53 protein-coding genes, 1 tRNA gene and 1 pseudogene (2 of these 55 cut by a window edge) are annotated in these 55,806 nt (G+C 64.2%); 33 read left to right on the top strand and 22 right to left on the bottom strand.

The window, feature by feature from the left end:
• The 3 genes from EN846_RS19440 to EN846_RS19430 all read left to right on the top strand — a co-directional run.
• On the top strand, positions 1-368 hold the 3' portion of the coding sequence (locus tag EN846_RS19440; protein ID WP_127392898.1) for a protein-L-isoaspartate O-methyltransferase. It extends 307 nt beyond the left edge of the window; 368 of the gene's 675 nt are visible here — the last part of the coding sequence; the start codon falls outside the window, past its left edge; it ends in the stop codon at positions 366-368.
• Positions 369-551: 183 nt separating this feature from the next.
• Positions 552-1,940, top strand: a complete 1,389-nt coding sequence (locus tag EN846_RS19435) for a TolC family outer membrane protein (protein WP_127283802.1) — start codon at positions 552-554, stop codon at positions 1,938-1,940.
• Positions 1,941-2,209: 269 nt separating this feature from the next.
• A complete protein-coding gene (locus tag EN846_RS19430) occupies positions 2,210-3,043 on the top strand; it encodes a PopZ family protein (protein WP_135913946.1) in 834 nt (277 codons plus the stop codon).
• Positions 3,044-3,103: 60 nt separating this feature from the next.
• Here the strand turns inward: EN846_RS19430 and EN846_RS19425 are convergent, their stop codons facing one another.
• Complete coding sequence (locus EN846_RS19425) at positions 3,104-3,736, bottom strand: VOC family protein (RefSeq protein WP_127393826.1); 633 nt, start codon at positions 3,734-3,736, stop codon at positions 3,104-3,106.
• A gap of 312 nt (positions 3,737-4,048) precedes the next feature.
• Between EN846_RS19425 and EN846_RS19420 the strand changes: the two genes are divergently transcribed.
• The 4 genes from EN846_RS19420 (at position 4,049) to EN846_RS19405 (ending at position 11,308) form a co-directional block, all read left to right on the top strand.
• Positions 4,049-6,832 carry a valine--tRNA ligase gene (locus EN846_RS19420; protein WP_128346569.1) on the top strand — a complete coding sequence of 928 codons (2,784 nt, stop codon included), beginning with the start codon at positions 4,049-4,051 and terminating at the stop codon, positions 6,830-6,832.
• 360 nt (positions 6,833-7,192) lie between these two features.
• Complete coding sequence (locus EN846_RS19415; protein WP_127283795.1) at positions 7,193-8,458, top strand: OmpP1/FadL family transporter; 1,266 nt, start codon at positions 7,193-7,195, stop codon at positions 8,456-8,458.
• A gap of 302 nt (positions 8,459-8,760) precedes the next feature.
• The gene (gene ilvD / locus EN846_RS19410; protein WP_128346570.1) at positions 8,761-10,485 is read left to right on the top strand and encodes a dihydroxy-acid dehydratase; all 1,725 of its coding nucleotides are present in this window, start codon (positions 8,761-8,763) and stop codon (positions 10,483-10,485) included.
• Positions 10,472-11,308 carry a tetratricopeptide repeat protein gene (locus tag EN846_RS19405; RefSeq protein ID WP_127283793.1) on the top strand — a complete coding sequence of 279 codons (837 nt, stop codon included), beginning with the start codon at positions 10,472-10,474 and terminating at the stop codon, positions 11,306-11,308. Before ilvD ends, EN846_RS19405 begins: the two co-directional genes overlap by 14 nt.
• Positions 11,309-11,339: 31 nt before the next feature.
• On the opposite strand, the gene EN846_RS19400 is transcribed toward EN846_RS19405, so the two are convergent.
• The 4 genes from EN846_RS19400 to erpA all read right to left on the bottom strand — a co-directional run bounded on the left by EN846_RS19400 (position 11,340) and on the right by erpA (position 13,266).
• Positions 11,340-11,633, bottom strand: a complete 294-nt coding sequence (locus EN846_RS19400) for a hypothetical protein (protein WP_127283792.1) — start codon at positions 11,631-11,633, stop codon at positions 11,340-11,342.
• A gap of 79 nt (positions 11,634-11,712) precedes the next feature.
• Entirely contained in the window at positions 11,713-12,507 is a 795-nt protein-coding gene (gene xth / locus EN846_RS19395) for an exodeoxyribonuclease III (RefSeq protein ID WP_127283791.1), read from the bottom strand.
• Positions 12,504-12,908, bottom strand: coding sequence for a VOC family protein (locus EN846_RS19390; protein ID WP_127283790.1), 405 nt, complete (start codon positions 12,906-12,908; stop codon positions 12,504-12,506). The genes xth and EN846_RS19390 overlap by 4 nt, the downstream gene beginning before the upstream one ends.
• A gap of 10 nt (positions 12,909-12,918) precedes the next feature.
• Positions 12,919-13,266 carry an iron-sulfur cluster insertion protein ErpA gene (gene erpA, locus EN846_RS19385; protein ID WP_126054194.1) on the bottom strand — a complete coding sequence of 116 codons (348 nt, stop codon included), beginning with the start codon at positions 13,264-13,266 and terminating at the stop codon, positions 12,919-12,921.
• A 69-nt stretch (positions 13,267-13,335) separates the two neighbouring features.
• On the opposite strand from erpA, the gene EN846_RS19380 reads away from it, so the two are divergent.
• The 13 genes from EN846_RS19380 (at position 13,336) to EN846_RS19320 (ending at position 29,185) form a co-directional block, all read left to right on the top strand.
• On the top strand, positions 13,336-14,565 hold the full coding sequence (locus tag EN846_RS19380) for a deoxyguanosinetriphosphate triphosphohydrolase (protein ID WP_127283789.1): 1,230 nt from the start codon (positions 13,336-13,338) through the stop codon (positions 14,563-14,565).
• A 64-nt stretch (positions 14,566-14,629) separates the two neighbouring features.
• The gene (gene argS / locus EN846_RS19375; protein ID WP_127283788.1) at positions 14,630-16,387 is read left to right on the top strand and encodes an arginine--tRNA ligase; all 1,758 of its coding nucleotides are present in this window, start codon (positions 14,630-14,632) and stop codon (positions 16,385-16,387) included.
• Between the two features lie 103 nt (positions 16,388-16,490).
• Complete coding sequence (locus EN846_RS19370) at positions 16,491-19,871, top strand: SPOR domain-containing protein (RefSeq protein WP_135858378.1); 3,381 nt, start codon at positions 16,491-16,493, stop codon at positions 19,869-19,871.
• A 133-nt stretch (positions 19,872-20,004) separates the two neighbouring features.
• Positions 20,005-21,024, top strand: coding sequence for a beta-N-acetylhexosaminidase (nagZ, locus tag EN846_RS19365; RefSeq protein WP_127286568.1), 1,020 nt, complete (start codon positions 20,005-20,007; stop codon positions 21,022-21,024).
• Between the two features lie 63 nt (positions 21,025-21,087).
• Positions 21,088-21,888 carry a ScpA family protein gene (locus EN846_RS19360; protein ID WP_127393928.1) on the top strand — a complete coding sequence of 267 codons (801 nt, stop codon included), beginning with the start codon at positions 21,088-21,090 and terminating at the stop codon, positions 21,886-21,888.
• Entirely contained in the window at positions 21,885-22,640 is a 756-nt protein-coding gene (gene scpB, locus EN846_RS19355) for an SMC-Scp complex subunit ScpB (RefSeq protein WP_127286569.1), read from the top strand. The genes EN846_RS19360 and scpB overlap by 4 nt, the downstream gene beginning before the upstream one ends.
• A gap of 180 nt (positions 22,641-22,820) precedes the next feature.
• Positions 22,821-23,042: a twin-arginine translocase TatA/TatE family subunit gene (locus EN846_RS19350; protein ID WP_127286570.1), complete on the top strand. Its 222-nt coding sequence runs from the start codon at positions 22,821-22,823 to the stop codon at positions 23,040-23,042.
• Between the two features lie 29 nt (positions 23,043-23,071).
• On the top strand, positions 23,072-23,860 hold the full coding sequence (gene tatB, locus EN846_RS19345; RefSeq protein ID WP_135858380.1) for a Sec-independent protein translocase protein TatB: 789 nt from the start codon (positions 23,072-23,074) through the stop codon (positions 23,858-23,860).
• Positions 23,857-24,732 carry a twin-arginine translocase subunit TatC gene (tatC, locus tag EN846_RS19340; RefSeq protein WP_127394111.1) on the top strand — a complete coding sequence of 292 codons (876 nt, stop codon included), beginning with the start codon at positions 23,857-23,859 and terminating at the stop codon, positions 24,730-24,732. The genes tatB and tatC overlap by 4 nt, the downstream gene beginning before the upstream one ends.
• Positions 24,733-24,832: 100 nt before the next feature.
• On the top strand, positions 24,833-26,137 hold the full coding sequence (serS, locus tag EN846_RS19335; RefSeq protein WP_128346032.1) for a serine--tRNA ligase: 1,305 nt from the start codon (positions 24,833-24,835) through the stop codon (positions 26,135-26,137).
• On the top strand, positions 26,137-26,895 hold the full coding sequence (gene surE, locus EN846_RS19330) for a 5'/3'-nucleotidase SurE (RefSeq protein WP_126054204.1): 759 nt from the start codon (positions 26,137-26,139) through the stop codon (positions 26,893-26,895). Before serS ends, surE begins: the two co-directional genes overlap by 1 nt.
• Entirely contained in the window at positions 26,892-27,551 is a 660-nt protein-coding gene (locus EN846_RS19325; protein ID WP_127394322.1) for a protein-L-isoaspartate(D-aspartate) O-methyltransferase, read from the top strand. The genes surE and EN846_RS19325 overlap by 4 nt, the downstream gene beginning before the upstream one ends.
• Before the next feature lie 116 nt (positions 27,552-27,667).
• Complete coding sequence (locus EN846_RS19320) at positions 27,668-29,185, top strand: LysM peptidoglycan-binding domain-containing M23 family metallopeptidase (RefSeq protein WP_128346033.1); 1,518 nt, start codon at positions 27,668-27,670, stop codon at positions 29,183-29,185.
• Between the two features lie 138 nt (positions 29,186-29,323).
• Here EN846_RS19320 and EN846_RS19315 read toward each other — a convergent pair whose 3' ends face one another.
• Positions 29,324-30,148 (bottom strand): isocitrate lyase/phosphoenolpyruvate mutase family protein, encoded by an 825-nt coding sequence (locus EN846_RS19315; RefSeq protein WP_127392847.1) that lies wholly within the window; start codon positions 30,146-30,148, stop codon positions 29,324-29,326.
• A 129-nt stretch (positions 30,149-30,277) separates the two neighbouring features.
• The gene (locus EN846_RS19310) at positions 30,278-31,153 is read right to left on the bottom strand and encodes an ATP-binding protein (protein WP_127392846.1); all 876 of its coding nucleotides are present in this window, start codon (positions 31,151-31,153) and stop codon (positions 30,278-30,280) included.
• Positions 31,154-31,427: 274 nt separating this feature from the next.
• On the opposite strand from EN846_RS19310, the gene yajC reads away from it, so the two are divergent.
• From yajC to EN846_RS19280, 6 genes are all read left to right on the top strand, one after another.
• Positions 31,428-31,766 (top strand): preprotein translocase subunit YajC, encoded by a 339-nt coding sequence (gene yajC / locus EN846_RS19305; RefSeq protein WP_041004168.1) that lies wholly within the window; start codon positions 31,428-31,430, stop codon positions 31,764-31,766.
• 52 nt (positions 31,767-31,818) lie between these two features.
• Positions 31,819-34,374 (top strand): protein translocase subunit SecDF, encoded by a 2,556-nt coding sequence (secDF, locus tag EN846_RS19300; protein ID WP_127392845.1) that lies wholly within the window; start codon positions 31,819-31,821, stop codon positions 34,372-34,374.
• A 10-nt stretch (positions 34,375-34,384) separates the two neighbouring features.
• Positions 34,385-34,774 carry an Mth938-like domain-containing protein gene (locus EN846_RS19295; RefSeq protein WP_127309816.1) on the top strand — a complete coding sequence of 130 codons (390 nt, stop codon included), beginning with the start codon at positions 34,385-34,387 and terminating at the stop codon, positions 34,772-34,774.
• Positions 34,775-34,799: 25 nt separating this feature from the next.
• A complete protein-coding gene (locus EN846_RS19290; RefSeq protein WP_127285297.1) occupies positions 34,800-35,618 on the top strand; it encodes a phytoene/squalene synthase family protein in 819 nt (272 codons plus the stop codon).
• 81 nt (positions 35,619-35,699) lie between these two features.
• The gene (locus EN846_RS19285) at positions 35,700-36,128 is read left to right on the top strand and encodes a hypothetical protein (RefSeq protein WP_127392844.1); all 429 of its coding nucleotides are present in this window, start codon (positions 35,700-35,702) and stop codon (positions 36,126-36,128) included.
• On the top strand, positions 36,128-37,078 hold the full coding sequence (locus EN846_RS19280) for a sterol desaturase family protein (protein WP_187331288.1): 951 nt from the start codon (positions 36,128-36,130) through the stop codon (positions 37,076-37,078). The genes EN846_RS19285 and EN846_RS19280 overlap by 1 nt, the downstream gene beginning before the upstream one ends.
• A 9-nt stretch (positions 37,079-37,087) precedes the next feature.
• On the opposite strand, the gene EN846_RS19275 is transcribed toward EN846_RS19280, so the two are convergent.
• The 4 genes from EN846_RS19275 to EN846_RS19260 form a co-directional block, all read right to left on the bottom strand.
• The gene (locus EN846_RS19275; protein WP_127284357.1) at positions 37,088-37,573 is read right to left on the bottom strand and encodes a T6SS immunity protein Tdi1 domain-containing protein; all 486 of its coding nucleotides are present in this window, start codon (positions 37,571-37,573) and stop codon (positions 37,088-37,090) included.
• 3 nt (positions 37,574-37,576) lie between these two features.
• Complete coding sequence (gene trmFO, locus EN846_RS19270) at positions 37,577-38,986, bottom strand: methylenetetrahydrofolate--tRNA-(uracil(54)-C(5))-methyltransferase (FADH(2)-oxidizing) TrmFO (RefSeq protein ID WP_127284356.1); 1,410 nt, start codon at positions 38,984-38,986, stop codon at positions 37,577-37,579.
• A gap of 402 nt (positions 38,987-39,388) precedes the next feature.
• Positions 39,389-39,529 (bottom strand): DUF1127 domain-containing protein, encoded by a 141-nt coding sequence (locus tag EN846_RS19265; RefSeq protein ID WP_127284355.1) that lies wholly within the window; start codon positions 39,527-39,529, stop codon positions 39,389-39,391.
• Positions 39,530-39,580: 51 nt separating this feature from the next.
• Entirely contained in the window at positions 39,581-39,721 is a 141-nt protein-coding gene (locus EN846_RS19260; protein WP_006335194.1) for a DUF1127 domain-containing protein, read from the bottom strand.
• A 237-nt stretch (positions 39,722-39,958) separates the two neighbouring features.
• Here EN846_RS19260 and EN846_RS19255 point away from each other — a divergent pair, with 237 nt between their 5' ends.
• Genes EN846_RS19255 through EN846_RS19245 form a run of 3 tightly spaced genes read left to right on the top strand, consistent with a single transcriptional unit; the run spans position 39,959 to position 43,161 of the window.
• Complete coding sequence (locus tag EN846_RS19255) at positions 39,959-41,077, top strand: DUF2157 domain-containing protein (protein ID WP_128346034.1); 1,119 nt, start codon at positions 39,959-39,961, stop codon at positions 41,075-41,077.
• Positions 41,074-41,658: a GDYXXLXY domain-containing protein gene (locus EN846_RS19250; protein WP_127309821.1), complete on the top strand. Its 585-nt coding sequence runs from the start codon at positions 41,074-41,076 to the stop codon at positions 41,656-41,658. Before EN846_RS19255 ends, EN846_RS19250 begins: the two co-directional genes overlap by 4 nt.
• Before the next feature lie 54 nt (positions 41,659-41,712).
• Entirely contained in the window at positions 41,713-43,161 is a 1,449-nt protein-coding gene (locus EN846_RS19245) for an aromatic amino acid lyase (RefSeq protein ID WP_127392864.1), read from the top strand.
• A gap of 32 nt (positions 43,162-43,193) precedes the next feature.
• Here EN846_RS19245 and EN846_RS19240 read toward each other — a convergent pair.
• Positions 43,194-43,276 (bottom strand) — tRNA-Leu (locus tag EN846_RS19240).
• A gap of 341 nt (positions 43,277-43,617) precedes the next feature.
• Here EN846_RS19240 and tig point away from each other — a divergent pair.
• From tig to EN846_RS19220, 4 genes are all read left to right on the top strand, one after another.
• Positions 43,618-45,108, top strand: coding sequence for a trigger factor (gene tig, locus EN846_RS19235; RefSeq protein ID WP_127392868.1), 1,491 nt, complete (start codon positions 43,618-43,620; stop codon positions 45,106-45,108).
• A 275-nt stretch (positions 45,109-45,383) separates the two neighbouring features.
• Positions 45,384-45,764 carry a cytochrome c family protein gene (locus EN846_RS19230; RefSeq protein WP_127284351.1) on the top strand — a complete coding sequence of 127 codons (381 nt, stop codon included), beginning with the start codon at positions 45,384-45,386 and terminating at the stop codon, positions 45,762-45,764.
• A gap of 33 nt (positions 45,765-45,797) precedes the next feature.
• Positions 45,798-46,727, top strand: coding sequence for a heme o synthase (locus EN846_RS19225; protein ID WP_127392865.1), 930 nt, complete (start codon positions 45,798-45,800; stop codon positions 46,725-46,727).
• Between the two features lie 346 nt (positions 46,728-47,073).
• A complete protein-coding gene (locus EN846_RS19220) occupies positions 47,074-47,892 on the top strand; it encodes a DUF2189 domain-containing protein (RefSeq protein WP_127284349.1) in 819 nt (272 codons plus the stop codon).
• Between the two features lie 58 nt (positions 47,893-47,950).
• Here EN846_RS19220 and EN846_RS19215 read toward each other — a convergent pair whose 3' ends face one another.
• The 10 genes and pseudogenes from EN846_RS19215 to map form a co-directional block, all read right to left on the bottom strand.
• Positions 47,951-48,424, bottom strand: coding sequence for an aminoacyl-tRNA deacylase (locus tag EN846_RS19215; RefSeq protein WP_127392866.1), 474 nt, complete (start codon positions 48,422-48,424; stop codon positions 47,951-47,953).
• Positions 48,425-48,557: 133 nt separating this feature from the next.
• Positions 48,558-48,956, bottom strand: a complete 399-nt coding sequence (locus tag EN846_RS19210) for a cytochrome C oxidase subunit IV family protein (RefSeq protein WP_127392867.1) — start codon at positions 48,954-48,956, stop codon at positions 48,558-48,560.
• Positions 48,957-48,982: 26 nt separating this feature from the next.
• Positions 48,983-49,705, bottom strand: a complete 723-nt coding sequence (locus tag EN846_RS19205; RefSeq protein ID WP_128346036.1) for a heme-copper oxidase subunit III family protein — start codon at positions 49,703-49,705, stop codon at positions 48,983-48,985.
• Between the two features lie 11 nt (positions 49,706-49,716).
• A complete protein-coding gene (locus tag EN846_RS19200; RefSeq protein WP_127284345.1) occupies positions 49,717-50,421 on the bottom strand; it encodes a cytochrome c oxidase subunit 3 in 705 nt (234 codons plus the stop codon).
• Positions 50,418-52,187, bottom strand: a complete 1,770-nt coding sequence (locus tag EN846_RS19195) for a cytochrome c oxidase subunit I (RefSeq protein ID WP_127393225.1) — start codon at positions 52,185-52,187, stop codon at positions 50,418-50,420. Before EN846_RS19195 ends, EN846_RS19200 begins: the two co-directional genes overlap by 4 nt.
• 21 nt (positions 52,188-52,208) lie before the next feature.
• Positions 52,209-53,081, bottom strand: coding sequence for a cytochrome c oxidase subunit II (locus EN846_RS19190; protein WP_127284343.1), 873 nt, complete (start codon positions 53,079-53,081; stop codon positions 52,209-52,211).
• Between the two features lie 154 nt (positions 53,082-53,235).
• On the bottom strand, positions 53,236-54,000 hold the full coding sequence (locus tag EN846_RS19185; protein ID WP_348630777.1) for a TIGR01458 family HAD-type hydrolase: 765 nt from the start codon (positions 53,998-54,000) through the stop codon (positions 53,236-53,238).
• Between the two features lie 142 nt (positions 54,001-54,142).
• Positions 54,143-54,349 (bottom strand): annotated as a pseudogene (locus tag EN846_RS19180) (JAB domain-containing protein); the annotation flags it as partial.
• Positions 54,350-54,939: 590 nt separating this feature from the next.
• Positions 54,940-55,710, bottom strand: coding sequence for a DNA repair protein RadC (gene radC / locus EN846_RS19175; protein ID WP_127285548.1), 771 nt, complete (start codon positions 55,708-55,710; stop codon positions 54,940-54,942).
• Between the two features lie 31 nt (positions 55,711-55,741).
• Positions 55,742-55,806: the 3' end of a type I methionyl aminopeptidase gene (gene map, locus EN846_RS19170; RefSeq protein WP_127285547.1), read on the bottom strand. The gene runs 763 nt beyond the window's last position; only the last 65 of its 828 coding nucleotides appear in the window; its start codon lies off the right edge, out of view; it ends in the stop codon at positions 55,742-55,744.

Here is a 55,806-nt window from a genome sequence, read left to right as displayed (position 1 = left end):
TGTCGCGGCTGGCCCGCTCCGTGATTGCGCTGGAAAGCGATTCGGCGCTGGCGGAAATCGCCGGATCGGCGCTCTCGGCGCTGGCCTGCGACAACGTGACCGTGGTCACCGGGCCGTTGGCGCAGGGGCATGCCGTCAAGGCGCCCTACGATGTGATCTTCGTCGGCGGCAGCGTCGAGGAAGTGCCGGCCGCGCTGCTCGACCAGCTTGCGGAGGAAGGCCGTCTCGTCGCCGTTGAAGGGCAGGGCAATTCGGGCGTGGCCAGGCTCTTTTTCAAAGCAGGGGGGGTTGTAACGGGCAGACGCGCGTTTAATGCGGCAATTAAGCCACTACCTGGCTTTGAACGTACCCACGCATTTGAATTCTGAGCGTTTTTGCCTTGCAGTGAACGCGCTGTCGTGATCGCTTGCATTTGAACAATCGTTGCTGATCGCATAACCATGTATTCTCGGGGGCAGTCAGCGGGGGAACGATAGAAGCGCGGCGCCGGCTGCTCATGGATGAGCGACTGTCGTGGCGCGGTTCCCATGCAAACGAATGAGGGATATTACGTGCCGTCCGTACGCAAGACTGTTCTAGCCGCCATCCTGGTTTCCGCGACAGCGCTTTCGCCGCTGGCCGCCTCGGCGGAAACCATCACCGGCGCGCTTGCCAAGGCCTACCAGAACAATTCGCAGCTGAATTCCGCCCGCGCCGGTGTGCGCGTCACCGACGAGGGCGTGGCCATCGCCAAGTCCGGCTGGCGCCCGACCGTTACCGGTTCCGGCAGCATCGACTATTCGAGCAGCCATCTGAACGGCACCAACCAGAGTGTGCGCCTGACCACCGGCAATTTCGGCGTGCAGATCGACCAGACGCTGTTCGACGGGTTCCAGACCAGGAACAACGTCGCGGCCGCGGAAGCCCAGGTCCGGGCCTCGGTCGAAAGCCTGCGCAACACCGAGGAAAACATCCTGTTCAACGCGGCAAGCGCCTATATGGATGTCATCCGCGACCGCCAGGTGGCGGTGCTCACCGAACAGAACCTTCAGTTCCTGACCGAGCAGGCGCGCGCCGCGCGCTCGCGCTTCGAGGTCGGCGAAGGCACGCGCACCGACGTAGCCCAGGCCGATGCCTCGCGCTCGACCGCCGTGGCGCAGCTCAGCGCCGCCCGCGCCCAGGCGCTGGCCAGTGCGGCGACCTATCACCAGATCGTCGGCGACGAGCCCGGCAAGCTCAAGGCAGCGGCGCCGCTGGCCAGGCTTTTGCCGTCCAGCCTCGACGCGGCGATCGTCATCGCCTCGGCCGAGCATCCGGCTATCCTTGCCACCGCGCACCTGGTCGACGCGGCGGCGTTCGCGGTGAAGTCGCAGGAAGGCGCGCTGCTGCCGCAGCTTTCCGCCAATGCAGGCGTTTCCAGCGCCTATCGCAACACCGTGCCCGGTGCCCTGAGCACGTCGGACGGCACCACCAATTCGGCCAGCATCGGCGCGACGCTGACCATCCCGATCTATTCGGGCGGCCGCACCTCGGCACTGGTGCGACAGAAGAAGGAATCGCTGAGCCAGGCCCGCATCGAGGTCGATGTCAGCCGCGATCAGGTGCGCCAGGCCGTGACCTCGGCGTGGACGCAGTACACAGCCGCGCAGCAAAGCGTCGCCGCCAACAGGCAGGTCATCGCCGCGGCCCAACTGGCGCTCAACGGCGTCATCGAGGAGCGCAATGTCGGCCAGCGCACCACGCTCGACGTGCTGAACGCGCAGAACGCCGTCATCAGCGCCAAGATCAACCTTGCCAGTTCGGAGCGCGACGTGGTGGTGGCGAGCTACGCCATCCTGTCGGCGACCGGCCGGCTGTCGGTCGATCGCCTCGCGCTCAACGTGACGAAGTACAAGCCGGAAGAGCACTACAACGCCGTCAAGGACAAGTGGTACGGGCTGCGCACGCCCGACGGCCGCTAAAGCGTCCACTGCAATCAAGGTTCGGCTCGGCAAGACGCCGCGTGTCCAACGGATGCGCGGCGTTTGGCATTGTCGGGCCCGATGCTCCTTCCTCCTCTGCCGCGGCCATCCGAGAGCCTGAGGCATAAGCTAATCTGTTGAAATCCAACATCTCCCCAGAATGGGGATTCTCGGACGGCGATCCGTCGGCTACCCTGTTGCCATGATTCGAATCCGGCTTTTGCCGGGGCGAAAATCTGGAATGGGTCACAAGAGCGGCGGATGTGACAATGGCGACGGCAAGCAGCGCGCAGCGCGAACCTTCCATGGAAGAGATACTGGCTTCCATCAGGAGGATCATCGAAGACAGCGACACCGGGCGCAAGCAGCCGGGTGACGCGAACGAATTGCGCCAGGATCTCCAGCCCGCGCCGGCGGCGGTCGTGCCGGCTCCGGATGTAGATGCCTTCCGTGCCGAACTCAATGCCGGGACCGAAGCCCGCAAACCGGTCTCGCTGGCCGAGGTGCAGGCGCAACTGGCGGCCGAACCGGTCGTCGCCCGCATGGAAACGCATACGCGCGCGGATGCCACTCCGGCGGTCGAGCTGAAGGCGCCGGTGACGCTCGCCGAGGTGAGCGCCAGGATCGCCGCCGAGCCGGGCCCAGCCGCACCGGAGAAAGTTGTCGAAACCAGCGATACGATCGTTGCCGACTGGCGGCGCGAGATCGCCGCCGTCGGCGAGACGGCGAAGGCTGTGAGCAGGCCGGAGCGGGTCGAGCCGCGCGCGCCGGCGGTTGAACCTGAGCTCGAGATAGGAGAGGACGAGCTGGCGGACGAAGCCGGTTACGAGCCGGCCGCCGCGCATGTTGCGACGGCGCCGCAGCCCGCGGCCGAGGCGCCGCCCGCCCGCCCGGCGATCCTTTCAGAGCATGTCGGCCGCCAGGTCGCCGCCGCCTTTGGCGAGCTCTCCGATGCCTTTGCCAGCCGCAGCAAGAAAAGCTTCGACGAGATGGCCGAGGACATGCTGCGGCCAATGCTGCAGGACTGGCTGGACAACAATCTGCCGACGCTGGTCGAGCGCCTGGTCCGCGAGGAAATAGAGCGCGTCGCGCGCGGCGCGTAGTAATCTCCTCCAACGATCACTCTCGAAACGCCGCCCATGAGGCGGCGTTTTTGTCGATGGTCAGCCCGCGCTCGTCGCGAAGCAGATGAGGTTGCCGTCGGGATCCTTGACGATGAACGTGCGGGCGCCCCAGGGTTCGGTCCGCAATGTCTGGTGGAACGGGGCCGTGGCTGCCTGATACTCCAAAAACAGAGCCTTGATGTTGTCGACAATGATCGTCGCCGCCAGCAGGTCAACGGTCGAATTGGCGGTGAGTGGAGGCTTGTCGACATGGCGCAGGTTGAGCCGTGCGCCATCGCGGATGATTTGGGCGTAGAAGGGCGGCTCGCCATAGGTGAAGCGCGTCCCGAAACCGAGCTTTTGCCGGTAGAAATTACAGGCCGCTGCGATGTCGCCGACAAAGAGTTGTGGCTCGGCAAAGGCGAGATGCGGTTTTGCGGCGTCTGCTGCTGCATGATCGGTCACGGTTTGAAGGCCTTCCTTCAGCGCCTGCCAGCTCTCGAAACCTGACTTCCTGGCGACGAGTTCCTGGGCATCGGCAAGCTTGAAGCCGTGATCGAGGATTTGGCTGTCGCTGAGATGGTGAAAACGCGGCAAGAGCCATCCAATCACAGCGGTGACGGGATAATACCGCTCGCGGTGCCATTTGAGATAGAGCTTGGCCTGTTTCTTGTGGTGTTCGAGGGTCGGCATGGGCGCATTGCGGGGTTGAGGTGGCGTAGGCGGGCAATGCCCCTCCGGCTGGAAGCCGATGCGCCCTACAGCAGCGCTGGCAAGGTAAGATGGCTGGGATCAGTGGTCAAGACGAGAGTGACAAGGCTTTCTCCGGCGAATTGGGGGCCGGCCATCGTCGACGAGTGGATCGAAGAACAGCTCCTGCTTGATCCGATCCGCGCTACGCCTATCTGCTTCTCATGACCCGAGGCGGCCCTTGCGGTTGACTTGGCCAAAGCCTTCCGATTTACACCGGACCAGCAAGATCCCGACAGCGCGGACCACTTTCCCATGCTTGAAAAGACCTATGACGCCAAGACCGTCGAGCCCAGGATCGCCAAGATTTGGGAAGAGGCGGACGCCTTTCGCGCCGGCGCAGGCGCGGAGGAGGGGGCGGAGGCCTTCACTATCGTCATCCCGCCGCCGAACGTCACCGGCTCGCTGCATATGGGCCATGCGCTCAACAACACGCTGCAGGACATACTGGTGCGCTTCGAGCGCATGCGCGGCAAGAACGTGCTGTGGCAACCGGGCATGGACCATGCCGGCATCGCCACGCAGATGGTGGTCGAGCGCCAGCTGATGGAAAAGCAGATCCACCGCCGCGATCTTTCGCGCGAGGATTTCATCGAGAAGGTCTGGGAATGGAAGGCCCAATCCGGCGGCGCGATCTTCAATCAGCTGAAGCGGCTCGGCGCCTCGGCCGACTGGAGCCGAGAGCGCTTCACCATGGACGAAGGCCTGTCCAGGGCGGTGCTGGAAGTGTTCGTGACGCTCTACAAGGAAGGGCTGATCTACAAGGACAAGCGCCTTGTGAACTGGGACCCGAAGCTGCTCACCGCGATCTCCGACCTGGAGGTCGAGCAACACGAGGTCAACGGCAATCTCTGGCACTTCCGCTATCCGGTCGAGGGGGCTGTCTTCGACCCGGAAGACCCCAAGACGTTCATCACGGTCGCGACGACGCGTCCCGAGACGATGCTTGGCGATACGGCGGTGGCGGTGCACCCGGACGACGAACGCTTCCGTCATCTGGTCGGCAAGAACGTCATCCTGCCGATCGTCGGCCGCAGGATCCCCGTCGTGGCGGACGAATATTCCGATCCGGAAAAGGGCTCAGGCGCGGTCAAGATCACGCCGGCGCACGACTTCAACGACTTCGAGGTCGGCAAGCGCCACAAGCTGCCGGCGATCAGCATCCTCACCGTCGAGGCGGCGATCACCCTCAAGGACAATGAGGATTTCCTCGCCGGCCTCGAAGTGACGCCGGAACGCCGGGCCGTCTGGGACGAGCTCAATGGCCTCGACCGCTTCGCCGCGCGCAAGAGGATCGTCGAGCTGATGGAGGCCGGCGGCTTCCTCGACAAGATCGAGGCGCATCGCCATACGGTGCCGCATGGCGACCGCGGCGGCGTGCCGATCGAGCCGTTCCTGACCGACCAGTGGTATGTCAACACGATCGAACTGGCGAAGCCGGCGATCGCCTCGGTGCGCGAGGGCCGCACCAACTTCGTGCCGAAGAACTGGGAAAAGACCTACTTCGACTGGATGGAAAACATCCAGCCCTGGTGCATCTCGCGCCAGCTCTGGTGGGGCCACCAGATCCCGGCGTGGTACGGGCCGGATGGACGCGTCTTTGTCGAGAAGACCGAGGAAGAGGCGCTGGCCGCGGCGATCGAATACTACCTGGCGCTGGAGGGGCCGTGGAAGGCATGGGTCGAGGACAAGCTCGAGAATTTCAAGCCGGGCGAGATCCTGAGCCGCGACGAGGACGTGCTCGACACCTGGTTCTCGTCCGCGCTGTGGCCGTTCTCGACGCTGGGCTGGCCGGACCAGACGCCGGAGCTCAAGACCTACTACCAGACCGATGTGCTGGTCACCGGCTTCGACATCATCTTCTTCTGGGTCGCCCGCATGATGATGATGGGCCTGCATTTCATGGACGAGGAGCCGTTCCACACGGTCTATGTCCATGCGCTGGTGCGCGACAAGAACGGGCAGAAGATGTCGAAGTCGAAAGGCAACGTCATCGATCCGCTCGAGCTCATCGACGAATACGGCGCCGATGCGCTGCGCTTCACGCTTGCCGTGATGGCCGCGCAGGGGCGCGACGTGAAGCTCGATCCGGCGCGCATCGCCGGCTACCGCAATTTCGGCACCAAGCTCTGGAACGCGACGCGCTTTGCCGAGATGAACGAGGTCGCGCGCAATGACGATTTCTGGCTGAACGACGCCAAGCTCGCGGTCAACCGCTGGATCCTCACCGAGCTGACGCGGGCGGCGCGCGACATCACCGACGGTATTTCCTCATACCGCTTCAACGAGGCGGCGGGTGCCGCCTACCGGTTCGTCTGGAATCTGTTCTGCGACTGGTATCTGGAACTCCTGAAGCCTGTATTCATGGGCACGGACGAGGCGGCCAAGGCTGAGAGCCGCGCCTGCGTCGCCTTCGTGCTCGACGAGATCTACAAGCTGTTGCATCCGATGATGCCGTTCATGACCGAGGAGCTGTGGGCGCAGACCGCCGGCGAGGGCCAGGAGCGCGCTTCGCTGCTTTGCCACGCCGCCTGGCCGTCGCCGGACTTCGAGGACGCGGACGCGGCCGCCGACATCAACTGGCTGGTCGATCTCGTCTCCGGCATCCGCTCGGTGCGCTCGGAAATGAACGTGCCGCCGGCGGCGATCGCGCCGTTGATGGGGATCGGCGCCAACACGCTGACGCAAGAGCGGCTGGAGCGCCACGCCCAGGCCATCAAGCGGCTGGCGCGCGTCGGCGACATCGCGCTGGTCGACGCGCCGCCGAAGGGCTCGGCGCAGATGGTGCTCAACGAGGCGACGGTGTGCCTGCCGCTCGGCAGCCTGATCGACCTCGCGGCGGAAGCGGCGCGGCTGCAGAAGGAACTGGCCAAGGTGACCGAGGAGATCGCCCGCCTGCACAAGAAGCTGTCGAACGAGAAATTCGTCGCCAATGCGCCGGAAGAAGTGGTCGAGGCCGAACGCGAAAAACTGGCCGAATACCGCGAGGCGCAGGAGAAGCTTTCGGTGGCGTTGACGCGGGTCCGCGACGCCGGCTGAAGTCAAGATTCGCCTCTACTTGGAGGCAGGTTTCCGGTAGGTCAATTGCCTCGAAAACGGCCATGCCGTTGGGTTAATTTTGACGTAAACGGAAAGTTTTAGCCCCATTGTTGCCATAATGTAACAATGGGGCCAAATGGCCCCGAAAGACCTTGTTTTTGAGCTTTTTGTGACAGGTTTCACAGATTTTTTCCGCCGAGTTGCCCCGGCAAAGCCATTTTTCAGCTAGGCGGCGGCATGCGCCGATAGGCCCCAAAGGCGGCCGGCCAAGGTGTACATGTACGCCTTCCGAATTCATTGTTGCGCCGTTAACCCGAATTGGTTCTAGCTTGATCCACTAGTATTTCGGGGAGGACATCCATGATCAATTTGCGTTTGAAAGCACTGCTGGGGGCGGGGTGCTTTTCGCTGGCCGCGATCGGTTCCGCGCATGCCGGCGGCCTGGAACGCGGCGGTTACGACATCGACCTGCTGTTCGATCCAGCGCAGGTCACCGGCGAGGCTTCCGCCACCTATGTGATGCCGCAACGAGACCTGAAGAATGTGGTGGACATCGACCCGACAAATGGTCCGCTTAATTTGTTGGGCGCGCCCAACTCCGCCCGCGATACCGAAAGCTATTGGGTGCCAAGCGCCGGCATTAAGATCGGCATGGGCCCTGTCGATTGCCTCGGCGACTACGGCCAACCGATCGGAGCGTTCAGCAATCCCGGCGCCAATTGGGCCGGTGCGAACGGCAATATCATAACCAAGGTAAAGAGCGAAGCGCTGGGCGCAACCTGCTCGTACAAGATGGACCTTGGAAAAGGTCAGTTTCGGGTTCTTGGCGGCGTATTTCACGAGGATGTTTCGGGCTTCAAGGAGCAGTTGGTTGCTCCTCTCCCGGCATTCTTGGGCACGGGCGTAGGACGCCTCGATCTCGAGGGAGATGGCTGGGGATGGCGTGCCGGTGTTGCCTATGAGATTCCGGAAATCGCTCTGCGCGCCAGCCTGGTCTACAATTCGGCGGTGAAGCTCGATAATCTCGCCGGAACGCTCGACCTGACCCAGGTTTCCAGCATCATCGATCCGACAAATCCGCTGCTGGGTACCGTAACCAATGTCTATGGCTCCTCTGAAGTGCCGGACTCGGTGGAACTGAAGCTGCAGTCTGGTATCGCGCCAGGATGGCTCGCCTTCGGCTCCGTCAAGTGGATGAACTGGAGCCAATTGCAGAGCATCCCGTTCTGCCCGACTGCGACGAAGGGCGCGTTTGCCTGCACCACCACCAGCGTGGTTCGCGCGACGTCATTGGATCTGCTCTACAGGGACGGATGGACGGTCTCCGGCGGTATCGGCCACAAGTTCAACGATCAGTGGAGCGGTGCGGCAGTTCTTACCTGGGATCGTGGTACCACCACCGGCCTCAGCGCCCAGACCGACACCTGGACCATCAGCGGCGGCGTGGCGTACACGCCGACCCAGAACATCGAGCTCCGTTTCGGTGGCGCGTTGGGTGTGCTCACCAGCGGGTCGATACATCCGGTCGTCGGCAGCGACGGCGTCACCTACGGCACCGACTATACCGCCGACTTCGGCAACGACCTTGTTTCCGCCCTCTCCACCTCGTTTAAGGTGAAGTGGTAAGCCATTCAGACTGAACACAAAAAGGCCGGGCATTGCCCGGCCTTTTTTGTTGGTGCCGTCAGGCGTGCGGGTGTCGCCGTAGCCGCACCAATCTCGCCGCGTTGCAGATAAGCCGCACATCCCGCGCCCCTCACAATTGTGACGTTTTAGCAACACTTTATGAACAACCCCAGCGCTACAGTTCCGGCCAGGGGGATTGCCCATTTCCCGCCATAAACCCGGCGCACCTCGAAATGGTCTCGGGACACGCGCCAAAAGGCTCGGCGATGGGGCAGGCCGCACCGCCCGCGGCAAGGACGAGTATGGACGCCAGAGCTATCTCCAAGGCCAAGCTGCCCAGCCGCTACGTGACCGTGGGTCCGGCGCGCGCGCCGCATCGCTCGTACCTCTACGCCATGGGATTGTCTGCGGCCGAGATCGCGCAGCCGCTGGTCGGCGTCGCCAGCTGCTGGAACGAGGCGGCACCTTGCAACATCTCGCTGATGCGTCAGGCGCAGGTGGTCAAGAAAGGCGTCGCCGCCGCCAACGGCACGCCGCGCGAGTTCTGCACCATCACCGTCACCGACGGCATCGCCATGGGCCACCAGGGCATGAAATCGTCGCTGGTGTCGCGCGAGGTGATCGCCGATTCGGTCGAGCTGACCATGCGTGGCCATTGCTACGACGCACTGGTCGGTCTTGCCGGTTGCGACAAGTCGCTGCCCGGCATGATGATGGCCATGGTGCGCCTCAACGTCCCGTCGATCTTCATCTATGGCGGCTCGATCCTTCCCGGCAGCTATCGCGGCCGGCAGATCACCGTGCAGGATGTGTTCGAGGCGGTCGGCCAGCATTCGGTCGGCACGATCAGCGACGCCGAACTGCTCGAGATCGAGCAGGCCGCCTGTCCGTCGGCCGGCTCCTGCGGTGCCCAGTTCACCGCCAATACGATGGCCACCGTCGCCGAGGCGATCGGCCTGGCGCTGCCCTATTCCTGCGGCGCGCCGGCACCATACGAGATGCGCGACCGCTTCAACTACGCCTCCGGCGAAAAGGTCATGGAGCTGATCGCGAAGAACATCCGGCCGCGCGACATCGTCACGCTGAAGTCGCTGGAGAACGCCGCGACCGTGGTGTCCGCCACCGGCGGCTCGACCAATGCCGCGCTGCACCTGCCGGCGATCGCGCATGAGGCCGGGATCAAGTTCGACCTCTTCGACGTCGCCGCGATCTTCGAGAAGACGCCTTACATCGCCGATCTCAAGCCCGGCGGCAAATATGTCGCCAAGGACATGTTCGAGGCCGGCGGCATTCCGCTGCTGATGAAGACGCTGCTCGACCATGGCTATCTGCACGGCGATTGCATGACGGTGACCGGCCGTACTTTGGCCGAAAACATGCAGCATGTTGCCTGGAATGACAGCCAGGATGTGGTCCGTCCCGCCAACCGGCCAATCACCAAGACAGGCGGTGTGGTGGGTTTGAAGGGCAACCTTGCCCCCGAAGGCGCGATCGTGAAGGTCGCGGGCATGTCGGAACTGAAATTCTCGGGTCCGGCGCGTTGCTTCGATTCGGAAGAGGAGTGCTTCGAAGCGGTCACGCAGCGCAATTACAAGGAAGGCGAGGTTCTCGTCATCCGCTACGAGGGTCCGCGCGGCGGTCCGGGCATGCGGGAAATGCTGTCGACGACGGCGGCTCTCTACGGCCAGGGCATGGGCGGCAAGGTGGCGCTGATCACCGACGGACGGTTCTCGGGCGCGACGCGCGGCTTCTGCATCGGCCATGTCGGGCCGGAGGCGGCTGTAGGCGGCCCGATCGGGCTCATCAGGGACGGTGACGTGATCTCGATCGATGCGGTCAACGGCACGATCGAGGTGGCGCTGTCCGACGCCGAACTGGCGGCGAGGAAGAAGACGTGGAAGGCGCGCAAGACCGACTATCAGTCGGGCGCGATCTGGAAATATGCGCAGACGGTCGGATCGGCCCGCGACGGCGCGGTGACCCATCCGGGCGGTGCGGAAGAAACACATTGCTATGCGGATATCTGAGGTGTTGAGGTCGTCTGTCTTTTCGGCACTGGTCGTGTTCGCCACTTTTGGCGCGACCTTCGGCGCCGTGGGCCAGGCCGTGGCCTTCGACGACAAGGTGTTCGACGACAAGACCGGCGTGAAGCCGCAGTCCAGCCCGTGGGCGGTGTTCCAGTTCGGCTTTTCCGCCTACAAGAACGGCCACAAGGACCAGGCGGTCGAGGCCTACAAATATGCCGCCGAGAACGGCCAGATCGGCGCCACCTGGAAGCTTGCGCGCATGTATGCCGAAGGCGACGGCGTGGCGCGCGACGACTACGCGGCCTTCAAGTTCTTCTCGGAGATCGTCGACCAGGATGTCGAGCCCGGATCGCCCGAGGAGAGCTATGTCTCCGACGCGCTGGTGGCGCTCGGCGACTATCTGCGCAAGGGCATACCCGGCAGCCCGGTCACCGAGAACGAGGTGGCCGCGCAGGAATACTACATGCGCGCCGCCGCCAACTACCGCAATCCGAACGCCCAGTTCGAAATCGGGCAGATGTTCCTGAAAGGCGAGGGCGGCGTCAAGGCAAGCGTCAAGCAGGCCGGGCGCTGGCTCCAACTGGCGGCCGAGAAGGGCCATGCCGGCGCGCAGGCGACGCTCGGCAACCTCCTGTTCCAGAGCGGCAAGGTGGTGCGCGGCCTGGCGATGATGACGGCCGCACTCGAACGTGCCGCACCGGCCGACCAGCCGTGGATCCGCAGCATGCAGGAAGAGGCCTTCGCCGCCGCCGGCGAAGCCGACCGCCGCACGGCCATCTCGCTCGCCGACGACATCCTGACGAAGGGCGGCGGCGACCAGTAAGCCGCGCCGCTGCCAAGTCACTCCAGGTAAATCAGTTCTCGGTCGGTTCCGTCGGCACCATGCTTGGCGCGGGCGTCGAGATCGGCGTGGTCATGACCGGCGGGGTCGTGCCCGGGCAGTCGTCATGGATCTTGGTCCACGAGGTGTTGTTGAGCACCATGTCGCAGCGGGCGAGGTGGCTTTCGCCGGCAATCGTCAGGCAGGCGGTCTCACCAATCTTGAACGATTTGCCGTTGGCAAGGCATGCCTGGGCGGCAAGCACCGGTGCCGGCGCGATCAACGCCAACACAAGGCCAGCCGAGCAAAGAACAAACCGGATCGCCATCGAACCCCCGCAGCAAGTCGCATCAAACGCGCAATTTGTGGCGATATCAGGGTTTTGCGGAGATTTGCGTGAGTAGCCCTCAGGCGGGCTGCAGCGCCAGCTCGATCGCCACCGGCACATGGTCGGATGGCTTCTCCCAGGCGCGGACATGCTTTTCGACCGAGGCCGAGGAAAAACGGTTGGCGGCTTCGGGCGACAAAAGCAGGTGGTCGATGCGGATGCCGTTGTTCTTCTGCCAGGCGCCGGCCTGATAGTCCCAGAACGTGTAGACATCGGACGAATCGGTGACGGCGCGCACCGCTTCGGTGAAGCCGAGGTTCTTTAGCCGACGGAAGGCCTGCCGCGTCTGCGGCTGGAACAGGGCGTCGCGCAGCCAGTTCTCCGGGAACCGGGCGTCGGCGGCTTCGGGGATGACATTGTAGTCGCCGGCCAGCACCAGCGCCTCTTCGAGCCGCAGCCGCTCCTGCGCCCACCTCTCCAGCCGCGCCATCCACGACAGCTTGTAGGAGAACTTCTTCTCGTCATCGATCGGATTGCCGTTCGGCAGATAGAGCGAGGCGACGCGCAGCGCGCCCCTGTCGGTCGAGAACACGCCCTCGATGAAGCGCGCCTGCTCGTCCTCGTCATCACCGGGCAAGCCCTTGATAACTTCATCGAAGCGCAGTTTCGACAGGAGGGCGACGCCGTTGAAGCCCTTCTGGCCATGGGTCTCGACATTGTAGCCGAGCGCCTCGACCTCGGCGCGCGGGAACTGTTCGTCGACCGATTTGATCTCCTGCAGGCAGACGATGTCGGGCGCGCTTTCGGTCAGCCAGTGGGTGAGGTTGCCGATGCGGGCGCGAACGCCGTTGATGTTCCAGGTGACGATTTTCATGGATTGCCCTTGGGATCTTCGGACGGGAGGCGTTCGACGAGGCCGATCGTATTGCCTGCCGGGTCCTTTAGGAAGGCCATCCACTCGCTTTCCCCCGCCGGACCGAACTGGCCTTCGGTGTCGCGATGGACTAGTGCCGGCGGCGCGGTGAAGGGAATGCCCGCGGCCTTCGCCTGCGCATGGAAGGCTTCGAGGCCGGTAATGTCGAGATAGACGATGCCCGCCGGCACGCCATCGGTGAAGAACAGGCGCACGTCGCCGGCCATGATGAAGGCGATGCCCGGCGGATCGTAGCGCGCATGCACGCCCATGCCGAGCACGTCACGCCAGAAGGCGAGCGTGATGTCGAGATCGCGGCCGGCCGAGAGCGCGACCTGACGAACCGCCCCGACGGCAGGCATCCGATTTCAGCTAAACAGAAAAACTGGTGCCGCAGCCGCAGGAGGCGACGGCGTTCGGATTCCTGATCTGGAACGACTGGCCCATCAGGTCGTCGACGAAGTCGATCACCGAGCCGCCCATATAGACCAGCGACAGGTCGTCGATCAGCACGGTGGCGCCGTCCTTCTCGATGGCGACGTCGTCGTCGTTGCGTGTGTCGACGAGGTCGAACTTGTAGGAAAAGCCGGAGCAGCCGCCGCCTTCGACCGAGACGCGCAGCGCCGTCTTGCCTGGCTCGCCGGACACGATCCTGGCGATCCGCTTGGCGGCGGCGTCGGTCATCTCGACCTTCATGGCAGTCTTGGCATCGGCGCCCATGGCGTCACCTTGCTTTCGGTTTCATATGATAGGTATGAAGCGGGCGGGGCCAAGTCAACTGGTGGGTGAATGGACGAGCGGCAGGGCAAGGATGCTCTCGGCGACATAGGGTTCGGCTACCGGCCGCGCGCCGCCTATGCCAGCGATCCCGCGCGCTCGCGCGGGCGGCTGTTCGAGGAGGCCGAAAGCCCGACCCGTACGCCGTTCCAGCGCGATCGCGACCGCATCATCCATTCGACTGCCTTCCGCCGCCTGAAGCACAAGACGCAGGTGTTCGTCGCGCATGAGGGCGACCACTACCGCACCAGGCTGACGCATTCGATCGAGGTTGCGCAGATTGCGCGCGCTCTGGCGCGGGCGCTGCGCGGCGACGAGGATCTGGCCGAAGCCGTGGCCCTGGTGCACGACTTCGGCCACACGCCCTTCGGCCATACCGGCGAGGAGGCGTTGAATGAGAAGATGGCTGCCTGGGGTGGCTTCGACCACAATGCGCAGTCGCTGCGCGTGGTGACGCGGCTTGAGCGGCGTTATGCCGAGTTCGACGGGCTGAACCTCACCTGGGAAACGCTGGAGGGGCTGGTCAAGCACAATGGGCCGCTGACGGATGCCAAAGGGCAGGGGCTGAAGGGCCCGGTGCCGCAGGCGATCCGCGACTATTCGGAGCTGCATGATCTCGAACTCGACCGGTTTGCCGGCATCGAGGCGCAGTGCGCGGCGATCGCCGACGATATCGCCTACAACACCCATGACATCGATGACGGTCTGCGGTCGGGCTTCCTGACGCTGGACATGCTGGAGGACGTCACCTTGCCGGGCTCGATCCTGGCGAGCGTGCGGGAGCGCTATCCGGCGCTCGACGCCGTGCGCACCGGCCATGAACTGATGCGCCGCCAGATCACCATGATGGTCGAGGACGTGATTGCCTCCACCCACGCCAATCTCGAGCGCCTGAAGCCGGCAAGCGCCGACGACGTGCGGGCGGCGGGCGAGACGATGGTGACCTTCTCCGCCGGCATGGCCGCGACCGAGAAGGAATTGAAGGCCTTCCTCTACAAGCATCTTTACCGGCACAGCGAGGTCATGCGCGTGCGTGCCGACGCCGAAGGGATCGTCAGGGATCTGTTCGATGCCTATTTCGCCGATCCGCGCGCCATGCCCGACGGCTGGCGCGAAGGCCTCGATAGGGCGCAGGATCGCATCAAGGCGCGCAGCGTCGCCGATTTCCTGGCGGGCATGACCGATACCTACGCCCTGAAGGAACACCGTCGCTTGTTTGACCACACGCCCGATTTGAGCTAGGGCGAGCGCGATTTTGCCGGCCAACGAGCCGGATTCCCTAGCACAGCCGCCAGAGCCAGACCCAATGAACATCTTCGCCGATTTCAACGCGCGAGTCATAAAAGCCGTAGAAGCGCTTGACCTGAAAGACAAGGACGGCGCGCCGCTCGACCTGTCGCGCATCGCCGTCGAGCCACCGCGCGATGCCAGCCATGGCGATCTCGCCACCAACGCCGCGATGGTGCTTGCCAAGCCGACCGGGCAGAACCCGCGCGCGCTTGCCGAAAGGCTGGCCGAGGCGTTGCGTGGCGACGCCGACGTCGCGGCGGCCGATGTCGCCGGTCCGGGCTTCGTCAATCTCAGGCTGCATGACGGGTTCTGGCAGGCGCACCTGGCGGCGCTGCTCGGCGAGGGCCGCAACTATGGCCGCTCGACCATCGGCGGCGGCCGCAAGGCCAATGTCGAATATGTTTCGGCCAACCCGACCGGCCCGATGCATGTCGGCCATTGCCGGGGCGCGGTGGTGGGCGACACGCTCGCCAATCTGATGGCCTTCGCCGGCTACGACGTGACCAAGGAATATGTCATCAACGACGCCGGCTCGCAGATCGACGTGCTCGGCCGCTCGGCTTTGCTCCGCTACCGCGAGGCGCTCGGCGAGGCGATCGGCGAGATACCGGCCGGGCTCTATCCGGGCGACTATCTCATTCCGGTCGGCCAGGCGCTGGTAAAGGAGTTTGGCGGCAAGCTTTTGCAGATGCCGGAAGACGAGGCGCTCGCCATCGTCAAGAACCGCACCATCGATGCCATGATGGCGATGATCCGCGAGGATCTGGCGCTGCTCAACGTGCACCACGACGTGTTCTTCTCCGAGCGCACGCTGCATGCCGACAATGCCAGGAAGATCCGCTCGGCAATCGCCGACCTGACGCTGAAGGGGCATATCTACAAGGGCAAGCTGCCGCCGCCCAAGGGCGAGAAGCCGGACGACTGGGAAGATCGCGAGCAGACCTTGTTCCGCTCGACCGCCGTCGGCGACGACATGGACCGGGCGCTGGTCAAGTCGGACGGCTCCTTCACCTATTTCGCCGCTGATGTCGCCTATCTCAAGGACAAGGTCGACCGCGGCTTCGTCGACCTGATCTATGTCCTGGGAGCCGACCATGGCGGCTACGTCAAGCGGCTTGAGGCGCTGGCGCGCGCGGTCGCGGGCGACGAGGTGAAGCTCACCGTCCTGCTCTGCCAGTTGGTCAAGCTGTTCCGCGACGGCGAGCCGGTCCGCATGTCGAAACGGTCCGGCGATTTCGTCACGCTGCGCGAGGTCGTCGAAGAGGTTGGCCGCGACCCGATCCGCTTCATGATGCTTTACCGCAAGAACGACGCGCCGCTCGATTTCGACTTCGCCAAGGTGACCGAGCAGTCGAAGGACAATCCGGTGTTCTACGTGCAATACGCCTCGGCGCGCTGCCACTCGGTGTTCCGGCAGGCGAGCGAGCAGTTGGGCGAGGCCAATTTCGACCGCAATCGGCTGACGGCGTCGGTGGCTTCGCTCTCCGACGAGGGCGAAATCGGCCTGATCCGGAAGCTGGCTGAATATCCAAGACTGATTGAGTCCGCGGCCCTTGCATTGGAGCCGCACAGGCTGGCATTCTACCTCTACGATCTGGCTTCCAGCTTCCATGGGCACTGGAACCGGGGGACGGATAATCCTGACTTACGTTTTGTTAAGGTTAACGACCGACAATTGACGTATGCCAGACTGGGGCTGGTGCAGGCTGTTTCGGACGTTTTGACGTCCGGCCTGACGCTGATTGGGGCCGAAGCGCCCACCGAGATGCGTTAGGTTTGACTAAAAAGCCTGTCACCTTTTGCCCACATTGCGCTGGTAAGGGCCAACCCTGCGCGACGTCCATGGCGTCCGACTGTGTGCGAGTTCGGGAACAATAATGGCAGACAGAACCCCGCTGAAAGTAGCCGATCACAACGACATCGCTGACGACGATCCGTTTGCGGAACTGACCAGGATCATGGGTTTCGACCCGCGCCAGCCGGTAAAGCCGCAGGTGCCTGTCCAGAAGGCTGCGCCCGCCAATCAGCCTGCCGCGGGCAGCGATTTCGACATCGACCTCGAGAAGGAGCTGATGGGCGAGTTCGGCGCCGAGGAAAGTGCCGCCGTCGCGCAGCCGCCAGAGCCGGCTTTCGAAACCGCAGCCTCCGTTGCGCTGGACGACGAGCTTGCGGCGTCGCTCGACCAGGACTTCGTGTTCGACGATATCGCGGACCATCACTTCGGCGCCCCGGCGCAAGCGGCCGCCGAGCCGCAGGCCGATGCGGAGCTCCAGGTCGAAGCGGAGTCGCAATTCGAAGCGGCCTTCGACGATGATTTCGGCCAGGCGGTCGCCAGTTCGCTCGAAGACGTCTCGCCGCTCGATGACGATCTGCCGATGGACGACGAGCTTGCCGCGTCGCTCGATCGCGAATTCCCGGGCGCCAATGAGGCGGTGGAGGCGGTCGACCACAACGTCGTCGAAGCTGCCGCGCCAGTGGCCGAAGCCGCTTTCGATGACGATCTCGAACATTCGGTTTCTCTGTCGCTCGAGGACGAGCTGACGCTAGACGGACATGGCCCTGCGGAGGATCATGCCGCGCCGGCCGTTGCTGCCGAATATGCAGCGCCTGTGCAGGCGGCTGCCGACCAGGCGATCCCCGAGGAGGACTTTTCCGGTCATTTCGACGAGGCGATGGCCGATGTCGACACGGATTTCGAAGCGCAGGCCGAAGCGCCGGCTGAAGCCGCGCAGGCCGAAGAGCCGGCTGAAGCCGATGGGATGCCGGCCGTCGAAGCGCTCGCCGAGGCCGCCTATGCCGCTGACGATGCCGAGGCCGATCTGCGGGCTTTTGAGGACGAATTCGAGATCGATCACGCGCCGGTCGACGAGCCGGTGGCTGCCGAAGCGCCTGCCGAGGCCGCTTACGTCACCGATGCCAATGACGATGCTCCCGAATTCGTCGCGCAGGAAGCGTTCGACGACAATTTCGAGCTTGATATCGACGATGCGCCGACCGCCGAGGATCAACAGCCGGCAGCCGAAGCCGCTGCCGAGGAAATCGCTCCGATTGCGCCCGCCGTCGTCGCGGTCGAGCCGCCGAAGCCCGCCGCCGAAGAGCGGAGCCTCGAGGACGAACTCAACGCTCTCCTCGGCGCCATGAGCGCGCGGCCGGTTCCCGTCGCCAGGGAAGCCGAGCCCGTCCGTCAGCCGGTGATCGAGACTCCCGCTCCCCAACAGCTGGCTGATGACCTCGATTGGAATCTCGACGGGCAGGAGCCAGCGTCCGGCGAGGATGCAGCGCCCTCCGCCGACATTGATTTCGACGACGACGCGTTCGATGCCGCCTTTGCCAGGGGTATCGGGGGCGATCAGGAGCCGAGCCATCCCGTGGCGTCGGCTTCCCCTTCGCAGGACTGGCTGCGCTCGGCACCGCCTGAGCCGGCCCGTTCCTGGAGCCGCGTGACACCGGTCGCAGCGGCCGCGCAGGCGACGTTCGCGGCCCAGCCGACGGCATCGGCGGCGCCGGTTTCGGCCGAGCCGTCATACCGGCAGGAGCCGGTCGTGGAGGAGGTTCCGGCCTATGCCGAGCCGGAGCCCGCGCCGCAGGACCAGCCGCAAGCCTATGACGAGATGCCCGACGTCGAAACCATCGACGTGCCGGAGCGCGTGGTGGCGCTTGCCGACGATCTCGATATTCCCGAGCTCAATTTCGAGGAAGAAAAGCCGGCGGCGCCAGCTTTTGACGATCTCGACGCCGAGTTCGCCGGCCTGCTGAACGACATGAACGCTGTCGATCTGGCGCCTGCGCCCGCACGCGCCGCCGCCTATGAGGACGACAGCTACGGCGCCGGGTTCAAGCCGGGCCACGATCACGGCGACGCGCGCGCCTATGCGGCGGCGAAGCCGGCTGAAATGCCGGCTGCCTCAGCGCCGGTTTCCCAGGCCGCCGCGACGGGCGGCTTCGATATTGACGATCTGCCGGGCAGCCGGCCGCTCGCGCAGGCCGACGATTTCGCGGTCGATGAGCTCGACTACGACCCCGAACTGGACCAGGAGATGGCGGTACCGGGCCTTGCCGAGCGTGAGGCCGCCAGGCCGCGCGGCCGTGGCGTGCTGATCGCCGCCGTCGTCGGCGCCGTGGCCCTGGCCGGTGGTCTTGGCGCCTTTGCCTTGTCGTTTGGTGGCAAGGGCGGCAGCGAGGCGCCGGTTATCGTCAAGGCCGACAACGCGCCGATCAAGGTCAAGCCGGAGAATCCGGGCGGCACGGTGGTGCCGAACCAGGACAACAAGGTCTATGACGCGGTGGTCAAGGGGACCAAGCCGGCCGAGCCGGTGCAGGAAAAGCTGGTCACCAACACCGAAGAGCCGGTCGATGTGAAAGCCAAGGAGCCGGAGAGCCGCGTCGTCGATCTTTCGCCCGCCGATGCTGCGCCGGGCATGGACGATGTGGGCAATGCCGCCGCGACCGCGATGCCGGGCGTGGATGCGCAGGCCAGCGCGGAAGCGGCGCCGGCGCCGAAATCCGAGGATCGCATAGCCCAGGTCCTGCAGGAAGCCGACAAAGGGACCAACCCGGAAGTCGTCGCTGTCGCGCCGCGCAAGGTCAGGACCATGATGGTCAAGCCCGATGGCTCGCTGGTTGCGCGCGAGGATCCTGCACCCGAGGCTGCTCCGCAGGTCGCTGCCGCCGAACCGGCCGATCCGGCGCCCCAGCATGTCGCCCCCGCGGCGCAGGCCGGTGCCGAGCAGACCGGCACCGTGGCGCCGGCGACCGATCAGGCAAGCGATCAGCCGACCGACCAGGTCGCCAGCGCCGACCAGTCCGATGCCGCTCAGCCGCTCAAGCCGGCGGCGCCGAAGCCCGAGGCCAAGGCTGAAGCCAAGACGCAGACCACCCACAGCCAGTCGGCCGACACGCCGGCCACTGTTCCGGTTGCGCCGCAGCGTCCGTCCGACCAGCCGGTCGACGTCGTCGGCGAGGTGAAGCCCGACCAGGTCGCCTCCATATCACCGAGCGCGGCAGCGGCGGGCGGCGGTTCGTGGTCGATGCAGATCGCCTCGCAGCCGACGGTTGAAAGCGCGCAGTCCACCTACCAGGACCTGCAGCGCCGCTACGGCAGCGTGCTGTCGGGCCGCACCGCCAACATCGTCAAGGCCGAGATCGCCGGCAAGGGCACCTTCTACCGCGTCCGCGTGCCGGCGCAGTCGCGCAACGACGCGATCGCCCTGTGCACCAGCTACAAGGCGGCCGGCGGCAACTGCTTCGTGTCGCGCTGAGGCTGGCTGCAATCAATCAAAACCGGCGCGGCTGCGAGGCTGCGCCGGTTTTTTGTGGACCGGGATCGGGCCTTCAGCCGCATGTTGGGCGGGGAGATTCCCTTTGTCCGCGCGAAGCCCTAAGCTTCCACGCATGACCGAATCAAAATCCATGATCCTCGGCTGCGCCGGGAAATCGCTCACCCCCGAGGAAATCCGTTTTTATCGCGGCGAACGACCGTGGGGGTTCATCCTGTTTGCCCGCAATGTCGGCGAGACCGAGCAGATCCGCGATCTGGTCGCCTCGATGCGCGACGCCGTCGGGCGCGCGGACGCGCCGGTGTTCATCGACCAGGAAGGCGGCCGGGTGCAACGCCTGCGGCCGCCATTGGCGCCGAACTATCCCGCGGGCGGCGCGCTCGGCGCGCTGTGGCGCAACGACCGCGAGGCTGGCCGCCGCGCCGCATGGCTGATGGCGCGGCTGCATGCCTTTGACCTGCTTCGCCATGGCATCACCGCCGATTGCCTGCCGGTGCTCGACGTGCCGGTGGAAGGCGCCAGCGACGTCATCGGCGCGCGCGCCTACGGCAAGGAGCCGGGCCCCGTCATCGAGCTTGGCCGCGCCGCCGCCGAGGGACTGATGTCGGGCGGCGTGCTGCCGGTGATGAAGCACATTCCGGGGCACGGGCGGGCCTTCGCCGACACGCATTTCGAACTGCCGACGGTCGATACGCCGCTCAGCGAGCTGCGCAGCCATGATTTCGCTCCGTTCAAGGCGCTCAACCAATTGCCGATGGCGATGACGGCGCATGTCGTCTACAGCGCCGTCGATCCGAACAACCCGGCGACGACCTCGGCAAAGGTGGTCAACGACATTATCCGCGGCGAGATCGGCTTCGACGGGCTGTTGATGAGCGACGACACCTCGATGAAGGCACTTTCTGGGGATTTCCCGGCAAAGGCGGCGGCGATCCTTGCGGCGGGCTGCGATCTGGTCCTTCACTGCAACGGGGTTTTCGAGGAAATGTCGGGCATCGCGTCACGCACCACGGCGCTTACCGGCAAGCCGCTCGAGCGCGCCGAGCGGGCGCTGACCTATATAAAGGATCGCGACCGCGCGAACGAGACCGAGATACGCGCCGAGTTTGCCACCTATTTCGACGCGGTGGCCTGACAGAGGAAAGAGACAGGGGCAGTGGCGGAAACATTGGACAGCAAGGCCGCGAAGGCCGCACCGATGGACCGTCTGTGGGCCGAGAACGACGATTCGCGCGTCACAGGCGATCCGTCGCTGGTCGTCGACGTCGCCGGCTTCGAGGGGCCGCTCGACCTTCTCTTGCACTTGGCGCGCAACCAGAAGGTCGATCTGGCGCGGATTTCCATCCTGGCGCTGGCCGAGCAGTATATCGCCTTCGTCGAGCAGGCGAGGGCGCTGAGGCTGGAGCTTGCGGCCGACTATCTGGTGATGGCGGCGTGGCTTGCCTTCCTGAAGTCGAAGCTTCTGATCCCGAAGCAGCCGGGCGAAGAGGGCGAAAGCGGCGAGGAACTGGCGGCGGTGCTGCAGTTCCGGCTGAAGCGGCTGGAGGCGATGCGCGATGCATCCGCCAGGCTGGTCAACCGCAACCGGCTCGGCCGCGACGTGTTCGCGCGCGGCATGCCGGAAATGGTCATCATCGAGAAGCGCAACGCATACTCCGCCTCGCTCTACGATCTGCTCACCGCCTATGCGCAGCAGCGCCAGAAGCAGGCGATCAACAATGTGACGATCGCCAGGCGTGGCGTGTGGTCGCTCAAGGATGCGCGCGACATCCTGAACAGGCTGGTCGGCACGCTCAGCGACTGGACGGCGCTGGACAGTTTCCTGATCGAGTATCTCGCCGCTCCGGAAGAGCGGCGCACGGCGGTCGCCAGCTCCTTTGCCGCGACGCTCGAACTGGTGCGTGAAGGCAAATTGGACTTGCGGCAGGAGCAGGTGTTCGCGCCGATCTATCTGCGCGGCCGCGCCCAAGGCATAAAGGCAGTCGAGGTGGTAGCATGAGCGAACGCGCCAACGCTTCGGTCATTCCGTTCAAGGTCGAAGACGAGGCCGAGGAAACTGCGGTCGAGCAGGCTTCGGTCGAGAATCCGGCCGAGCGGCTCGCTCTGGCGGAAGCCGTGCGCATGGCCGAGGCGATCGTCTTCGCCAGCGCCGAGCCGGTCAGCGAAAAGCAGCTTGCCGCGCGTCTGCCCGACGGCATCAACATCGCCGCCGCGATGGCCGACCTGCAGCAGATCTATGCCAGGCGCGGCGTCAATCTGGTGCGTGTCGGCGATGCCTGGGCCTTCCGCACCGCCGGCGACCTGGCGTTCCTGATGAGCCGCGACACAGTCCAGCAAAGGAAGCTGTCCCGCGCCGCGCTCGAGGTTCTGGCGATCATCGCCTACCACCAGCCGGTGACGCGCGCCGAGATTGAGGACATCAGGGGCGTCGAAACCTCGAAGGGCACGCTCGACACGCTGATGGAGACGGAATGGATCAGGATGCGCGGCCGTCGCCGCACGCCCGGCCGCCCCGTCACCTACGGTACGACGGACGCCTTCCTCGACCATTTCGCGCTGGAGGAGATCCGCGATCTTCCAGGCATGGAGGAACTGAAAGGCGCCGGGCTGCTTTCGACCCGCATGCCGTCGAATTTCTCGGTGCCGCTGCCGCCGGCCGACCCCGACGCGCTGGCCGAGGACGAGGATGCATTGACCGACATCGACCTCGAGGAACTCGGTCTTCTGACGCCGCGCGTCACGGAAGATTGACCTGCCTGCCGCTGTCAAAAGCAGCGCTGCGAGGGTAGATGCGCCGATTGGTAGCGGGCGGCATTACCGAAAATGCGTGACATCCGCCGCGCTGTCATAAACTTTGTCGCGGTTGTGTTTGAATCCCAACGCGAAAGCGCATAGATCATCGCCAGGGAAAACATTCGAGAGAGAGTAGCTATGGGTTCGTTTTCGATTTGGCACTGGATGATCGTCCTGGTGATCGTGCTGCTGGTGTTCGGCCGCGGCAAGATTCCGGAGCTGATGGGCGACATGGCCAAGGGCATCAAGAGCTTCAAGAAGGGCATGGCCGACGACGACACCGCCGACGACAAGCGCACCGTCGAGCATCGCGCGGACGAGACCGTTTCGACGGTGAAGGAAAAGGCCAGCAAGAGCTGAGCCCGAGGTTCTAGTCGGAACAGATTGCCATGTTTGAAGTCGGCTGGACCGAGATGCTGGTGATCGCGGTCGTCATGATCGTGGTCGTCGGGCCGAAGGATTTGCCCAATATGCTGCGCACCTTCGGCCGCACGACGGCAAAGCTGCGTGCCATGGCCGGCGACTTCCAGAAGCAGTTCAACGAGGCGCTGAAGGAAGCCGAACTCGACGACGTCAAGAAGTCGGTGGACGAGCTCAGGGGCCTCAGCCCGGTCGCCGAGATCCGCAAGCAGCTCAATCCGTTCGAACAGGCGGCGGCCGATGTCCGCTCCGGCGTCGATGCCGCGATGAAGCCGAAGCCTGCCGTCGATCCGGCCACGCCCGCCGCTTCGACGCCGCAGGCCAGCGAGCCGCTGAAGAACGGCGCGACGGTATTGCCTGGCGTCGAGACACCTGAAGCGACGCCGGCGGCGCCCATCTTCCCGGCGATGACCGACGATGCCGTTGTGGCGCCGGCAGTTGCCGCTGCAACGGCGGCGCCGCAGAAGGTGGACGCCAAGAAGCCGGCCGCGGCGAAGACTGCCAAGGCACCCGCAACCGTGGCGAAGGCTGCGAAGGCGCAGGCAAAGCCGACGCCGGTGAAAGCCGCCAAGCCAGCCGCACCAGCAAAGACAACGAAGCCGGCCGCAACCAAGCCGGCGAGCAAGGCTGAAGTGAAGGCGGCGCCAGTGACGAAGCCGGCGACGGCGAAGCCCTCGCCCAAGAAGACGGCGCCGGCGACGAAGCCCGCGCCGGCGACGAAGCCCGCGCCCAAGAAGACGGCGGGAGCCGCCAAGTGAGCGTCACGGATCAGGAAAGAGACGAAATCGAGAAATCGTCGGCGCCGCTGATCGAGCATCTGATCGAGCTGCGCCGGCGGCTGATCTGGTCGCTGGGAGGCTTCTTCGTCGCCTTTCTCGTCTGCTTCTTCTTCGCCAAGCGGCTGTTCAACCTCCTGGTCGTGCCGTTCAAATGGGCGACGCAATGGGCCGGGCTCGACCCGCACAAGGTCGAGCTGATTTATACGGCGCCCCAGGAGTTCTTCTTCACGCAGGTCAAGCTCGCCATGTTCGGCGGCATGGTGATCGCCTTCCCGCTGATCGCCACGCAGATCTACAAATTTATCGCGCCCGGCCTCTACAAGAACGAGCGCAACGCCTTCCTGCCGTTCCTGATCGCCTCGCCGATCCTGTTCCTGATGGGCGCCTCGCTGGTCTATTTCTTCTTTACGCCGATGGTGATGTGGTTCTTCCTCGCCATGCAGCAGACCGGCACCAACGACCAGGTGCAGATCTCGCTGCTGCCGAAAGTCTCGGAATATCTCAGCCTGATCATGACGCTGATCTTCTCCTTCGGCCTGGTGTTCCAGCTGCCGGTGGTGACCAGCCTGATGACCAGGGTCGGCATGCTGTCGTCGAAGGCGCTGGCCGAGAAGCGCAAATGGGCGATCGTCATCGCCTTCGTCGTTGCCGCCGTGCTGACGCCGCCGGATCCGATGAGCCAGATCGGCCTGGCCATCCCGACCATCCTGCTCTACGAGGTCGCCATCTGGTCGGCCCGGCTGATCGAACGCAGCCAGGAGCGGGACCGTCTGGCGCGCGAGAAGCAGGAGGCAGGCGAGGCCGTGGCCGACAAGACGCCGGACGAGCCCTCGGCGCCGGCGGCATCGTAACGCGGCGGCGGCGGAAAACGGTAACCGCCGCCCGGCCCATCTTGCATCGATCGTGGATGCGGTTTACGCCCTCGAGCCTTAGCTCAGGAGCGTTCAGACCATGCTTGACATCAAATGGATTCGCGACAACCCGAAGGCCCTTGCCGAGGCGCTGGTCAAGCGCTCGTGGTCGGCGGCCGAGGCGCAGTCCACCGTCGATGGCCTGATCGCCAGCGACGAGGCGCGGCGCGAGCATCTGACCGAACTGCAGGTCAAGCAGGAACGCCGCAACGCCGCCTCGAAGGAGATCGGCAACGCCATGCGTTCGGGCGATGCCGCTCTGGCCGAAAAACTGAAAGCCGAAGTCGGCGAGATCAAGGCCTTCATCCAGAACGGCGAGGCGCGCGAGCGCGAGCTCGACAAGGCGCTGAACGATGCGCTGGCGGTCCTGCCCAACGTGCCGCTGGATGAGGTTCCGGTCGGCAAGGACGAGCACGACAATGTGGTGAAGCGCATTGTCGGCGAGGTGCCTGCGCGCCCGAACTGGGTGAAGGAGCACTTCGAAGTCGGCGAAGCGCTGGGCATGATGGATTTCGAGCGGGCGGCAAGGCTGTCAGGCTCGCGCTTCACGGTGCTTAAGAGCCAGCTGGCGCGGATGGAGCGCGCGCTCGGCCAGTTCATGCTCGATCTGCACACGACCGAGCATGGCTACGAGGAGGTTATCCCGCCGCTGATGGTCAAGGACGATGTCCTCTTCGGCACCAACCAATTGCCGAAGTTCGAGCTCGACCTGTTTTTCACGCCGCATGGCGACGGCAGGCTGGGCTTGATCCCGACCGCCGAGGTGCCGCTCACCAACCTGGTGCGCGAAGAAATCACCGCGCATGAAAAGCTGCCGCTGCGCTACACGGCGCTGACGCCGTGCTTCCGCTCGGAAGCGGGCTCGGCCGGGCGCGACACCCGCGGCATGCTGCGCCAGCACCAGTTCTACAAGGTGGAACTGGTCTCGATCACCGACCAGGAAAGCTCGATCGCCGAGCACGAACGGATGACGGCCTGCGCCGAGGAAGTGCTGAAGCGGCTGGAGCTGCCGTTCCGCACCATGACGCTGTGCACCGGCGACATGGGCTTCGGCGCGCGCAAGACCTATGACATCGAGGTCTGGCTGCCCGGCCAGAACGCCTATCGCGAAATCTCGTCCTGTTCGGTCTGCGGCGACTTCCAGGCACGACGCATGGACGCTCGCTACAAGGACAAGGACGGCAAGGGCAACCGCTTCGTCCACACGCTGAACGGTTCGGGCACCGCGGTCGGCCGGGCTCTTATCGCCGTCATCGAAAACTACCAGAATGAGGATGGCAGCGTAACCATTCCTGAAGCGCTTCGGCCTTACATGGGTGGTCTGACCAAGATCGAATCGAAGTAATGCGCATTCTCTTGACCAATGATGACGGCATCCATGCCGAGGGCCTGGCGTCGCTCGAACGCATCGCGCGCACGCTGTCGGACGACGTCTGGGTGGTGGCGCCGGAGCAGGATCAATCCGGCTACGCGCATTCGCTGTCGATCTCCGAGCCGCTGCGGCTGCGCAAGATTGGCGACAAGCACTACGCCGTGCGCGGCACGCCGACCGATTGCGTCATCATGGGTGTCAAGAAGATCCTGCCGGGCATGCCCGACCTCATCCTGTCCGGCGTCAATTCCGGCGCCAACATCGCCGACGACGTCACCTATTCCGGCACGGTCGCCGGCGCCATGGAGGGCGCATTGCTCGGCGTGCGCTCGATCGCGGTCAGCCAGGCCTATTCCTATGCCGGCGAGGACCGCGTCGTTCCCTACGAGACCACCGAGGCGCTGGCGCCGGCGCTGCTGAAAAAGCTGGTGGCGATGCCATTGCCGGACGGCGTGCTGCTCAACGTCAATTTTCCGAATTGCGCGCCCGACGAGATCGAGGGCACCGTCGTCACCTCGCAAGGCAAGCTGGTGCACAGCCTGTGGGTGGACGAGCGCCGCGACGGGCGCGGCCTGCCTTACTACTGGTTGCGCTTTGGCCGCGAGCCGGTCGAAGGCAAGAAGGGCACCGATCTCCATGCCATGCGCAACCGACTGGTGTCGGTGACGCCGCTGCAGCTCGACCTTACAGCTCATGAAATTCGCGACCAACTGACCAAGGCGCTCGCATGAACCAGCCGATTTCAGTCGACGACCGCGAAGGCTTTGCCGCCTTCCTGCTGCGCCTGCGCGGCCGGGGGTCGGCGCCGAAGCCGCTGATTGCCGCCTTCGAGGCGACGCCACGCCGTGGCTTCCTGTCCGGACAGTTCCATTCGCTCGCCTGGTCGGACGGCATGCTGCCGATCGAATGCGGCGAGGCGATCGAGGGCGCCGACCTGCAGGCCGCAGTGCTCGCGGCGCTTGGCATCGAGCCCGGCAACCGCGTGCTGGAGATCGGCACCGGGACTGGCTACACGGCGGCGGTGATGTCGCGGCTGGCGTCGCGCGTCGTCACCATCGACCGTTACAAGACGCTGACCGAGCAGGCCAAACAGCGCTTCGAGGCGCTCGGCATCGGCAATGTCATCGTCCGCCAGGCGGATGGCTCCAACGGACTGCCGAATGAAGGGCCGTTCGACCGCATCGTTGCCTGGGCTGCCTTCGACAACCTGCCGCGTTTCCTGCTCGACCAGTTGTCGAGCGGCGGTGTGGTCATCACGCCGATCGGCCCGGAGGAGGGCGAGCAGGTGCTGGCAAAGCTCACCAAAGTCGGCAGCCGCTTCGAGCGCGAGGACATCGGTATCGTCAGGCTGCAGCCGATCCTGCGCAGCGTCGCCGCCGTCATTTGACCTTCCTCGAATATTTTAAGAAAATTTTCGCCGGATTCTAAGGGGTTAACCGGCCAGTAACATTAACGCGCTTTAATCATGACCAGTTTGTACCGGGTCTGTGCGGGTTAAGTGCGATGCAATTCAGTGTTTTGAAGGCAAACGGACGCAATCTGGCGCGTGGCTGCGCCGTCCTCATGATTGCAGGCGCCGCTGCGGGGTGCAGCTCCCAGGTCGCCCGCTTCAACGGTGTCGACGACGTCTTCACCTCCTCGACCAACAATCAGCGCGCCATCATCGATAAACAGGATGCCGCCCAACCCTATCCGGGCGACACTGCGATGGCGCCGGCGCCGGTCGATGGCAGCCACACCCAGTCGGTGAGCCGCTCCAGCCTGGAGCCGGTTTCCGTGCAGCAGCTGCCGCCGCCGGTGTCACAGCCGGCCCAGGCGCCCGCCGCGAAGCCGATGCGCACCGCTTCGGCCCCGGTCCTGGCGCCGCCCGCCACGCATGTCGACAGGACGACCACCGGCACCGTCGCCCCGGCGGCGAAGCCGTTCAAGGAGGCGCAGCCCGACTCGAAGATGGCGGCCGCCGGCACGCCTCACGCCACCGAGATCGTGGTCCGGGACGGCGAGACCATCTCCGGCCTGGCGCAGCGCTACAAGGTGCCGGCCGACGTGATCATGAAGGTCAACGGTCTGAGTGCGACCAAGGGCCTGAAGACAGGCCAGAAGCTGGTCATTCCCGCCTATGCCTATTCGAGCAAGGAGCCGGCGCAGAAACTCGCCGACACCAAGCCCGCGAATGCGCCGAAGCCCGCCAGCGCGCCCGAGAAGATCGCCGTGCTGCCGCAGCAGCCCAAGCTCAAGGACGGCAAGTCGGCCGCGCCGGTCGACGCTTCTGCCGCCGCCAGCGGATCGAAGGACGCCAAGCCCGCGACGCAGGTCGCCTCCGCCAAGCCGGCTGGCGCCGGCGGCACCTACACGGTCCAGCAGGGCGACTCGCTGTCGTCCATCGCCAGGAAGACCGGTGTCGGCGTCGTGGCCCTGAAGCAGGCGAACGGCATGCAGGACGGCCTGCTCAAGATCGGCCAGACGCTGAAGGTTCCGGCCGGCGGCACGGCGACTGTCGCCGCCGCGAAGCCGGTCAAGGTCGATCCGGTGACGACGGCCACCACGCAGCCGGCGGCCAAGCCGACCGAGACGCTCGCCTCCTACACGCCGCCGAAGAAGGACGCCAAGGTCATCCAGCAGGCCGAGGACGACGACGCGGTGGCGCCGGATGCCACCGGCATCGGCAAGATGCGCTGGCCGGTGCGCGGCCGCGTGATCTCCAATTTTGGCGGCGGCAAGGACGGCGTCGACATTGCGGTCCCGGAGGGCACGCCGGTCAAGGCTGCAGAGAACGGCGTCGTCATCTATGCCGGCGACGGGCTGAAGGAATTCGGCAACACCGTTCTGGTGCGGCACGAGAACGGGCTGGTCACCGTCTACGGCCATGCCAGCTCGATCGAGGTGCAGCGCGGCCAGAAGGTCAAGCGCGGCCAGGAGATCGCGCTGTCGGGCATGAGCGGCACCACCGACTCGCCGAAGCTGCACTTCGAGGTGCGCAAGAACTCCGCCCCGGTCGATCCGTCGGGCTATCTCGAATAGAAGAAGAACAATTGCGGGCCGTCTGAGACCTCCAGTCCAGCCCGCCGGCTCAGCCCGCTCCGCAAGGGGCGGGCTTTTTCAGTCGCTGCCGGCACCGCTTTGGCAAACGTCCAGCGCCGCGGCATACGGGTGGCGAACTCAAGCTTGCGTTGATCCGGTGAAGAAGCCTTCCAGTTCCGCGAAGCCCATCGCTTCCTCGGAAAACCGGAAGGTGCCCGCGGATTTCATCTCCCGCACGGCGTGGACGAACTTGCCATAGGCGAGCCGCGCCAGCGCCGAGCCGACGCTGATCCGCTTGACGCCAGCATCCGCCAATTCGGCCACGCCAAACGTGGCGCCGGGCATGCCCATGACGATATTGACCGGTTTCGTCACGGCGCCACAGACGGTGCGGATCATGCCGAGGTCGTGGAGGCCGGGCGCATAGAGCACATCGGCGCCGGCCTTCTCGAAAGCCTGCAGCCTTCTGATGGTGTCATCCAGATCGGGGCGGCCCCACAGGAAGTTCTCGCAGCGCGCCGTCAGGACGAAATCATCCGGCAGGGCGCGGCGCGCCTGTGCGGCCGCCTCGATCCGCTCGACCGCCAGCGCGAATTCATAGATCGGATCGTCATGCCTGCCGGTATGGTCTTCGAGAGAACATCCGGCAAGGCCGATGCCGGCCGCGGCCTCGATCGTCTCGGCAGCACTTTGCGGACTGTCGCCGAAGCCCTTTTCGAGATCGGCGGAGACGGGCAGTGGCGTTGCCGCCACGATGGACCGACAGTGACTTAGCGTATCCTCTCGCGAGACCTGTCCTTCGGCGACACCAAGGGAAAACGCCATGCCGGCACTGGTGGTGGCGAGGGCCCGAAAACCCATGGCCGCCAGAATTCGTGCCGTGCCTATGTCCCAGGGATTGGGAATGATGAACGTACCTGGTTCCTGATGAAGCCTGCGAAACGCCGCGCCCTTGCTCTCCAATGCGTTCTCCCTCGGGCTTCGAGTCACCGAAGGAAGATGACACAACAATCGGAACAAATAAAGAACAAGTGCTGCGCTTGGTCGTAACGTCAGCAGGCCTCATGTGCGCCTGCTTTCGGATGACAGCTATCAGTCCGTCAGCGGCTTGCCGAGACGTCCCGCCAGATCCTGTGTGAACTGCCAGGCGACGCGGCCGGAGCGGCTGCCGCGCGTCGTCGCCCATTCCAGCGCCTCGGCGCGCAGCGTCTCGGGGTCGATGGCCAGGCCGTGATGGCGGACATAGCCGTCGATCATGTCGAGATATTCGTCCTGCGAGCATTTGTGGAAGCCGAGCCAGAGGCCGAAACGGTCGGACAGCGAGACCTTCTCCTCGACCGCTTCAGAGGGATTGATGGCGGTCGAGCGCTCATTGTCGATCATGTCGCGCGGCAACAGATGCCGCCGGTTCGAGGTGGCGTAGAAGATGACATTGGCCGGACGGCCTTCGACGCCGCCTTCAAGTGCCGCCTTCAGCGACTTGTAGGACGTGTCGTCCTGGTCGAAGGAGAGGTCGTCGCAAAACAGGATGAAGCGGAAGGGGGCGGCCTTGAGCAATCCCATCAGCTTGGGCAGCGTGTCGATGTCCTCGCGGTGGATCTCGATCAGCTTGAGCGGCCGATCGAGCTTGTCGGAGGCATTGACCGCTGCGTGCACCGCCTTGACCAGCGACGATTTGCCCATGCCGCGCGCACCCCACAACAGCACGTTGTTGGCGGCAAAGCCCGCGGCGAAGCGCTCGGTGTTGTCGACAAGGATGTCTCGGACGCGATCGACGCCGCGGATCAGCCCGATGTCGACGCGGTTGACCTTGCGCACCGGCTCCAGATAGCCGGGATCGGCCTGCCAGACGAAGCAATCGGCCCCGGCAAGGTCTGTTTGCGGCACCGGCGGCGGGGCAAGCCGGGTGACCGCTTCGATCAGGCGGTCGAGCTTCTGGTTCAGGGCGTCGAGGGTGCTGTCGGTCATGTCTTGTCTTTTGATCTGGCGTTCGGGATCGGGCAGGCGGAAATCCGCTCTTTCGCGGCGGCATAAGAACCGCTTCCAACCTTTTGCCGGAGCATGCTCTTTTCCGCAGACCGCACCCGGCATTCGGCGATCATGCTCTAACACGCGCCAACCGGCCGGAAAAGCAGCGGATTCGCCCGGCGGCGCAGTTGCATTGGCAACTTTACCGACTATATTCCGGCCAAATTTCGCGGGGCCGCCTTGTGGCGGTTTTTCACCATTCAGGAGTTTCTTGATGTTCGTTACACCGGCATACGCCCAGGGCGTCGGCGCCTCGCCAGACATGTTCATCAGCATTTTGCCGTTTGTCCTGATTTTCGTGATCATGTATTTTCTGATCATCCGGCCGCAGCGCGCGCAGCTGAAGAAGCGCCAGGAAATGCTCTCGGCAGTGCGGCGTGGCGATACGGTCGTGACCGGCGGCGGTTTCGTCGGCAAGGTGACCAAGGTGATCGACGACAACGAACTGGAGATCGACCTCGGCGGCGGCACCAAGGTGACGGCGCTGCGCTCGACGATCTCGGACGTGCGCGTCAAGGGCGAGCCGGTGGCGAACCAGAACGCCAAGAAATAACCGAATTGAAGGCGGAACGCTGCCGCTTGTACGCCTGAACGGATAAGAACGAATGCTCTATTTTTCGCGCCTGAAGATGATCCTGATCTGGCTGGCCGTGGCCGCCACCGTGGTCCTCGCCGCGCCCAATCTCTTCCCCGCCAGCACGTTGGCGCAATTGCCCAGCTGGGTGCCGAAGCGGCAGATGACGCTCGGCCTCGACCTGCAGGGCGGTTCGCACATCCTGCTTCAGATGAACCAGAACGACCTGATCAAGGATCGGCTGGAGACCTCGCGCGACGAGATCAGGACGCTGCTGCGCGACGCCAACCCCAAGATCAATTACACCGGCCTTTCCGGATCGGGCCGCACGGTGCAGGTCCGCATCACCGATCCCAGCCAGCTTGACGCCGCCAAGAAGGTGCTGAAGCCGCTGACCGACCCGGTGGCGGCGGGTCTCTTCACCGGCGGATCCGTCCAGGAGATGACGCTGGACGATTCCGAGCCCGGCCTGCTCAAGTTCACGGTGACCGACGCGGGCATCAAATACCGCACCTCGACGGCGCTGACGCAGTCGATCGAGGTCGTCGAGCGGCGCGTCAACGAGCTCGGCACGACCGAGCCGATCGTGCAGCGGCAGGGCGACGACCGCATCCTGGTCCAGGTGCCCGGCCTGCAGGATCCGCAAAGATTGAAGGAAATCCTCGGCCAGACCGCCAAGCTGACGTTCCAGATGGTCGACCAGTCGATGCCGGTCCAGGACGCGCTCAACGGCCGTCCGCCGGCAGGCTCCTCGATCCTCTATTCGCAGGACGATCCGCCGGTACCCTATCTGATCGAGAACCGCGTCATCGTGTCGGGCGAGAACCTGGTCGATGCGCAGGCGACCTACAATTCGCAGAACAACGAGCCGGTCGTTTCCTTCCGCTTCGATTCCAAGGGCGCCACCCGCTTCGGCCAGGCGACGGCGCAAAATGTCGGCAAGCTGTTTGCCATCATCCTCGACAACCAGGTGATCTCGGCGCCGCAGATCCGCGAGCCGATCCTCGGCGGCACCGGCCAGATCTCCGGCAATTTCACCGCCCAGAGCGCCAACGACCTCGCCGTGCTGCTGCGCGCCGGCGCGCTGCCGGCGACGCTGACGGTGATCGAGGAGCGCACGGTGGGTCCGGGCCTGGGGCAGGACTCCATTCATGCCGGCAAGGTCGCCGGCATCATCGGCTCGATCCTCGTGGTCGCCTTCATGTTCGTCGCCTACGGCTTCCTCGGCTTCCTGGCCAACATCGCGCTTGCGGTGCATGTGGCGATGATCGTCGGGCTGTTGTCGCTGCTTGGCGCGACGCTGACCCTGCCTGGTATCGCGGGTATCGTGCTGACCATCGGCATGGCGGTGGACTCCAACGTGCTGATCTATGAGCGCATCCGAGAGGAGCGGCGGGCCGGCCGCTCGGTCATCCAGGCGATCGACACCGGCTTTACCAAGGCGCTGGCGACCATCGTCGATTCCAACGTGACGTCGCTGATCGCGACCGTGGTGCTGTTCTATCTCGGCACCGGGCCGGTGAAGGGCTTTGCCATCACCTATGCCATCGGCATCCTGACCACGGTCTTCACCGCCTTCACCTTCACCCGGCTGCTGGTGTCGATCTGGCTGCGCCGCGCGCGGCCGAAGGAACTGCCGCGCGCTCCGGTGACCTTCATTCCGCCCGGCACGAAGATCCCGTTCATGGGCATCCGCCGCTGGACATTCGCGCTCTCCAGCCTGCTGTCGATCCTGTCTGTCGTGCTGTTCATGACCGTCGACATCAACTACGGCATCGACTTCAAGGGCGGCTCGCTGATCGAGGTGCAGTCCAAGAGCGGCAATGCCGATCTCGCCGACATCCGCGGCAGGCTGACGGAACTCAACATCGGCGAAGTGCAGGTGCAGCAGTTCGGCGAGCCGAACGACGTGCTGATCCGCGTCGGCACCCAGGAGGGTGGCGAGAACGCCGAGCAGACCGTCATCGACAAGGTGCGCGGCGAGCTGCAGGACCAGTATGATTTCCGCCGCGTCGAAGTGGTGGGACCGACGGTTTCGGGCGAGCTCGCCAAGCAGGGCACGATCGCCATGCTGATCGCGCTGCTCGGCATCCTGGTCTATGTCTGGTTCCGCTTCGAATGGCAGTTCGCGGTCGGCGCCATCATCGCGACCGTGCACGACGTGGTGATGACCATCGGCTTCTTCGTCATCACCGGACTGGAATTCAACCAGTCGTCGCTGGCGGCAATCCTGACCATCATCGGCTATTCGCTGAACGACACCATCGTCGTCTACGACCGCGTCCGCGAGGATCTTCGGAAATACAAGAAGATGCCGCTGCCGCAGCTGTTGAACAACGCCATCAACGAGACGCTGTCGAGAACGACGCTGACCTCGGTGACGACGATCCTGGCGCTGCTCGCGCTGGTGCTGTTCGGCGGCGAGGTGATCCGCTCGTTCACCATGGCGATGCTGTTCGGCGTGGTGTTCGGCACCTATTCGTCGATCTTCATCGCCGCGCCGCTGCTGATCCTGTTCAAGTTGCGGCCGCAGGCCACGTCCGCCGACGAGGAGAAGCCGGTGAACGGCAAGGCCGTGGCGACCTGACGCCGCGGCCGTGGCCAAGGGCATCGTCATCCGCGAGGCGCATTTCCCCGGCCGGGCGCCGATCGAGGCCTATGGCAATGGCGGCTTCCGCTTCGCCGATATGTCGCATCGCGGCTCGCTGCTCTGCCTGCCGTCCGGCATCCATGGCTGGGAGCCGGCCGATCCGCTGGCGTTGACGGTGGCGGACTTCAGCAAGCTGCTCGCCGAGGCCGGCAAGGTCGAGATCGTGCTGGTCGGCACCGGCAAGGATCTGCGGCCGCTGCCTGCGGCGCTGCGCGCGGCATTGAAGGAAGCCGGCATCGCCGCCGATCCGATGTCGACCGGCGCGGCGGTGCGGACCTACAATGTCCTGCTCGCCGAAGACCGCGCCGTGGCCGCGGCGCTGATTGCCGTCGACTGACGTGGCCGATACCGCCAACATCGTCATGGATGCGGTGCGCGCTTCCGACCATGACCGTTATCTCAGCGCGCTCTACGCGCCCGCCGACAAGCGCGACGCGCTGTTTTCGCTCTATGCCTTCAATGCAGAGATCGCGTCCGTTCGCGACCGTATCCACGAGCCGTTGCCCGGCGAGGTACGGCTGCAATGGTGGCGCGATGTCATCGCGGCAGAGAACGATGCGGAGACCGGCCATCCGATCGCCGATGCGCTGAGGGCGACGATAGCGGCCAACCGCCTGCCGAAGCCGGCCTTCGACAACATGCTCGAAGCGCGCATCTTCGATCTCTATGACGACGCGATGCCGTCGCGCACCGACCTCGAAGGCTATTGCGGCGAGACCGCCGCTGCGCTCATACAGCTTGCGGCAATGGTGCTCGATCCCCAGGAGGCGCCGCGCTTCGCCGAATTGGCTGGGAGGGCGGGCTGCGCCCAGGCGATCACGGGCCTTCTGCTGCTGTTGCCGCTGCATCGTCGACGCGGCCAATGCTTCGTGCCGGCGGATATCCTTGCGGCGGCTGGCTCTTCATCGGAAGAGTTCGTCAAAGCGGACGGCGGCCCCGGCGCGCAGCGCGCGGTGGCGGCGGTGATCGCGCTGGCGCGCGAGCATCTCAGTGCTTTCGAGCGCGGCGCCGCCGCGCTGCCGGCTTCGCTGCGCCCGGCCTTCCTGCCGCTGGTGCTGACGCGCGCCTATCTCGGCAAGATGGAAGGGCGCTCGCCGCTCGATGGCGCTGCGCGGCTTTCGGCTTTGCGCCGGCACTGGCTGCTGCTGCGTCGCGCCTCGAAAGGCTGGCCGGCCATTTGACGTAAACGTCAATCGTGCTAGGTGTTCTGCCGGTCGGACTCGCGTCGAAGAAGCGCAAGCCGCCGGAGGAGATGCCATTCCATGAGCCTGCCCGTGCTGGTCGCCCTTGTCGTGTTCGGCATCGCGCTGTCGGTCGCGGCCGTGCATTTCACTGGCGGCACCACGACCGCGACGCTTGCCGGCACGGATCAGGCGCTGCAGCGTTTTGCCGAGGATTTTCCCGATGAAAAGCCGGCGGCGGTGCGTCTGACGGCGGACCGCCGGGCGGCATTCCTCGAACTCGGGCCGGCGCGCGCCGGCATCGTCAGCAGCATCGGCGATTGCTTCCTGACGCGCATCGTCACGCCGCGCGACATCTTGGCCCTGACCGTCGACGATCAGCTTTCGATCTCCATCAGGCCAAACGACTTCACCTGGCAGGGCGGCCGGTTCGCCTTTGCCGATGAGGCCGACGCCAAAGCTGTGGCGGCTGCATTGCAGGACCATGATCGGACCCGGGAGGCCGCGTGATGGACGACTACAATTTTCCGCAGGTCACCCAGCTCGCCATCCCGTTCTTCGTCGCCGCCATCCTGATCGAGCTCTGGCTGGTGCGCACAGGCCGCGCCAGGGGATCGTTCGAGACGCGCGACACGCTGACCAGCCTGATGATGGGCACCGGCAACGTCGTTGCAGGGCTGCTGCTCGGTGTTGTGTCCTACTGGGCGCTGCTTTGGCTTTGGCAGTTCCGCTTCTTCAATCTCGGCCTGTCGGTCTGGGTGTTCCTCGCCGCCTTCCTGCTCGACGATTTGCGCTACTATGTCTACCACCGCATCGCGCACCGGGTGCGCTGGGTGTGGGCCGAGCATGTCAATCACCATTCCAGCCAGCACTACAATCTCTCGACGGCGCTGAGGCAAAGCTGGACCGGGCTTTTCACCTTCATGTTCGTGCTGCAGGCGCCGCTGGTGCTGCTCGGCTTCCATCCGGCGGTGATCGCCTTCACCTTCGGCTTCAACCTGGTCTGGCAGTTCTGGATTCACACCGAGGCGATCGGCAAGATGTGGGACTGGTTCGAGTTCATCTTCAACACGCCCTCGCATCACCGCGTCCACCACGCCACCAATCCGCGCTATCTGGACGCCAACTATGCCGGCACGCTGATCATCTGGGACCGGATGTTCGGCACGTTCGTCGAGGAACTGGAGGAGGACCGGCCGCGCTACGGCATCGTCAAGAACATCGGCACCTTCAACCCGCTGAAAGTGGCCTTCCACGAATGGATCGGCATGTTCAAGGACGCGCTGATGCCGGGTCTCTCCCTGCGCCAACGATTCAACTATCTCATCCAGCCGCCGGGCTGGAGCCATGATGGTTCGCGCGACACGTCGGAGACGCTGAAGGCAGCTTACGTGCGGAGGAATCCGGGAGAGGCGGGGAAGCCCGGGTTGCCTAGTGCGGCCGCTGAGCCGGCGGAGTAGCTTACCAGCCTAATCGACGACCTTGATCCGCACCGGTGAGCCGTCGGGCAATTCGTTAATCTGGCGATGAACCTCGGCCATGCCGATGAACTGCTCGCTGACTGGAACTACGAACATGTTCTCGACGTCGAATTTGCCCTTGGCGAAGACTGGCAAGATGGTAAAGCCGTAGCATTCTCCCACCTTAGGCTTCTTGCCCGCGGCATGAAGGCGTCCCACAAGCGGTGGCAGGAACCACTCGTCAACGAGATCATGAGAGATTCGGATCATCTCATCAAAAAGTGTCCGATTGCGAGCCACCCGCTCGACCAAACCGGTTCCGGTGTCTAGCCAATGAACCTCATTGTTGGGTCGCTCGACAAACATGCCTCCCACCATTGAGCAGACAAGTGGGGTCCAAGGCTCTGGCAAAAGCCACGACCACGCTTTCGCTACCGTATGCGCGACATCTGGCTCAAATTGGAACGCGATGTCCTGCCAGATGACGTCAGTCACCGATTACTCCGCCGCTTCGGCCCGCACGGGCAACCCCAGCCATTGCCTGCAATCGGCCAGCGCGCGCGCCGTGATGGCGCGCCGCTTGGCGACGATCTTGTCCTTGCCTCGCAGCCGCTTGCCGTCGGACTTCGGTGCCTCGACCGGCGGGAACAGGCCGAAATTGACGTTCATCGGCTGGAAGGAGCGTTTACCGGGCTCGTCGTCGGAGACGATGTGGCCGCCGGTAATGTGGTTGAGCAGCGCGCCGAAGGCGGTGGTGAGTGGCGGCGGCGCGGCCTGATGGCCGAGCCTTTCGGCAGCGGCGAAACGGCCGGCGAGCAGGCCGATCGCGGCGCTCTCGACATAGCCCTCGCAGCCGGTGATCTGGCCGGCAAAGCGCAGGCCCGGCCGTGACTTCAGCTGCAGCGAGGCATCGAGCAGCGTCGGCGAGTTGATGTAGGTGTTGCGGTGCAGGCCGCCGAGGCGGGCAAAGTCGGCGTTTTCCAAGCCTGGAATGGTGCGGAACACGCGCACCTGCTCGGCATGCTTCAGCTTGGTCTGGAAGCCGACCATATTGTAGAGCGTGCCCAGTGCATTGTCCTGGCGCAGCTGGACGACGGCATACGCCTTCACCGATGGATTGTGGACGTTGGTCAGCCCCATCGGCTTCATCGGTCCGTGGCGCAGCGTCTCGACGCCACGCTCGGCCATCACCTCGATCGGCAGGCAACCGTCGAAATAGGGCGTGCCTTCCCATTCTTTGAACTCGGTCTTCTGGCCGTCGACCAGCGCCTGGACGAAGGCGAGATACTGGTCCTTGTCCATCGGGCAGTTGATGTAGTCCTTGCCGGTGCCGCCGGGGCCGACCTTGTCGTAGCGCGACTGGAACCAGCAGGTGTTCATGTCGATCGTGTCGAAATGCACGATCGGCGCGATCGCATCGAAGAAGGCGAGCGCATCGGCGCCGGTCGCCTGCGCGATCGACTGGGCAAGCGAAGGCGCGGTCAGCGGACCGGTGGCGATGATCGCCTCATCCCAGTCCGCCGGCGGCAGGCCCGGCACTTCCTCGCGCTCGATGGTGATCAGCGGGTGCGCCTCGATCTTTCGGGTCACCGCCTCGGAAAACCCGTCTCGGTCGACGGCCAGCGCGCCGCCGGCCGGCACCTGGTGCGCGTCGCCGGCGCTCATGATCAGCGAGCCGGCAAGCCGCATCTCGGCATGGAGCAGGCCGACCGCGTTGGTTTCGGCATCGTCGGAACGGAAGGAGTTGGAACAGACGAGCTCGGCCAGGCCATCGGTCTTGTGCGCATCGGTGCCGCGGACGGGCCGCATCTCATGCAGCACGACCGGAACGCCGGCCTCAGCGATCTGCCAGGCGGCTTCGGAGCCGGCGAGGCCGCCGCCGATGACGTGAACGGGATTTTTGCTCATGGGCGCCGGAATAATCGCTTGTCGCTGCGATTGCAATTGGCGCGAAGGACTGGAAAGGGCCGATGGCGGGCCGAAGTGCGGCAAAGCCGGCCTCAGAAACACAACACCCGCCGGGGGAGGAGGTCCGGCGGGTGTCGTTTTGGGGGTCGATCCTCGGGAGGAGGTGAAGATCGACCGTATTCGTCATCGCCGGGGAGGAGGTCGGCTCTGACGAAATTCCTTTCGCCGTTTGAAAAGGGGCGAAACCTTTGGAAGACGAACTGCGTTCGCTTCGGGAACAACGCCCGCCGGGGGAGGAGGTCCGGCGGGCGCCGTTTCAGTGGTCAACCCTTGGGAGGAGGTAAGGGTTGGCCGTATCCGTCAGGGTCGGGGAGGAGGTCGACCCTGGCGAAATTCTTGTACTTAGACCGCCTTGCGGGCGATCATCTTGATCTCGTCACGGACGATGCCGAGATCATGGAGCTGGCGATTCGACAGACGACCCAGCTCGGTAACCGTATCGCGATAAACGCGCCAGTTACGATAGTTGCGGATCAGGTTCATTGTCGTTCTCTTCTTCAAAACTGGTTCGGACCATTCGCGGTCCGAAGAGGATTAGACCGCCTTGCGAGCGACGTAGTGGATGTCGCTGCGGCTGATGCCGAGGTCGGTCAGTTCACGGTTCGACAGGCGGCTCAGCTCGGAGACGGTGTCCCGGTAGCGGCGCCAGTTGCGGTAGTTGCGGATCAGGTTCATGGTAGTGCTCGTTTCGTCTTTCGTTCGGATCATTCCGTTTGTGTACGAACAGAAAATAGGTGGGGTCATATCGATTTAAAAGTGCCATTGGCGCATGGCAGCAATGCAAATTGTGCAATGCAACATTAACGCGCGTTCACGGCTTCGACATAAAGAAACCCGAATCGGAAAATGCCGTAGCGTCAACGGTTTGACCGGGTGGGCTGAATAAAAGACCGAGGGCAGGGGGAAAAGAAAATGGCGAGCTATGCTTCGCGGGTCAGGTCAGACATCGCCCGATGGCGGCAGACCGGCCTGATCGACGCGCCGACGGCCGAGGCGCTGGTGCGCGATATCGAGGCCAACGAGCGCAAGTCGCTGAGCTTCGGGTCGATCCTGGCGATGATGGCGGCGCTGCTGTTCGGCGCCGCGATCCTGATCTTCGTCGCAGCCAACTGGGAAGCCATTCCGCGCCTGGTCCGCGTCGCGGCGCTGTTCACCGCCATCCTGGCTGGTTATGTCGGTGGCGCGGTGCTGAAGACACGCGACCACGCGGCCATAGGCGAGGCGCTGTGGATCGTGGCGGCGGCGGCCTTCGGCGGATCGATCGCGCTGATCGGCCAGATGTATCATCTGACCGGCGACGAGGCCTCGGCGCTGCTCACGTGGGGCGCCGGCACGGCGCTGGCAGCGGTCGCGCTACGCTCGAACCCGCTCACTGTCGTTTCCGTCGGCATCGCCGACGCCTGGCTGCTCCTCAAATGGGGCGGCTTTTTCCGGCGCTCGGAATTTCCCCATCTCTTCCCGGCCATTGTGCTGGTGCTGTTCGCGATTTCGTTCTGGACCCGCAGCCAGGCGGCGCGGCACCTGATCATCCTGTCGGTCCTGTTCTATCTCGTGCTGCTGTCGATGGATCACAACACGCTGCAGGTGTCGGTTCCGCTGGCGCTCGTTTCGGCGCTGCTTTTTGCAGCCGCGGTCTTCGCCGCCGAGCCGGTCGACAGGATCGTGCAACTCGGCGGCCGTCTGCCCCTGCACGCGCTGATCGGCTTCCTCACCGGCATGGCGATGGTCCAGTTCGAACTGGCCGACGAGGCGAGCTACAATGGCGCCTTCGCCATTGCCTCGGCGGTGGCGCTCGCCGCCATCGTCGTTGCGATCATGCTGGGCGGCCGCGAGAGCAGGGGTCTGCGCTGGGTCGCCTATGCCGGCTTCGCCTTCGAGCTCGCCATCATCTACGTGGTGATGCTGCAGTCGATGCTCGGCACCGCCGGCTTCTTCCTGGCCGCCGCGCTGCTGCTCGGCACAATGGCGCTGGTCATCATCCGCGTCGAAAAGCGCATGAACACGCCGCGCAGCGAAGGAGCCCTTGCATGATGACCGGCAAAAGACTGATCATCTCGGCGCTGCTGCTGGCGCTCGTCCAGATCGGCTTCCTCGGCTGGATCATCGCCGGGCGGGCGGCGATCCTGCGCGACGGCAAGCAGGTGCTTTTGAAGGTCGAGCCGATCGATCCACGCGACCTCTTGCGCGGCGACTATATTTTCCTGGGCTACGAGATATCGCGCATCCCGGTAAAGCTGATAGCCAACATCCCGGCCGACAAACTCGTGAGCGACGACACCTCGATCGTGGTCCGGCTGAAAAAGGGCGCAGACGGCTACTGGCAACCGACAACGGCCTGGTTTGGCGCGGCGCCAGCGCCGGCCGCCGCGGACGAAGCCGATATCGTCGGACATATCAACGACGGTTGGGGCCTGCGCGAAGAGGGCGCATCGATCACTCCGGACTACGGCATCGAGCGCTTCTATCTGCCGGAAGGCGAGGGCATGGCGATCCAGAACGACATGCGGGTGCGGCCGTTCGCCGTCCGTGTTGCCATCGCCGGCGACGGCACCCCGCAGATCAAGGCGCTGATGGACGGCGACAAGACGCTGTTCGAGGAGCCGCTCTACTAGCTCCGCATTGCCACCCGGCGTGACCCTGATGATCTCCTCCGAACTGTGTGAAGCATGACGATTGAGCTGACGGCGCGGGGCGACATCAACCTCGACACTGTTTTTCGTGTCGCCTGGCGCAAGGAGCCGGTGCGGATCAGCGACAAGGCCATGCAGCGGATTGCCTCATGTCGCGCATCGTTCCTGCGCTTGATCGAAACCGACCCCGCGCCGATCATCTACGGCGTCACCACCGCGATGGGCGAACTGGCGAGCCGGAAGCTCGAGCGTGACGAACGGGACCGCCACGCGCGCATCAAGGCGTTCGCGGCCGCCACTTCGTTCGGCGAGCCGCTGCCGGAGCGCGTGGTCAGGGCGATCGTGCTTGCCCGCCTCACGAATTTCATCGAGGGCAACGCCGCCACCTCGCCGCGCATCGCTGAAGCTGTCGCTGCCATGCTGGACGGCGGGCCGATGCCGATCGTGCCGTCGCAGGGCCAGGGGGGCGCCGGCGAGATCCTGGCTCTCTATCCGCTATTCGCCGCGCTTTCGACGCGCTTCGACCTGGAGGTCAAGGAGCGGGGATCGCTGATCAACGGCTCGCCCTGCGCGGCGGCGCTGGTCGCCGACGCCGCCCTCGCCGCGCGTGGGCGCATTCAAATGGCGCACAAGGTGTTCGCGCTATCGATCGAGGCGTTTCGCGCTCCGCTCGAACATTACGACGCCGCGCTCGACGGGCTTTGGGGCGACGAGCACGAGGCGGCGGCGCTGCAAGGCCTGAGGGAGTATCTCGTCGGCGCCGGCGACGGGCGGCGCAACTATCAGGCGCCCGTCAGCTACCGCATCGTGCCGCGCGTGCTGGGACAGGCGCATCGCGCGCTGTCCGGCGCGGAACGGGCGGCGACCGTGTCGCTGGCGTCGATCTCGGACAATCCGGTCTACGTCCCGCCGGACGAGGCGCATCCGCTCGGGCGCTGCATCAGCACCGGCGGTTATCACAATGCGATGGCGACGCCGGCGCTCGACGATCTGGCGGCGATCTGGGCCGACATCTGCCTGCTCTGCGACCGCCATGCCTCGAAGCTGCTGAACGGCAAGGTCTCGCTGCTTCCCGATCTGCTGATGGCCGACCGGCATTGGGCCGACAGCGACGGCCACGGCAATGTCGGCTACGTGCCGATGGCGATCACCGGCTATCTGGAACAGGCGAAGCTTGCGGCGCAACGCACCTTCATCCCGGGCACGGAATCTGCCGGCGCCGGCCAGGACGATGTCGCGACGACGGCGTTCCTCGCCTGGACGAAGGAGGCGACCGCCGGCCGCTGCCTGGACGCGGCGATGGCGATGTTGGCGATGATCGCCTCGCAGGCGCTTTACGTCACCGGGCGCGAGGCGCCGCCGGCGCTTCGGCCCTTCGTTGCCGACATCAGGGCCATCGTGCCGCCGGTCAGGGATGACCGCGTGCTGGGGCCGGAACTGGCGAGATTGAGCGAATGGTTTACCGGCAAGGTCTTCGAGGCATAGCCGCGGCGCCTCGGTCTGTCAGCCGAAGCGGATGGTGCGGGTAGAGGGACTCGAACCCCCACGATTGCTCGCCAGAACCTAAATCTGGTGCGTCTACCAGTTCCGCCATACCCGCGCCGCCCGGCAATCCCATGTAGCCATCATTCTGTCAATGTCGCAGCCCAAATGGCTGTCATTCGCCACAATGCGAAGATGGTTGAAAATTAGGCCGGCCTGTGACAAAAGGCGTGTCGAATGTGACGGGACGCGACGATCCGCTTCTGCAGAATGTGATAAGAAGTAGGAAAAACAAAGACTTATTCACATCTTGGAACGCAGTTTGGAAGGATTTGAGCCGCTTTAGCGGTCAAGCCGCCAGCTTCCGTACCAAAAGCCATTCCCGGCAAGATTATACCGGCAGGCTGTAAGCGGCATGAACCGCCTGGCAGCCTCATGGGTGAGAACAAAGGTTTTATGATGCAGGTCACCGAAACGCTCAATTCCGGTCTCAAGCGCGAGATCAAGATCACCGTGCCGGCCGGTGACATGGAAGCCAAGCTGATGGCGCGGCTGACGGATGCCCGCAACAAGGTCCGTATCAACGGCTTCCGTCCCGGCAAGGTACCGGTGCAGCACCTGCGCAAGGTCTACGGCAAGTCGTTCATGGCCGAAGTGGTCAACGAGATCCTCAACGATTCGACCCGTTCGATCATCTCCGGGCGCGGCGAGAAGGCCGCCATGCAGCCTGAAGTGATCATGACCGAGGACGAGAAAGAGGCCGAGAAGATCCTGGCCGGCGGCGCCGATTTCGAGTTCCGTCTCAACTACGAGATCATCCCGGCGATCGAGATCAAGGACTTTTCCGACATCAAGGTGACGCGCCAGGTGTTCGACGTGCCGGACACGGAAATCGACGACCAGGTCAAGCGCATCGCCGAATCGGCGCGCAGCTATGAGCCGAAGACCGGCAAGGCCGCCGTGGGCGACCGCGTGACGATCGACTATGTCGGCAAGATCGGCGGCGAGGCGTTCTCCGGCGGCGCCGGCAACGACCAGCCGCTGGTGCTCGGCTCCAAGGAGTTCATCCCGGGCTTCGAGGACCAGCTGATCGGCGCCAAGGCCGGCGATGAAAAGCAGGTGACCGTCACCTTCCCGGAGAACTACCAGGCAGCGCATCTGGCCGGCAAGGAAGCCACTTTCGACGTCACCGTCAAGGAAGTGGCGAAGCCCGGCGAACTGGAGATCAACGACGAGACCGCCAAGAACCTTGGCCTGGAATCGCTGGAGCGCCTGCGCGAGATCGTGCGCGGCCAGATCGAGAACCAGTTCGGCTCGATGACGCGCCAGAAGGTCAAGCGCCAGCTGCTCGACCAGCTCGACGCGTCCTACGCGTTCGAGGCGCCCTCGAAGCTCGTCGAGGCCGAGTTCAACAACATCTGGAGCCAGGTCAATCGCGATCTGGAAGCCGCCGGCCGCACTTTCGCCGACGAAGAGACGACGGAGGAAGAGGCGCGCGCCGAATATATGCGCCTGGCCGAACGCCGCGTGCGCCTCGGTCTGGTGCTCGCCGAGATCGGCGAGAAGGCGGGCGTCACCGTTTCGGACGAGGAGCTGCAGCGCGGCCTGTTCGAGCAGGTTCGCCGCTTCCCGGCCAACCAGCAGCAGGAAGCCTTCGAATTCTACCGCAGCAATCCGGATGCGCTGAACACGCTGCGGGCGCCGATGTTCGAGGAGAAGGTGGTCGACCATCTGCTCGGCCAGATTTCGGTCACCGACGTCAAGGTCAGCAAGGAAGAGCTGATGGCCGACGACGAAGAGGGCGAGACCGCGACCAAGGCAAAGCCGGCGAAGAAGGCCGCGTCGAAGAAGGCAGAAGCCAAGGCAAGTGAAGCCAAGGCCGGCGACGACGCCGAAGAGCCCAAGAAGAAGGCCGCGCCGAAGAAGAAGGCGGCCAAGGACGCCGAGTAACCGGTGCACTTTGTTCAATCGTGAAAGGCCGCCCTCGGGCGGCCTTTTTCGTTGTGGCTGTCTGGTCGGTGCGCCGACCCGCTCTCAGCGCGCGCTCTAAACCTTCGCAATCTCTGGCTTTTTCTATCCGCCGGCTGGAATCCGTGGTATGTAGGTGCCGCAATTCCACTGCGGCAGTGCGGATATTCCGTACTTGCCATCTAGGGGCGCAAGCCGACGTGAGCGGCTGCGTAAATCGTCAAAGGCAAGGATGACGACCAGGGAGGAAGTGCCATATGCGCGCCATCGCATTTATTGCAGCCATGTCCGTAACAGCCTTCACCGCGCATCCCTCGCAGGCGCAGGACGCCGCGGCGGGTGAGAAGGTCTTCGTCAAATGCAAGGTCTGCCACATCGCGGACGAGGACAAGAACAAGATCGGCCCGTCATTGCATGGCGTAATTGGCCGCACGGCGGGCACGCACCCTGATTTCACCTACTCCCAGGCGATGATCGATGCCGGCAAGTCCGGCGTCAAATGGGACGAGCCGACTCTGACGACCTACCTTCACGATCCCAAGGCCATGGTCAAAGGGACCAAGATGGCGTTTGCCGGTCTCAAGAATGACCAGGACGTGGCCAACGTCATCGCTTATCTTAAGCAATTCTCGCAATAGTCATTCTCCTGCCTCCATCGGTGGTCGCCTGCAATGTCGACTAGGGAAAGCCGCCTCGAGGACACCGGCATTCGCCTCTCGGAAGCGACGGCCGCCGATTTCTTCGCACTGCTCAAGCCGCGCGTCATGGCGCTTGCCGTCTTCACCGCTTTCGTCGGCCTGATGACGGCGCCCGGCGCGATGAACCCGGTCATCGCGGTGATTGCGATAGCGGCGATCGCCATCGGGGCAGGGGCGGCCGGCGCGCTCAACATGTGGTACGACGCCGATATCGACGCACTGATGTCGCGCACCGCAAAGCGGCCGGTGCCGTCGGGCCGTGTCAGCCCTGGCGAGGCGCTCGGTTTCGGCCTGGTGCTTTCGGCGCTTTCGGTGATGACGCTCGGCGTGCTGGTCGGCTGGCTCGCCGCGTCGCTGCTTGCCTTCACCATCTTCTTCTACGTCGTCATCTACACCATGTGGCTGAAGCGCTCGACGCCGCAGAACATCGTCATAGGCGGCGCGGCGGGGGCGCTTCCGCCAGTCATCGGCTGGGCGGCGGCCACCGGCGCCGTCGGGATCGAAAGCTCCATCCTGTTCCTGATCATCTTCCTGTGGACGCCGCCGCACTTCTGGGCGCTGGCCTTGTTCAAGGTCGGCGACTACGCCGCCGCCGGCATTCCGATGATGCCGAACGTGGCGGGCGAGGCGTCGACCCGCAGGCAGATCTTCGCCTATGCGCTCATCCTGGCGCCGATCGGCGTGCTGCCCTGGCCCTTCGGTTTCGCCAGCGGCTTCTACGGGGCAGTCGCAGCCACGTTGGGCGTCGGCTTCATCTGGCATGCCTGGAAGGTGCTGGCCGCGCCCGACAAGGAGATGAGGCCGGCGAAGGCGCTGTTTGCCTTTTCGATCGCCTATCTCTTCGCGATCTTCGCCACGCTGCTCGCCGATACCATTGTCGCGCGCGCGGTCGGTTCATTCTGAACCGATGGCATGAGCCTCAGTCGCCGGCGGGGATGACTGCCGGCGACGTCACGCCGGCAGCGCGAAAAACCCCAGCAGCAGCAGAATGAGTATCCCGAAGCCGAGTATGAGAAGCGTCCGCGTGTCCATCACCTTCACCTTCGACCCGGCAGAGAATAGCGAAAAAGGTGTTTTTGAACCAGCTTATGGCTGACGACCGCAGGAACCCTAGCCGACAAAGGGCGACAAGTCCCGCGCAAGAGAGTATGGTGATTGCGGTGCAGGTCGCGGTTGGCGTGACCAATCACGCAGATCGATCGCACCATGAAACCGCGACCTTGCCGGACCTGATCTGGAGGAATGGTTCATGGCGAGCTTTCACGTGATTGCAGGTGCCAGCGAAACGCTGGAGCATACAAGAATTCGAAAAATCGGCGTTTCCGATCTTTTCGACGCGCTCAGACGCGGCGTCGACGATTTCATGGTCAAGCCCTCGCATATCGTGTTCCTCTGCCTGATCTATCCGCTGGTGGGCGTGGTTCTCGCCGCCTGGACATCGGGCGCCAATGCGTTGCCGCTGCTGTTCCCGCTGGTCTCCGGCTTCGCGCTGCTCGGCCCGTTCGCGGCAATCGGCCTCTATGAGATCAGCCGCCGACGGGAGGCCGGTATCGATGCCTCCTGGAGCCATGCCTTCGAGGTCAAGAACTCTCCCGCCCTGCCGTCGATCGCCGCCGTCGGGATCATGCTGTTTGCGATCTTCATCGCCTGGCTTTTGACCGCCCAGGCATTCTACGTGCAGCTTTTCGGCCCGGCGCCGCCTGCATCGCTGTCCGGCTTCATCAATGAGATATTCGCCACCGGACGCGGCTGGACGCTGATCGTGCTTGGTCACGCCATCGGCTTCGTCTTTGCCGTGGTGGTGTTGTGCACCACAGTGGTCGCCTTCCCGCTGCTGCTCGACCGCGATGTCGGCGCCTACGAAGCCATCCACACCTCCGTGCGCGTGGTGATGGCGAACCCGGTCGTCATGGCGGTCTGGGGGCTGATCGTCGCCGTCGCGCTGATCATCGGCTCGATCCCGGTGTTCGCCGGGCTGGCGGTGGTGCTGCCGATCCTCGGCCATGCCACTTGGCATGTCTACCGCAAGGTGGTGGAACCGCCGCCTTCGGCCAAGCCGGCAGGTTGAGCTTTGGGGCCGCGCCGTTTCGGCGCGGCCCCGATCTCTCGGTAGTTCTCTCGATTTCTCAGTAGGCCGGATGGCTGAAGCGGGCCTGGCGCGCATCCGTGGTCAGGTTGCGAAAGTCCTTGCCGCTGACATGCACGAGCGTCCTGTGGTCGCCGCCCTCGAAATAGACGTCGTCGGCGGCGCCGAGGCTTTCGTCGAGGATCACCGGCACGTCATAGGCGGCGCCGATCGGCGGGACGGCGCCGACATCGCAATCGCCGAAGAGCGAGACCACCTCGTCTTCGGAAGCGAGCCCGAGCCGCTTGTCCATGATGCTTTGCAAGGTGCCGAGCTCGATCCTGTGGGTGCTCGGGACCACGGCCAGCGCATAGCCGAGCTCATGGTGAACGACCACCGATTTGGCCATGATGCTGCCCGGCACATGGGCGGCTATGGCCGATTGCCGGCTGGTAGAAGTGCGGTGATGCTCGACGGTGTCGTAGAAAACTCCCTTGCCATCGATGAAATGCTTGAGTTTGTTCGCGATCGTCATTTTGGCGCCTCTTATCTTGAGTTGTGACGCATTGAAATGACGGCGGTCTCCCACCGTTTCCGATGCCGACAAAGATGGCTCAGCCATCCATTGTTTCAAGGCGAGGCGGCCGTCCAGCAACTCTGGCTGAGCGTCAGGGTCCGGCACCGAAAAACGTGATGCGGGTGAAGAGCGTATAGTCGGACTCGAAGACCATCATCATCGTGAACACCAGCACCAATATCGGCGGCAGGATGATCGCATAGGCCAGCGCCAGCCTTTCCCAGGCCATGTGCATGAAGACAGCGACGATCAGCCCGGCCTTGAGCATCATGAAGATCAGGATCAACGACCATCTGAGATAGCCGTGCAGACCGAAATAGTCGACCAGGTAGGAGCAGGTGCTGAGGATGAACAGCCACACCCAGACCACCAGATAGAGCTTGATCGGATGTTCCTGATGCGCCTCGGCCACGGCGACCGTCGCAGCATCATGCGCGTGGTCGCCGTGCAGTGCGTGTTGCCCGAGGCCGTTTGCGGTTGCTTCAGCCATAGCTTCCTCTCACCAAAGCCTGCCTCTCACCAAAGATAGAAGAAGGCGAAAATGAAGACCCAGACCAGGTCGACGAAGTGCCAGTAGAGGCCCATGATCTCAACGTTCTCGTAGCGGCCCCTGCGGCTGGTGAAGAAGCCGGGCCGTCCGACATCGTAGTCGCCACGCCAGACCTTGTGCGCCACGATGATCAGGAAGATCACGCCGATGGTCACATGCGTGCCGTGGAAACCGGTGATCATGAAGAAACACGAACCGAACTGCGCGGCGCCCCATGGGTTGCCCCAGGGCCGCACGCCCTCGCTGATCAGCTTGGTCCATTCGAAGGCCTGCATGCCGACGAAGGTCGCACCGAGCGCCGCCGTCAAAAGCATCAGGATCGCGGTCTTGCGGCGGTCGTGGCGGTAGCCGAAATTGACCGCCATGGCCATGGTGCCGCTGCTCGAGATCAGCACGAAGGTCATGATGGCGATCAGGATCAGGGGGATCTCCTGGCCGCCGATGCGCAGCGCAAAGACCTCGCTCGGGTTCGGCCACGGCACGCGCGTCGATATGCGCGCGGTCATGTAGGAGAGCAGGAAGCAGCCGAAGATGAAGGTGTCGCTGAGCAGGAAGATCCACATCATGGCCTTGCCCCAGGACACGTTCTTGAACGCGCGCTGGTCCGAGGCCCAGTCGGCGGCAATGCCTTTCAAGCCGGCCGGCCTTGGGGCCGTTTGGCCGCTATGCGTCAGAGTCGTCTCGGACATACCCTGCCTCCTCAGGTCAGCAGCCCACGGCAAATGTCGATGAATGTGGCGGCCCAGCCGGCCAGAAGGGCGAAGATGCAGAGCCAGACGAAAAGCAAGAAATGCCAGTACATGGCGCAGAGTTCGACGCCGAGGCGCAGCCGCTCAGGCCGCGCGCCGTTCCAGGCGCCGACGCTGGTCCTGCCGAGACCGATCAGGCCGCCCAGTATGTGCAGACCATGCATTCCGGTGATCAGATAGAAGAAGCTGTTGGCCGGGTTGGCAGCCAGCAGGTAGCCGTCCTCGGTCAATTGCCGCCACGCCATTAACTGTCCGATCAGGAAGGCGAAAGAAGTGAAACCGGCCGTGGCAAGGCCGAGCCGGACATTGTCGATCTGGCCCTTGCGCGCGGCGACCACGGCGCATTGCAGCGCGATGCTGCTCAGCACGAGCACGCCGGTGTTCAGCCAGAGCAGGCGCGGCAAAGGCAGCGGCCGCCAGTCCGACAGGCCCATGCGCATGAAATAGGCGCTGGTGAACAGCGAGAACAGGCAGCCGACCACGGCGAGGAAGACACCGAGCCCGATCTTGGCGGTGGGCAAGGCCGACCGGTCGAGGCCGACGAAATCGCCGGCCAGGCCTTGCTCCAGCCACGGCTTGGCGGTCAGCCGCTGGTGCGAAAGCCACCAGCCGGCAAAGCCGGCAATCACAGCCAGGAAGACCAGGATGACGCTCATGCCGGCTCCTTGGAGAGGCCGAAATTGCCCGGCACGTTCTGCGGAATGAAGTCCTCCTTGGCGCCCGGCACGCTGTAGTCATAAGCCCAGCGATAGACGATCGGCAGGTCCTTGCCAAAATTGCCGTGAGCCGGCGGCGTCTGCGGCGTCTGCCATTCCAGCGTCGTCGCCCGCCATGGATTGCCGCCGGCCTCGCGGCCATGGCGGATGCTCCAGATCAGGTTGAACAGGAACACCATCTGGGCGAAGCCGACGATGAAGGCCATGATCGATATGAACGAATTCAGATGATGGGCCGACTCCGTCATGATCGTCATGTCGGTCAGCTCCGCGTAGCGCCGTGGAATGCCGATCAGACCGAGATAGTGCATGGGGAAGAAGATCAGATAGGCGCCAAGGAAGGTCACCCAGAAATGGAACCGGCCGAGCGTCTCGTCGAGCATGCGGCCGGTGACTTTCGGATACCAGTGGTAGATCGCGCCGAGGATCACCAGGATCGGGGCGACGCCCATGACCATGTGGAAATGGGCGACGACGAACATGGTGTCCGACAGCGGCACGTCGACGACGACGTTGCCGAGGAACAGGCCGGTCAGCCCACCATTGACGAAGGTGACGATGAAGGCGAGCGCGAACAGCATCGGTATGGTGAGATGGATGTCGCCGCGCCACAGCGTCAGCACCCAGTTATAGACCTTGATGGCGGTCGGGATGGCGATGATCAGGGTGGTGGTGGCGAAGAAGAAACCGAAATAGGGATGCATGCCGCTGACATACATGTGGTGCGCCCAGACCACGAAGCTCAGCGCGCCGATGCCGACGATGGCCCAGACCATCATGCGATAGCCGAAGATGTTCTTGCGCGCATGGGTGCTGATCAGGTCGGAGACGATGCCGAAGGCCGGCAGCGCGACGATGTAGACCTCGGGGTGACCGAAGAACCAGAACAGATGCTGGAACAGGATCGGGCTGCCGCCATTGTGCTGCAACTGTTCACCCATCTCGACGATCGCCGGCATGAAGAAGGAGGTGCCGAGCACGCGGTCGAGCAGCATCATGACGCAGGCGACGAACAGCGCGGGAAAGGCGAGCAGCGCCATCACGGTGGCGGTGAAGATGCCCCAGACGGTGAGCGGCAGGCGCATCATCGTCATGCCGCGGGTGCGCGCCTGCAGCACCGTCACGACATAGTTCAGGCCGCCCATGGTGAAGCCGATGATGAACAGGATGAGGGAAGCGAGCATCAGGATGATGCCCCAGTCCTGGCCGCCGGGCGTGCCGGTCATGATGGCCTGCGGCGGGTAGAGCGTCCAGCCGGCGCCGGTCGGTCCGCCGGGCGCAAAGAAGCTCGACACCAGAACCAGCACGGCGAGCAGGTAGATCCAGTAGCTCAGCATGTTGACATAGGGAAAGACCATGTCGCGCGCGCCGACCATCAGCGGGATCAGGTAGTTGCCGAAGCCGCCGAGGAAGAGCGCAGTGAGCAGGTAGATCACCATGATCATGCCGTGCATGGTGATGAACTGGTAATAGGCCTCGGGGGTGATGAAGTCGAAGGTCCCAGGGAAGCCGAGCTGCAGCCGCATCAGCCAGGACAGGCTGAGCGCGACGAAGCCGATCGCCGTTGCCGTCGCCGAATACTGGATGGCGATGACCTTGGCGTCCTGCGAGAAGACGTATTTCGTCCACCAACTGTGCGGATGGTAGAGCTCCATTTCCGCGACTTCGGCGGGCGGGACGGCATCTGCAGGCGTGATATCGACCATGGCGGCACCTCCGTGCCCTGTTCAGCGAGCCTCGACAGTTTCGAGCTTTGCCGCAACGTTCAGACCAGACGCCGTCGCCTGGTCGGCCGAGCCCGTCTTCTGGGGCGCCGACAGTTGCGCGAAAGTCTGCTGCTGGCCCAGCCAGGCCAGATAGTCCTGTTCGGTGTCGACCATGACCACGCCGTGCATCAGCGGGTGGCCCTGGCCGCAGAGTTCCGCGCACAGGACCTGGAAGGTTCCGGTCCTGGTAGGCGTGAACCAGAAATAGGTGACCGAGCCCGGGATCATGTCCATCTTGGCGCGGAACTCCGGTATGTAGAAATCGTGCAGCACGTCGACCGAGCGCAGCACCATCTTGACCGGCTTGCCGATCGGCAGATGCAGATCGGCGGCCTCGACCACAACATCGTCCTGGCCGTTGGGATCGCCTGGGATGACGCCGAGCGGATTTTCAGCCGTGATGTCGCGGGTGTCCGAGGTGCCGAGCTTGCCGTCCTTGCCGGGCAAGCGGAAACTCCATTGCCATTGCTGGCCGATGACTTCGACCTCGGTCGCGTCGCTCGGGACATTGACGAAGCGGCTCCAGACGAACAGGCCGGGCACCAGAAGGGCGGTGACGCCGACCCCGGTGATGACCGTCAGCCACCATTCGAGGCGCTTGTTCTCCGGTTCATAGGCGGCGCGGCTGCCCTCCCGGTGACGGAAGCGGAACACGCAATAGGCCATGAAAAGCACCACGGCGGCGAAGACGACGCCGGTGATCCAGAAGGTTATGATGATGGTGTGGTCGATATAGTCCCAGTTCGAGGCAATCGGCGTCCACCACCATGGGCTCAGGAAGTGAAACAGCACCGAGCCCACAACAACCAAAACGAGTACAAGCGCAATGGCCATGTCCCGTCCTCCCGGCAATCGAGGGGGCGCGGAGCCGTCCCGGCGAGTGCCAAGATCATCATAGCGTGATTTGCGGTTGAAATTCCAGAGCCGACTATGGGTGGGATATATATGTGGGCAAACTTGCGAGTCCCGCGGTCGCGGAGCCTCGATTTCAGCCCGGGCCGGAGCGCGCGATGATCCAGTCGGCCGCCGCCGCGAGATCGGCGACGGTTGCGGTCGGCGGCGGATCGAACCGCTTCTCGTCGCCGCGGCGATATTTGCCGGTGCGCACCAGCAGGGCACCCGAAAGTCCGGCGCGGAGCGCGCCGGCTATGTCGGCCTCGGCGTCGTCGCCGACCATGATCGCCTGTTCCGGCGGGCAGTTCATCGAAGCCAGCGCCGAGAGAAAGAATGCCGGTGACGGCTTGCCGAGAACGGTGGCGCGTTTCAGCGAGGCAAATTCCAGCGCCGCCACGAACGGTCCCGCATCGAGGCTGAGCCCGCCATCGGCATCGCGAAATGTCCGGTTGGTGGCGAGAGCCAGCAGTTCGGCCCCCGCGGTCAATTCGCGGAAGGCGTCGTTCAGCACCGCATAGGTCAAGGTCTCGCCGGCATCGCCGATGATGACGGCGCGCTTGTCGCGACTTGGCAGTTCGTGAAAGTCCGGCTCGAGACCGGGGTGGACCAGCAGATACGGCGCGCGGCCGTTGCGAAGCAGCCATTCCCGCGCCGCCTGCGCCGGCGTGAAGACGTCCGCCTTGGCCGCGATCAGGCCAATCGCCGCGAGATGGTCGAGAACCCGTTGCTTCGACGAGCGCGTGGTGTTGCTGACGAAGCGTATGGAAAGGCCAGCCCGGCGCAATCGAGCGACAGCGTCGACGCCGCCCGGTATGGCGGTCCCGCCATCATAGATGACGCCTGCAAGGTCCAACAGCACGCCCCTTGTCATCACCCCAGCATGACGAGGAGTCCGCTATGCGTCAAATGCGAAAGGAACGAGGTTGCGGCGAAGAGCTGTCCTGCTACTTGTGCCTTCGTCGAGCCATGTCGCCGGCGCGGGGCGGAGATCGACACCGAGCTCAGATCAGCAGCAACCCCTTCATACTCGCATTGCCTTTCCTGCCGATGATGAGGTGGTCGTGGACGGCGATGCCGAGCGGCTTTGCGGTGTCGATGATCTGCTTGGTCATCTCGATGTCCGCGCGCGACGGCGTCGGATCGCCGGAGGGGTGGTTGTGGACCAGGATGATGGCGCTGGCCGAAAGCTCCAGCGCGCGCTTGACAATGATTGTGGCGGTATTGACTACCCAGAGGGCTGGCTTCAAGGTTTGGGATTGGGACCAAAGCCGTGGGATGGGTGGAAGCAATGAATACCCCCGATCAAGGCACTGAGCTATTTAGGCCCTTAATGAGCCATCTGGATACTCTAGCCTCCAGAAATGAAATGGCGCTCGATCGAAGATATCTCTCCAGCGCGATTAATGGTCTGATAGAGCTTTATAGTTATAGTGCCGCCAGGACTCGCAAAGGTCTCCCTAGATCTTCTATTGAAGATGATGATTTATACGAGCTTCTGGGGGTGTACGCGACTTGTATGAAATCTATATACAGAGAAGATTTTCCTTCCGATCATCTAACTATGCACCCATTGGTGATAATATATGAAATTATTAATGGCATGATTTTATCGCAAGATAGATCTAGTGGTACCTAAAATATTTATGCATCTCGCCGTCGAGTGACCGTGATTCGCAATGGTGAGCGGTCCTCTCGTAGCATGCTTGACAAATTCAAAATCCTTCAGCTGATTTCGGGCGCAGTGTTTCGGGGGGGCGCCAATAGGCTTGTACGCGCGCGCTGATGCCGGCCTCCAGCCTTAAATCAACAGCAGCCCCTTCATGCTCGCGTTGCCGTTCCTGCCGATGATGAGGTGGTCGTGGACGGCGATGCCGAGCGGTTTGGCGGTGTCGATGATCTGCTTGGTCATCTCGATGTCCGCGCGCGACGGCGTCGGATCTCCGGAGGGGTGGTTATGAACCAGGATGATGGCGCTGGCCGAGAGTTCCAGCGCGCGCTTGACCACCTCGCGCGGATAGACCGGCGTGTGGTCGACGGTGCCGACCTGCTGCACCTCGTCGGCAATCAGCCCGTTCTTCTTGTCGAGGAAGAGCACGCGGAACTGCTCGCGGTTCTCGAAGGCCATGACTGACCGGCAATAGTCGAGAAGCTGCGTCCAGTTCGCGACGATTTCGCGGCCGCGCACCTCGCCGCGCGCCATGCGCTGCGCCGCCGCGGCGATCACCTTCAGGTCGACCGCCACCGAAGGGCCGATGCCCTTGACTTCCTGCAGCAGCGCAACCGGCGCGCCGAGCACTTCGGCGAAGGTGCCGAAGCGGGCCAGCAAGGCCTTGGCGATCGGCTTGGTGTCGACGCGCGGGATCAGCCGGAAGAGCAGCAGTTCGAGAAGCTCGTAGTCGGGGAGGGCGTCGGGACCGGCGGCCGTGAAACGCTCGCGCAAACGGTCGCGATGGCCATGATAGTGCGGCTGTTCTGGTGTCGCCTTCTTTTCGGCCGCCGCTTTGCCGGCCGGCGGTTCGATCCACCGCTCGGAGAAAAATCCCCGCTCGTCGTCGCCGGTTTTTCCCATGAACCCGCCCCCCGAAGGCATTGAGGGAAGACTAGGCCAGTAAACCAGGCCGATCGAGTTTTTTCGGCGAGAGCGTGAAGATCTCGCAGCCGGTGT

Source organism: Mesorhizobium sp. M4B.F.Ca.ET.203.01.1.1, from assembly GCF_004791025.1.
Lineage (GTDB): Bacteria > Pseudomonadota > Alphaproteobacteria > Rhizobiales > Rhizobiaceae > Mesorhizobium > Mesorhizobium abyssinicae.
Note: the sequence above shows the minus strand (reverse complement) of the source record. Positions and strands in the feature narration are given on the sequence as shown.

Excerpts from the sequence above, each read along its gene's own strand:
- EN846_RS19430 (WP_135913946.1), top strand. The coding sequence starts at position 2,210 with ATGGCGACGGCAAGCAGCGCGCAGCGCGAACCTTCCATGGAAGAGATA.
- EN846_RS19425 (WP_127393826.1), bottom strand. The coding sequence starts at position 3,736 with ATGCCGACCCTCGAACACCACAAGAAACAGGCCAAGCTCTATCTCAAA.
- EN846_RS19420 (WP_128346569.1), top strand. The coding sequence starts at position 4,049 with ATGCTTGAAAAGACCTATGACGCCAAGACCGTCGAGCCCAGGATCGCC.
- EN846_RS19415 (WP_127283795.1), top strand. The coding sequence starts at position 7,193 with ATGATCAATTTGCGTTTGAAAGCACTGCTGGGGGCGGGGTGCTTTTCG.
- ilvD (WP_128346570.1), top strand. The coding sequence starts at position 8,761 with ATGGACGCCAGAGCTATCTCCAAGGCCAAGCTGCCCAGCCGCTACGTG.
- EN846_RS19405 (WP_127283793.1), top strand. The coding sequence starts at position 10,472 with ATGCGGATATCTGAGGTGTTGAGGTCGTCTGTCTTTTCGGCACTGGTC.
- EN846_RS19400 (WP_127283792.1), bottom strand. The coding sequence starts at position 11,633 with ATGGCGATCCGGTTTGTTCTTTGCTCGGCTGGCCTTGTGTTGGCGTTG.
- xth (WP_127283791.1), bottom strand. The coding sequence starts at position 12,507 with ATGAAAATCGTCACCTGGAACATCAACGGCGTTCGCGCCCGCATCGGC.
- EN846_RS19390 (WP_127283790.1), bottom strand. The coding sequence starts at position 12,908 with ATGCCTGCCGTCGGGGCGGTTCGTCAGGTCGCGCTCTCGGCCGGCCGC.
- erpA (WP_126054194.1), bottom strand. The coding sequence starts at position 13,266 with ATGGGCGCCGATGCCAAGACTGCCATGAAGGTCGAGATGACCGACGCC.
- EN846_RS19380 (WP_127283789.1), top strand. The coding sequence starts at position 13,336 with ATGGACGAGCGGCAGGGCAAGGATGCTCTCGGCGACATAGGGTTCGGC.
- argS (WP_127283788.1), top strand. The coding sequence starts at position 14,630 with ATGAACATCTTCGCCGATTTCAACGCGCGAGTCATAAAAGCCGTAGAA.
- EN846_RS19370 (WP_135858378.1), top strand. The coding sequence starts at position 16,491 with ATGGCAGACAGAACCCCGCTGAAAGTAGCCGATCACAACGACATCGCT.
- nagZ (WP_127286568.1), top strand. The coding sequence starts at position 20,005 with ATGACCGAATCAAAATCCATGATCCTCGGCTGCGCCGGGAAATCGCTC.
- EN846_RS19360 (WP_127393928.1), top strand. The coding sequence starts at position 21,088 with ATGGACCGTCTGTGGGCCGAGAACGACGATTCGCGCGTCACAGGCGAT.
- scpB (WP_127286569.1), top strand. The coding sequence starts at position 21,885 with ATGAGCGAACGCGCCAACGCTTCGGTCATTCCGTTCAAGGTCGAAGAC.
- EN846_RS19350 (WP_127286570.1), top strand. The coding sequence starts at position 22,821 with ATGGGTTCGTTTTCGATTTGGCACTGGATGATCGTCCTGGTGATCGTG.
- tatB (WP_135858380.1), top strand. The coding sequence starts at position 23,072 with ATGTTTGAAGTCGGCTGGACCGAGATGCTGGTGATCGCGGTCGTCATG.
- serS (WP_128346032.1), top strand. The coding sequence starts at position 24,833 with ATGCTTGACATCAAATGGATTCGCGACAACCCGAAGGCCCTTGCCGAG.
- surE (WP_126054204.1), top strand. The coding sequence starts at position 26,137 with ATGCGCATTCTCTTGACCAATGATGACGGCATCCATGCCGAGGGCCTG.
- EN846_RS19325 (WP_127394322.1), top strand. The coding sequence starts at position 26,892 with ATGAACCAGCCGATTTCAGTCGACGACCGCGAAGGCTTTGCCGCCTTC.
- EN846_RS19320 (WP_128346033.1), top strand. The coding sequence starts at position 27,668 with ATGCAATTCAGTGTTTTGAAGGCAAACGGACGCAATCTGGCGCGTGGC.
- EN846_RS19310 (WP_127392846.1), bottom strand. The coding sequence starts at position 31,153 with ATGACCGACAGCACCCTCGACGCCCTGAACCAGAAGCTCGACCGCCTG.
- yajC (WP_041004168.1), top strand. The coding sequence starts at position 31,428 with ATGTTCGTTACACCGGCATACGCCCAGGGCGTCGGCGCCTCGCCAGAC.
- secDF (WP_127392845.1), top strand. The coding sequence starts at position 31,819 with ATGCTCTATTTTTCGCGCCTGAAGATGATCCTGATCTGGCTGGCCGTG.
- EN846_RS19290 (WP_127285297.1), top strand. The coding sequence starts at position 34,800 with ATGGATGCGGTGCGCGCTTCCGACCATGACCGTTATCTCAGCGCGCTC.
- EN846_RS19285 (WP_127392844.1), top strand. The coding sequence starts at position 35,700 with ATGAGCCTGCCCGTGCTGGTCGCCCTTGTCGTGTTCGGCATCGCGCTG.
- EN846_RS19280 (WP_187331288.1), top strand. The coding sequence starts at position 36,128 with ATGGACGACTACAATTTTCCGCAGGTCACCCAGCTCGCCATCCCGTTC.
- trmFO (WP_127284356.1), bottom strand. The coding sequence starts at position 38,986 with ATGAGCAAAAATCCCGTTCACGTCATCGGCGGCGGCCTCGCCGGCTCC.
- EN846_RS19265 (WP_127284355.1), bottom strand. The coding sequence starts at position 39,529 with ATGAACCTGATCCGCAACTATCGTAACTGGCGCGTTTATCGCGATACG.
- EN846_RS19260 (WP_006335194.1), bottom strand. The coding sequence starts at position 39,721 with ATGAACCTGATCCGCAACTACCGCAACTGGCGCCGCTACCGGGACACC.
- EN846_RS19255 (WP_128346034.1), top strand. The coding sequence starts at position 39,959 with ATGGCGAGCTATGCTTCGCGGGTCAGGTCAGACATCGCCCGATGGCGG.
- EN846_RS19250 (WP_127309821.1), top strand. The coding sequence starts at position 41,074 with ATGATGACCGGCAAAAGACTGATCATCTCGGCGCTGCTGCTGGCGCTC.
- EN846_RS19245 (WP_127392864.1), top strand. The coding sequence starts at position 41,713 with ATGACGATTGAGCTGACGGCGCGGGGCGACATCAACCTCGACACTGTT.
- tig (WP_127392868.1), top strand. The coding sequence starts at position 43,618 with ATGCAGGTCACCGAAACGCTCAATTCCGGTCTCAAGCGCGAGATCAAG.
- EN846_RS19230 (WP_127284351.1), top strand. The coding sequence starts at position 45,384 with ATGCGCGCCATCGCATTTATTGCAGCCATGTCCGTAACAGCCTTCACC.
- EN846_RS19225 (WP_127392865.1), top strand. The coding sequence starts at position 45,798 with ATGTCGACTAGGGAAAGCCGCCTCGAGGACACCGGCATTCGCCTCTCG.
- EN846_RS19220 (WP_127284349.1), top strand. The coding sequence starts at position 47,074 with ATGGCGAGCTTTCACGTGATTGCAGGTGCCAGCGAAACGCTGGAGCAT.
- EN846_RS19215 (WP_127392866.1), bottom strand. The coding sequence starts at position 48,424 with ATGACGATCGCGAACAAACTCAAGCATTTCATCGATGGCAAGGGAGTT.
- EN846_RS19210 (WP_127392867.1), bottom strand. The coding sequence starts at position 48,956 with ATGGCTGAAGCAACCGCAAACGGCCTCGGGCAACACGCACTGCACGGC.
- EN846_RS19205 (WP_128346036.1), bottom strand. The coding sequence starts at position 49,705 with ATGTCCGAGACGACTCTGACGCATAGCGGCCAAACGGCCCCAAGGCCG.
- EN846_RS19200 (WP_127284345.1), bottom strand. The coding sequence starts at position 50,421 with ATGAGCGTCATCCTGGTCTTCCTGGCTGTGATTGCCGGCTTTGCCGGC.
- EN846_RS19195 (WP_127393225.1), bottom strand. The coding sequence starts at position 52,187 with ATGGTCGATATCACGCCTGCAGATGCCGTCCCGCCCGCCGAAGTCGCG.
- EN846_RS19190 (WP_127284343.1), bottom strand. The coding sequence starts at position 53,081 with ATGGCCATTGCGCTTGTACTCGTTTTGGTTGTTGTGGGCTCGGTGCTG.
- radC (WP_127285548.1), bottom strand. The coding sequence starts at position 55,710 with ATGGGAAAAACCGGCGACGACGAGCGGGGATTTTTCTCCGAGCGGTGG.